Annotated in this window: 53 protein-coding genes and 3 pseudogenes (2 of these 56 only partly in view); 16 read left to right on the top strand and 40 right to left on the bottom strand. The window is 67.7% G+C overall.

Annotated features, from left to right (window positions below):
* Both ACOQFR_RS03170 and mtgA read right to left on the bottom strand, forming a co-directional pair.
* Positions 1-374: the beginning of a glycosyltransferase family 2 protein gene (locus ACOQFR_RS03170; RefSeq protein WP_421378427.1), read on the bottom strand. It extends 604 nt beyond the left edge of the window; only the first 374 of its 978 coding nucleotides appear in the window; it begins with the start codon at positions 372-374; its stop codon lies off the left edge, out of view.
* A 32-nt stretch (positions 375-406) separates the two neighbouring features.
* Complete coding sequence (gene mtgA / locus ACOQFR_RS03165; protein ID WP_421378425.1) at positions 407-1,138, bottom strand: monofunctional biosynthetic peptidoglycan transglycosylase; 732 nt, start codon at positions 1,136-1,138, stop codon at positions 407-409.
* Positions 1,139-1,216: 78 nt separating this feature from the next.
* Here mtgA and ACOQFR_RS03160 point away from each other — a divergent pair, with 78 nt between their 5' ends.
* Together ACOQFR_RS03160 and ACOQFR_RS03155 are read left to right on the top strand one after the other, a co-directional pair.
* Positions 1,217-2,110, top strand: a complete 894-nt coding sequence (locus ACOQFR_RS03160; RefSeq protein WP_421378423.1) for an Hsp33 family molecular chaperone HslO — start codon at positions 1,217-1,219, stop codon at positions 2,108-2,110.
* Between the two features lie 132 nt (positions 2,111-2,242).
* The gene (locus tag ACOQFR_RS03155; RefSeq protein ID WP_421378421.1) at positions 2,243-3,238 is read left to right on the top strand and encodes a hypothetical protein; all 996 of its coding nucleotides are present in this window, start codon (positions 2,243-2,245) and stop codon (positions 3,236-3,238) included.
* A gap of 13 nt (positions 3,239-3,251) precedes the next feature.
* Here ACOQFR_RS03155 and ACOQFR_RS03150 read toward each other — a convergent pair whose 3' ends face one another.
* From ACOQFR_RS03150 to ACOQFR_RS03020, 27 genes and pseudogenes are all read right to left on the bottom strand, one after another.
* The gene (locus ACOQFR_RS03150) at positions 3,252-3,569 is read right to left on the bottom strand and encodes a hypothetical protein (protein WP_421378419.1); all 318 of its coding nucleotides are present in this window, start codon (positions 3,567-3,569) and stop codon (positions 3,252-3,254) included.
* A gap of 58 nt (positions 3,570-3,627) precedes the next feature.
* Positions 3,628-5,172: a VanZ family protein gene (locus ACOQFR_RS03145; RefSeq protein WP_421378417.1), complete on the bottom strand. Its 1,545-nt coding sequence runs from the start codon at positions 5,170-5,172 to the stop codon at positions 3,628-3,630.
* Positions 5,173-5,214: 42 nt separating this feature from the next.
* Entirely contained in the window at positions 5,215-6,393 is a 1,179-nt protein-coding gene (locus ACOQFR_RS03140; RefSeq protein ID WP_421378415.1) for a glycosyltransferase family 4 protein, read from the bottom strand.
* Positions 6,383-7,252, bottom strand: coding sequence for a carbohydrate deacetylase (locus ACOQFR_RS03135; RefSeq protein ID WP_421378413.1), 870 nt, complete (start codon positions 7,250-7,252; stop codon positions 6,383-6,385). The genes ACOQFR_RS03140 and ACOQFR_RS03135 overlap by 11 nt, the downstream gene beginning before the upstream one ends.
* On the bottom strand, positions 7,249-8,448 hold the full coding sequence (locus tag ACOQFR_RS03130; RefSeq protein WP_421378411.1) for a hypothetical protein: 1,200 nt from the start codon (positions 8,446-8,448) through the stop codon (positions 7,249-7,251). The genes ACOQFR_RS03135 and ACOQFR_RS03130 overlap by 4 nt, the downstream gene beginning before the upstream one ends.
* Positions 8,436-9,485, bottom strand: a complete 1,050-nt coding sequence (locus ACOQFR_RS03125; protein ID WP_421378409.1) for an EpsG family protein — start codon at positions 9,483-9,485, stop codon at positions 8,436-8,438. Before ACOQFR_RS03125 ends, ACOQFR_RS03130 begins: the two co-directional genes overlap by 13 nt.
* Positions 9,486-9,491: 6 nt before the next feature.
* Positions 9,492-10,610, bottom strand: a complete 1,119-nt coding sequence (locus tag ACOQFR_RS03120; protein ID WP_421378406.1) for a glycosyltransferase family 4 protein — start codon at positions 10,608-10,610, stop codon at positions 9,492-9,494.
* Positions 10,607-11,800: a glycosyltransferase gene (locus ACOQFR_RS03115; RefSeq protein ID WP_421378404.1), complete on the bottom strand. Its 1,194-nt coding sequence runs from the start codon at positions 11,798-11,800 to the stop codon at positions 10,607-10,609. Before ACOQFR_RS03115 ends, ACOQFR_RS03120 begins: the two co-directional genes overlap by 4 nt.
* Positions 11,797-12,906 (bottom strand): glycosyltransferase, encoded by a 1,110-nt coding sequence (locus tag ACOQFR_RS03110; protein WP_421378402.1) that lies wholly within the window; start codon positions 12,904-12,906, stop codon positions 11,797-11,799. The genes ACOQFR_RS03115 and ACOQFR_RS03110 overlap by 4 nt, the downstream gene beginning before the upstream one ends.
* A gap of 130 nt (positions 12,907-13,036) precedes the next feature.
* On the bottom strand, positions 13,037-13,918 hold the full coding sequence (locus ACOQFR_RS03105; protein WP_421378400.1) for a hypothetical protein: 882 nt from the start codon (positions 13,916-13,918) through the stop codon (positions 13,037-13,039).
* Positions 13,918-14,799, bottom strand: coding sequence for a GNAT family N-acetyltransferase (locus ACOQFR_RS03100; RefSeq protein ID WP_421378398.1), 882 nt, complete (start codon positions 14,797-14,799; stop codon positions 13,918-13,920). The genes ACOQFR_RS03105 and ACOQFR_RS03100 overlap by 1 nt, the downstream gene beginning before the upstream one ends.
* A 105-nt stretch (positions 14,800-14,904) precedes the next feature.
* Positions 14,905-16,110 carry a hypothetical protein gene (locus tag ACOQFR_RS03095; RefSeq protein WP_421378395.1) on the bottom strand — a complete coding sequence of 402 codons (1,206 nt, stop codon included), beginning with the start codon at positions 16,108-16,110 and terminating at the stop codon, positions 14,905-14,907.
* Positions 16,111-16,270: 160 nt separating this feature from the next.
* On the bottom strand, positions 16,271-17,767 hold the full coding sequence (locus ACOQFR_RS03090) for an O-antigen translocase (protein ID WP_421378393.1): 1,497 nt from the start codon (positions 17,765-17,767) through the stop codon (positions 16,271-16,273).
* An 83-nt stretch (positions 17,768-17,850) separates the two neighbouring features.
* On the bottom strand, positions 17,851-18,945 hold the full coding sequence (locus tag ACOQFR_RS03085; RefSeq protein ID WP_421378391.1) for a DegT/DnrJ/EryC1/StrS family aminotransferase: 1,095 nt from the start codon (positions 18,943-18,945) through the stop codon (positions 17,851-17,853).
* Positions 18,942-19,325 (bottom strand): annotated as a pseudogene (locus ACOQFR_RS03080) (sugar 3,4-ketoisomerase); the annotation flags it as partial. The pseudogene ACOQFR_RS03080 and the gene ACOQFR_RS03085, both read right to left, overlap by 4 nt.
* 93 nt (positions 19,326-19,418) lie before the next feature.
* A pseudogene (locus ACOQFR_RS03075) lies at positions 19,419-19,616 on the bottom strand (isomerase); the annotation flags it as partial.
* A 21-nt stretch (positions 19,617-19,637) separates the two neighbouring features.
* A pseudogene (locus ACOQFR_RS03070) lies at positions 19,638-19,874 on the bottom strand (isomerase); the annotation flags it as partial.
* Positions 19,871-20,887 (bottom strand): NAD-dependent epimerase, encoded by a 1,017-nt coding sequence (locus tag ACOQFR_RS03065; RefSeq protein WP_421378389.1) that lies wholly within the window; start codon positions 20,885-20,887, stop codon positions 19,871-19,873. The pseudogene ACOQFR_RS03070 and the gene ACOQFR_RS03065, both read right to left, overlap by 4 nt.
* A gap of 1 nt (position 20,888) precedes the next feature.
* Positions 20,889-22,166, bottom strand: coding sequence for a Vi polysaccharide biosynthesis UDP-N-acetylglucosamine C-6 dehydrogenase TviB (gene tviB, locus ACOQFR_RS03060; RefSeq protein WP_421378387.1), 1,278 nt, complete (start codon positions 22,164-22,166; stop codon positions 20,889-20,891).
* Positions 22,167-22,174: 8 nt separating this feature from the next.
* Positions 22,175-23,515: an O-antigen ligase family protein gene (locus tag ACOQFR_RS03055; protein WP_421378385.1), complete on the bottom strand. Its 1,341-nt coding sequence runs from the start codon at positions 23,513-23,515 to the stop codon at positions 22,175-22,177.
* Positions 23,516-23,673: 158 nt separating this feature from the next.
* Complete coding sequence (locus ACOQFR_RS03050) at positions 23,674-24,144, bottom strand: hypothetical protein (protein ID WP_421378383.1); 471 nt, start codon at positions 24,142-24,144, stop codon at positions 23,674-23,676.
* Between the two features lie 171 nt (positions 24,145-24,315).
* Positions 24,316-25,593, bottom strand: a complete 1,278-nt coding sequence (locus ACOQFR_RS03045; protein WP_421378381.1) for a tetratricopeptide repeat protein — start codon at positions 25,591-25,593, stop codon at positions 24,316-24,318.
* Positions 25,583-27,064, bottom strand: coding sequence for a DnaJ domain-containing protein (locus tag ACOQFR_RS03040; RefSeq protein ID WP_421378379.1), 1,482 nt, complete (start codon positions 27,062-27,064; stop codon positions 25,583-25,585). Before ACOQFR_RS03040 ends, ACOQFR_RS03045 begins: the two co-directional genes overlap by 11 nt.
* Positions 27,061-29,355 carry a GumC family protein gene (locus ACOQFR_RS03035; protein ID WP_421378377.1) on the bottom strand — a complete coding sequence of 765 codons (2,295 nt, stop codon included), beginning with the start codon at positions 29,353-29,355 and terminating at the stop codon, positions 27,061-27,063. The genes ACOQFR_RS03040 and ACOQFR_RS03035 overlap by 4 nt, the downstream gene beginning before the upstream one ends.
* 21 nt (positions 29,356-29,376) lie before the next feature.
* Positions 29,377-30,099 (bottom strand): polysaccharide biosynthesis/export family protein, encoded by a 723-nt coding sequence (locus ACOQFR_RS03030; RefSeq protein ID WP_421378375.1) that lies wholly within the window; start codon positions 30,097-30,099, stop codon positions 29,377-29,379.
* A 27-nt stretch (positions 30,100-30,126) separates the two neighbouring features.
* On the bottom strand, positions 30,127-30,924 hold the full coding sequence (locus tag ACOQFR_RS03025; protein ID WP_421378373.1) for a tyrosine-protein phosphatase: 798 nt from the start codon (positions 30,922-30,924) through the stop codon (positions 30,127-30,129).
* A 3-nt stretch (positions 30,925-30,927) separates the two neighbouring features.
* The gene (locus tag ACOQFR_RS03020; protein ID WP_421378371.1) at positions 30,928-32,055 is read right to left on the bottom strand and encodes an MraY family glycosyltransferase; all 1,128 of its coding nucleotides are present in this window, start codon (positions 32,053-32,055) and stop codon (positions 30,928-30,930) included.
* A 378-nt stretch (positions 32,056-32,433) separates the two neighbouring features.
* Between ACOQFR_RS03020 and ACOQFR_RS03015 the strand changes: the two genes are divergently transcribed.
* Complete coding sequence (locus ACOQFR_RS03015) at positions 32,434-34,278, top strand: ABC transporter ATP-binding protein (RefSeq protein ID WP_421378369.1); 1,845 nt, start codon at positions 32,434-32,436, stop codon at positions 34,276-34,278.
* Between the two features lie 2 nt (positions 34,279-34,280).
* A complete protein-coding gene (locus ACOQFR_RS03010; RefSeq protein ID WP_421378366.1) occupies positions 34,281-35,195 on the top strand; it encodes a hypothetical protein in 915 nt (304 codons plus the stop codon).
* On the opposite strand, the gene ACOQFR_RS03005 is transcribed toward ACOQFR_RS03010, so the two are convergent.
* The 5 genes from ACOQFR_RS03005 to ACOQFR_RS02985 form a co-directional block, all read right to left on the bottom strand.
* Positions 35,114-35,608 (bottom strand): lasso peptide biosynthesis B2 protein, encoded by a 495-nt coding sequence (locus ACOQFR_RS03005; RefSeq protein ID WP_421378363.1) that lies wholly within the window; start codon positions 35,606-35,608, stop codon positions 35,114-35,116. The genes ACOQFR_RS03010 and ACOQFR_RS03005 overlap by 82 nt on opposite strands.
* Positions 35,609-35,673: 65 nt before the next feature.
* On the bottom strand, positions 35,674-35,961 hold the full coding sequence (locus tag ACOQFR_RS03000) for a PqqD family protein (RefSeq protein ID WP_421378361.1): 288 nt from the start codon (positions 35,959-35,961) through the stop codon (positions 35,674-35,676).
* A 123-nt stretch (positions 35,962-36,084) separates the two neighbouring features.
* Complete coding sequence (locus ACOQFR_RS02995; RefSeq protein WP_421378359.1) at positions 36,085-36,219, bottom strand: hypothetical protein; 135 nt, start codon at positions 36,217-36,219, stop codon at positions 36,085-36,087.
* Between the two features lie 83 nt (positions 36,220-36,302).
* Positions 36,303-38,282 (bottom strand): lasso peptide isopeptide bond-forming cyclase, encoded by a 1,980-nt coding sequence (locus ACOQFR_RS02990; protein ID WP_421378357.1) that lies wholly within the window; start codon positions 38,280-38,282, stop codon positions 36,303-36,305.
* 2 nt (positions 38,283-38,284) lie between these two features.
* Entirely contained in the window at positions 38,285-39,508 is a 1,224-nt protein-coding gene (locus ACOQFR_RS02985; protein WP_421378354.1) for a nucleotidyltransferase family protein, read from the bottom strand.
* Between the two features lie 357 nt (positions 39,509-39,865).
* Between ACOQFR_RS02985 and ACOQFR_RS02980 the strand changes: the two genes are divergently transcribed.
* The 3 genes from ACOQFR_RS02980 (at position 39,866) to ACOQFR_RS02970 (ending at position 42,891) form a co-directional block, all read left to right on the top strand.
* A complete protein-coding gene (locus tag ACOQFR_RS02980) occupies positions 39,866-40,867 on the top strand; it encodes an aminoglycoside phosphotransferase family protein (RefSeq protein ID WP_421378352.1) in 1,002 nt (333 codons plus the stop codon).
* Positions 40,864-41,559 carry an N-acetylmuramate alpha-1-phosphate uridylyltransferase MurU gene (gene murU, locus ACOQFR_RS02975; protein WP_421378350.1) on the top strand — a complete coding sequence of 232 codons (696 nt, stop codon included), beginning with the start codon at positions 40,864-40,866 and terminating at the stop codon, positions 41,557-41,559. The genes ACOQFR_RS02980 and murU overlap by 4 nt, the downstream gene beginning before the upstream one ends.
* 219 nt (positions 41,560-41,778) lie before the next feature.
* On the top strand, positions 41,779-42,891 hold the full coding sequence (locus ACOQFR_RS02970; RefSeq protein WP_421378348.1) for a diguanylate cyclase domain-containing protein: 1,113 nt from the start codon (positions 41,779-41,781) through the stop codon (positions 42,889-42,891).
* A 29-nt stretch (positions 42,892-42,920) separates the two neighbouring features.
* On the opposite strand, the gene hda is transcribed toward ACOQFR_RS02970, so the two are convergent.
* Genes hda through ACOQFR_RS02950 form a run of 4 tightly spaced genes read right to left on the bottom strand, consistent with a single transcriptional unit; the run spans position 42,921 to position 46,538 of the window.
* A complete protein-coding gene (hda, locus tag ACOQFR_RS02965) occupies positions 42,921-43,604 on the bottom strand; it encodes a DnaA regulatory inactivator Hda (RefSeq protein WP_421378346.1) in 684 nt (227 codons plus the stop codon).
* Positions 43,601-44,860: an AI-2E family transporter gene (locus tag ACOQFR_RS02960; protein ID WP_421378344.1), complete on the bottom strand. Its 1,260-nt coding sequence runs from the start codon at positions 44,858-44,860 to the stop codon at positions 43,601-43,603. The genes hda and ACOQFR_RS02960 overlap by 4 nt, the downstream gene beginning before the upstream one ends.
* Positions 44,857-45,417 (bottom strand): CDP-alcohol phosphatidyltransferase family protein, encoded by a 561-nt coding sequence (locus ACOQFR_RS02955; protein ID WP_421378342.1) that lies wholly within the window; start codon positions 45,415-45,417, stop codon positions 44,857-44,859. Before ACOQFR_RS02955 ends, ACOQFR_RS02960 begins: the two co-directional genes overlap by 4 nt.
* Positions 45,414-46,538, bottom strand: coding sequence for a DUF2066 domain-containing protein (locus tag ACOQFR_RS02950; RefSeq protein WP_421378340.1), 1,125 nt, complete (start codon positions 46,536-46,538; stop codon positions 45,414-45,416). Before ACOQFR_RS02950 ends, ACOQFR_RS02955 begins: the two co-directional genes overlap by 4 nt.
* A 158-nt stretch (positions 46,539-46,696) precedes the next feature.
* Between ACOQFR_RS02950 and purM the strand changes: the two genes are divergently transcribed.
* Genes purM through ACOQFR_RS02935 form a run of 3 tightly spaced genes read left to right on the top strand, consistent with a single transcriptional unit; the run spans position 46,697 to position 49,111 of the window.
* Positions 46,697-47,731: a phosphoribosylformylglycinamidine cyclo-ligase gene (gene purM / locus ACOQFR_RS02945; RefSeq protein WP_421378338.1), complete on the top strand. Its 1,035-nt coding sequence runs from the start codon at positions 46,697-46,699 to the stop codon at positions 47,729-47,731.
* 4 nt (positions 47,732-47,735) lie between these two features.
* Positions 47,736-48,395, top strand: coding sequence for a phosphoribosylglycinamide formyltransferase (purN, locus tag ACOQFR_RS02940; protein WP_421378335.1), 660 nt, complete (start codon positions 47,736-47,738; stop codon positions 48,393-48,395).
* 2 nt (positions 48,396-48,397) lie between these two features.
* Complete coding sequence (locus tag ACOQFR_RS02935; protein ID WP_421378333.1) at positions 48,398-49,111, top strand: DUF3108 domain-containing protein; 714 nt, start codon at positions 48,398-48,400, stop codon at positions 49,109-49,111.
* A 174-nt stretch (positions 49,112-49,285) separates the two neighbouring features.
* Here the strand turns inward: ACOQFR_RS02935 and murA are convergent, their stop codons facing one another.
* Together murA and ACOQFR_RS02925 are read right to left on the bottom strand one after the other, a co-directional pair.
* Positions 49,286-50,545 (bottom strand): UDP-N-acetylglucosamine 1-carboxyvinyltransferase, encoded by a 1,260-nt coding sequence (gene murA, locus ACOQFR_RS02930; RefSeq protein WP_421378331.1) that lies wholly within the window; start codon positions 50,543-50,545, stop codon positions 49,286-49,288.
* Between the two features lie 4 nt (positions 50,546-50,549).
* A complete protein-coding gene (locus ACOQFR_RS02925; RefSeq protein WP_421378329.1) occupies positions 50,550-50,783 on the bottom strand; it encodes a BolA family protein in 234 nt (77 codons plus the stop codon).
* 71 nt (positions 50,784-50,854) lie between these two features.
* On the opposite strand from ACOQFR_RS02925, the gene ACOQFR_RS02920 reads away from it, so the two are divergent.
* The 6 genes in view from ACOQFR_RS02920 to ACOQFR_RS02895 are tightly spaced (at most 33 nt apart) and all read left to right on the top strand, a layout consistent with a single transcriptional unit that may run on beyond the window.
* Positions 50,855-51,856, top strand: coding sequence for a KpsF/GutQ family sugar-phosphate isomerase (locus tag ACOQFR_RS02920; protein ID WP_421378327.1), 1,002 nt, complete (start codon positions 50,855-50,857; stop codon positions 51,854-51,856).
* Between the two features lie 8 nt (positions 51,857-51,864).
* A complete protein-coding gene (locus tag ACOQFR_RS02915; protein ID WP_421378325.1) occupies positions 51,865-52,404 on the top strand; it encodes a KdsC family phosphatase in 540 nt (179 codons plus the stop codon).
* Positions 52,401-52,958, top strand: a complete 558-nt coding sequence (lptC, locus tag ACOQFR_RS02910) for an LPS export ABC transporter periplasmic protein LptC (RefSeq protein WP_421378323.1) — start codon at positions 52,401-52,403, stop codon at positions 52,956-52,958. Before ACOQFR_RS02915 ends, lptC begins: the two co-directional genes overlap by 4 nt.
* Positions 52,942-53,436 (top strand): lipopolysaccharide transport periplasmic protein LptA, encoded by a 495-nt coding sequence (gene lptA, locus ACOQFR_RS02905; RefSeq protein WP_421378321.1) that lies wholly within the window; start codon positions 52,942-52,944, stop codon positions 53,434-53,436. Before lptC ends, lptA begins: the two co-directional genes overlap by 17 nt.
* Positions 53,436-54,155, top strand: a complete 720-nt coding sequence (gene lptB, locus ACOQFR_RS02900) for an LPS export ABC transporter ATP-binding protein (protein ID WP_421378318.1) — start codon at positions 53,436-53,438, stop codon at positions 54,153-54,155. Before lptA ends, lptB begins: the two co-directional genes overlap by 1 nt.
* A gap of 33 nt (positions 54,156-54,188) precedes the next feature.
* On the top strand, positions 54,189-55,375 hold the 5' portion of the coding sequence (locus ACOQFR_RS02895; RefSeq protein ID WP_421378316.1) for an RNA polymerase factor sigma-54. It continues 268 nt past the right edge of the window; only the first 1,187 of its 1,455 coding nucleotides appear in the window; it begins with the start codon at positions 54,189-54,191; the stop codon falls past the right edge of the window.

The raw sequence follows: 55,375 nt of genomic DNA, 5'->3' as shown, positions 1-55,375 counted from the left end.
GTGCGGGTGCCGTAGACCACGTCGTAACCCTCGCGCCACTTGGCGACGAAGGCGGGGATGAGTTCCGGCGGGTCCTGCCCATCGGCGTCCAGCACCAGGGCGGCATCGGCGTGCACGTGGTCCAGGCCGGCGGTGAGCGCCAGTTCCTTGCCGAAATTCCGGGCCAGCCGCAGCAGGCCCACGCGCGAATCGTGCGCGGCAAGGTCCAGCAGCACATCCCAGGTGCGGTCGCGGCTGCCATCGTCCACGTACAGCACGCTGCAGTCGGCGTCCAGCGCCGCCATTACCGCCACCAGCCGCGCATGCAGCGCGGGCAGGGCCGCCTCTTCGTTGAAGGCGGCGACGACGAGGGTGAGGCTGCGGGTGTCGGGCATGCGGCAATCTTAGCCGCCACCCCCGCAAACCGCTAACCGCCCGGCTTGCGCTCGAGGTAGGCGGGGCCGCCGAGGTTGCGGGCGTTGCGCTGAATCCATGCGGCGCGCCGCTGCACGTAAGGACCCGGGTTGCGGGCGCTGTACTTCTTCGGATGCGGCAACACCGCGGCGAGGCGCGCGGCCTCGGCCGCGGTCAGCTCGCTGGCGGGCTTGCCGAAGAAGGCCTGCGCCGCCGCTTCGGCGCCATACACCCCGTCGCCGAACTCGGCGATGTTGGCGTAAACCTCCAGGATGCGCTGCTTGGGCCAGGTCAGCTCGATCAGCAGCGTGTACCAGGCCTCCATGCCCTTGCGCAGGAAACCGCCGCCGCCCCAGAGATAAAGGTTCTTGGCCACCTGCTGGGTGATGGTGCTGGCGCCACGCACCCGCCCGCCGCGCGCATTGCCTTCCAGCGCCTTGTCGATGGCCTCCATGTCGAAGCCGTGGTGCAGCGGGAATTTCTGGTCCTCGGCCGCCACCAGCGCGATCGGCAGCTGCGGCGAGATCCGGTCGTAGTCGCGCCACTGGTAGCGCAGCGTGAAGTCCTTTTCACCCAGGCCATCGACCTGCCGCCACACCATGAAGGCGCTGGTGCCGGGATCCACGAACCGCGGCACCAGCACCTGCAGCACGGTGACGGCCAGCACCAGCACGGGCAGCAGCAACAGCCTCCGCAGCCAACGTCCTTTCCGGGGCGCCCTGCGATCGTTCGGGAATTCGTCCATGCGGCAAGGATAACGCGCGACCCGGAGCGCGGACCGGCCATGCGGGGGACGGCCTGGTGACTGGGGTAAAATCTCCCCATGAAAACCCATCCCGATCGCGACACCCTCACCCGCTTCCTGCTCGAGCGCTCCGGCGTGCGCGGCGTGGTCGTGCACCTGGACCAGACCTGGCGCGAGATCGCCGGCCGCACCGAGTACCCGCTGGCCGTGGCCGCCCGCCTGGGCGAGACCTGCGCCGCGGCCGCCCTGTTCACCGGCCACGCCAAGATCGACGGCCGCCTGAGCGTGCAGCTGCGCGGCACCGGCGCCCTGCGCACGCTGTTCGCCGAATGCACCGCCGCCGGCACCCTGCGCGGCATCGCGCAGTTCCAGGAGCCGGTGCCCAGCCCGCTGACGCCACGCGCCTTCGGCCCTGGCTCGCTGATGGCCATCACCATCGAATCCACCCCGCCCGGCGCCACCGAGTCCACCCGCTACCAGGGCCTGGTGTCGCTGGACGCCGACAACCTGGCCGAGGCCTTCGAGAGCTACTTCGAGCAGTCCGAGCAGCTGCCCACCCGCGTGCTGCTGGCCACCCAGGGCGACCGCGCGGCCGGGATCATGCTGCAGAAGCTGCCCGGCGCCAGCCCCGACCCCGAGGACTGGAACCGCTGCAATGCCCTGTTCGAGACCCTGGGCGGCGAGGAACTGGCCGACCAGCCCGTGACCACCCTGCTGCACCGCCTCTTCCACGAGGAGCGGGTGAAGCTGCTAGACCGGCGGCCGCTATCCTTTGCCTGCTCGTGCTCGCGCGGCCGGGTCGAGGACATGTTCCGCAGCCTGGGTGCCGAGGAGGCCCGCCAGGCCCTGGTGGATGGCCAGGCCGAGGTCCACTGCGATTTCTGCGGCCAGGCCTATCGCTTCGATGCTGAACAGATGGAGGCCCTGTTCAGCCTGGCGCCCGAAGCGCCCGGCTCCGAGCGGCTGCAGTAGGCGGCGGGGCACCCGTTCCGGACCGTTGACAGCTGGCGCCGAAGGGTTAATTTATTGTAAAGTCCAGCCCTGTCCTGCGCCCGGGAACTTCCCGGACGGGGCAGGCTCCAAGGAGCCACCGAGGATCCCGCCATGCCGTCGTCGCTGCGCCACATCGCTGTCCTGCTGATCGCCCTCGCGGCGACGGCGGCGCATGCGCAGGCGCCGTCGCCGCTGGTCATCCCCGGCCAGGGCCAGGATGACGACGGGACCACCACGGCGCTGCCCATCATCCGCAACAACCAGGTCGAAGGCTTCCTGCTGATCGAATCGGGGGCCGGCAGCGCGGCTGCGCGCTCGTCGCTGGACCGCATCCTGGGCCGCACCAGTTCGCCGGCCGTGGGCGCGGGCATCAGCCTGCCGTTGGCCGATGGCCGCCGCGTCGGCACCAGCCTCACGCTCGAAAGCAATCCCACCATCGGCCTGCTGTGCAACGGCAGCACGGTGTCGCGCAGCTTCGGCTCGCTGGCCCAGCACTGCATGGTCGCCAGCCTCGCGCCCAATCCCGCCCTGCCCCTGGCGCTGTCGCGTCCCGGCCTTCGCGCCGAGACCCGGATCGAGGGCGAGCGCGCCTCGCTGACCGCCAGCCTGGGCCTTAACCGCTTCGACGTCGAAACGCCGCTGGCCCTGCCGGGTTCGGTGCGTCCGGCCAGCAGCTCCGACCTGCTGCTTTCGCTCAACGGCGCCGAAGTGGACCAGGAAGACATCGGCCTGGTCGGCGAGCTCAAGCTGGGTGAGTCGGGCTGGGTCAGCATTGGCGGCAACCTGGCGCGCGCCCGCATCGTGCCGGCCAGCCAGCTGCCGGGCAGCGTCCGTCCCGAATGGAACAGCGGCACCCTCACCGTGGGTGGCGGCGTCGGCAACTTCGGCGGCGAAATCATCGGCCGCGTGATCGAAATCCCCGGCAGCACCCAGCGCTACAGCAACCTCGGCCTGGGCGTCACCTGGCGCGCACCGTGGCGCGCGCGCCTGAGCGTGGGCGCGGAGAACCTGGTGAGCCGCGGCAAGAACCCGTTCGCGCCCAGCACCGATGCCGAAGACGACGAGTCTTCGCGCGTGCCCTACATCCGCTACGAGCAGGATCTGTAAGCGCCGACGGCGCTCACAGCGGGTAGGCCCTCCAGCCTTCGGGCTCCCTGACGAAACGCATCCGCGCGCGGTCATCGCTGCGCTGCGGGGCGCCGTCGAGCGTGTAGACCACGTCCATGCGGACATCGCAGACCACGCCGGGCAGCGAAGGCGCCGGCGTGCAGCCCGACAACGACAGCTCGCGCAGCTCGGTCACCACCACCTTGGCCGACTTCGAGGCCTGCATGCGTGCGGTCATCGCGGCGCGTGCATCGGCTTCGGTCGGCACCTCGGCCGTGGGCGCGCACGCGGAGAGCGCACAGGCCAGCAGCATCATCGGCGGCAGTCTCATCGTCGCCCTCCCGGGCCGGTTGTGATGCAGAATTCTGCCACGGCCTGCCCGATGCAATTCAATTGCCACCGGTGCGCGGCGAGCCGAGCTGCACGGAGTCGACTTTGACAAGCAGGCGGCTCAACAGCATTCCCGACAACAGCCAGAGGTGGCGCTCGGTGTCGAATGACTCCGAAAGTCCGCCGAGTACGAATGCCATCACCAGCCATAGTGCCAGCGTTTGACGCGCGGCCTCGTCCGATGCAGCGATCGGACCTTTTACCCGGGTCCGGCACAATACGGTAAGGGCCAGGGCAACCGATACCCCTGCTTGGACCGCCACGCTGAACCATGTACTGAGCAAATCGTCGTAGTACGGCGTGTCTTGCGGGACCGCCTGCACCGGTTTCATCACCACTCCCATGATCCAGGCCAGCATTACCAGTAAGCCCAAGCCAAACGCACCTGCCGCAGTGCGGGGGCGCTGCCCGCGCAGCCGAATCCACGCGTAGGTCGCGACGAACACCCCCAGCGGACCGAGCACCGCAAACAAAGTAGACAGTGCCGCCATCGCGATCGCCAGTGCGGCCAGTCCCGGGCCGGCCAGACGCCAGCGGATCCAGCGCTGATCGACGGCTACCAGCAGCAGGCCCGCCGATACCAACAGATAGTTGCAATAGCCCTTCGCGCCGCCGAGCAAGGACTGCACGCTGAGATACGGCCCGGGTGGCACCCACCCACCCTGGAAAGAGTGACTTGCCGTCGCGGGCTCGCCGGTTGCAAGGTGGAACGAGACGAGAGCCCACAGCCACACCACGGCGGCCAGCGCGGCCCCGATGAGCCATGCCATCGCGATCGCGCGCAGCGCTGCATAGTCCCTGGCCAGCAGGCTGAAGAAGACCGCCAGTGAGGCCAGGTAGGCCACGCCCCACCACCTGCCGCCACCGGCCGTGGCTTCCGCGAAGACAAGGCAGGATACGGCGAGCAGCAGGACGCAGGCCGCGACCCAAGCGTGCGAAGCCGACCACCGTGGGAACTCCGGCGCGACGATCCCACGGATCGTGATGACCATCATCCCCGCAATGAATGCCAGGTCGGCGACGTGCAGCCCGCGCCCCTGGATTTCCAGAACGCGCAGCCCTTCCATCGGCAGCAGCACCACGCCCAAGACCGCGAAAGCCAGCGCCGCACGTTGCCAGCCGGACATCGCGCCCGGCAGCACCCATCTGTCCCAGATACTGCGGGCCGCAAGCACGATCGCGATGCCCACCGATCCGCCGATCAGGTCGTCGCGGAAGTCCGACCAGAGCGGCGTACGCCCTGGCACCCAGAACTGCACCAGCTCGCCGACGGCGGCCAGCAGCGCCACGCCCGCGATCGGCCACGCCACGCGCGAAAGGCCGCGCCGCCGCCAGGCGAACAGCGCCAGCGCCATGCCCACGAACACGAACATCAGCACGTGCACGCTGTCCAGCGAGGGCCAGAGGCGTTCCGTGCGACTGATCAGCTGGCTGAACCAGGGATGCTCGCCACGCAGGGACTTGAGCATCGATGCCGGCAACAGCGCCGCCGCGGTGACCAGCAGCACGCACAGCGCCAGCGGCAGATGGCGCAATCGCTTCATGGCCGCACGCGCGAGCTCGGAAAGGACCTGGCGCGCGACATGTCAGGTGGCCACGGAAGGCATCAGCTCCGCATACACCGCGCGCGTGCGGCGGATCACCGAGATCTCGTCGAATTCCCGGATCGCCTTTTGGCGCGCCGCCTCGCCCAGCCTGCACGCCAGCGCCGGATCATCCTGCAGCCGCGCAATTGCCGCCGCCAGCGCAGCGGCATCACGCACCGGCACGCGCAGCCCGTCCACGCCGTCGGTCACCACCTCGCGGCAGCCCGGCACGTCGGTGGTCACCAGCGGCAGCGCACAGGCGGCGGCTTCGATCAGGCCCTTGGGCAGGCCTTCGCGGTAGCTGGGCAGCACCACCACGTCCACCGAGGCCAGCAGTGCGGGCATGTCGTCCACATGGCCCAGCCATTCCAGGGTGCCGTCGGCCACCCACTCGCGCAGGCTGGCGTCGGGCACGGCGGCGGGGTTGCCCGGGTCCGGGTCGCCGGCCAGCAGGAAGCGCAGCGCGCGGCCCTGCGCGCGCAGCTGGCGCGCGGCGGCCACGTATTCGGCCAGGCCCTTGTCCCACAGCAGGCGCGCGGCCAGCAGCACCACCATCGGCTGCGCCGGATCGCGCACGCGCGCGCTGGCGGCGAAGCGCGAGCAGTCCACGCCCGAGCCGGGGATCAGGCGGATGCGTTCGCGCGCCACCAGGCCGGCGCGTTCAAACAGCGCCACGTCGTCGGGATTCTGCAGCACCAGGCGGGCGTTGTCGCCGTCCAGCGCCAGGCGCATCAGGCCGCGCACGATCGGGCGCAGCAATCGCGCCTTGGCGTCGTTGCTGGTGAACACATAGCCCATGCCCGCCACCGCGTTCACGCGCGCGGGCACGCCGGCCAGGCGCGCCGCGATCGAGCCGTACACCGCGCACTTGATGGTGAAGCCGTGCACCAGCGCGGGGCGCTCGCGCCGCAGCAGGCGCACCAGGTGCCAGACCAGGGCCAGCTCGCGCAGCGGATTCAGGCTGCGGCGATCCATCGGCACCGGCTGCCAGCGCAGGCCGAGCGCCGTGAGCTTGTCGCCGTAGGGACCGGGCGGCGACAGCAGCAGCACGTCGTGGCCGGCGTCGCGCAGCGCCAGCGCCAGCGACCGGCGGAAGTTGTAGAGGTACCAGTCGGTGTTGGCGAACAGCACGATGCGGCCGGGTGCCGCGCCGGTCACGCGCGAAGGATCAGGCTGCACCGTTGGCTCCGCCTGCAAACGCCGACCGGTAGTGGCCCAGCGCGAAGCCCATGTCGCGCGCCAGCTCCGGCAGGCCGGGCTGCGTGAGCAGGCGCCACTCGGCCTCACTGATGTGGCCGATGGCGGTGAGGCCCTGCACGGCGCTGGCGTCGCGCACCGGGTGCACCATCAGTTCGAAGGTGCCCTCGCCCGCCGCCGCCAGCACGCGCCGGTAGTCGGCCAGCGTGGGCTGCGCGGGGATCACGCCCAGGTCGAACAGGCTGCCCAGGCCCTGGTTCCAGGCCACACGGCCCTGCCAGGTGCGCTGGTTGCGGCGAAGCATGCGGCGCAGCACCCCCTGCCGCAGGGATCGCCCCAGGCTGGGCTGGCTGCCCGGCAATTCCAGCAGCCAGGGCATGCGCACCGGAATGCCCTGGCGCGCGCACAGCGTGGCCACCGCATCGAACACCGGCGGGAACGCATGCGCATGCTGGTGGCTGTCCACGTGTGTGGGCACGATGCCCAGCGCCACGCAGCGCGCGTACTGCGCTTCGAGCTCGCGCGTGATGTGGGCGCGATCGACGCGCCCCAGCAGCAGGCGACGCGCCAGCTGGCCGCGCGGATGGAACTTGCCGTCTGCGCCGACCAGGCTGCCCACGCTGGCGACGTCGGCGGTGGGCTGGCCCAGAGTGAGGTTGAAATGCAGGCCCACGCCCAGCGCGGGATGCGCCCGCGCCAGCGCCGCAGCTTCTTCCGCGGCCGGCATGTTGACCATCAGCGTGGTGCTGGTGACCGAACCGGCCAGCAGCGCGTCCACGATGCCCTGGTTGACGGCGGGCGCCAGCCCGAAGTCGTCGGCATTGACCACCAGCGTCCTCATGCCAGCCTCCGCAGCGCCTTGCGCAGGAAATGGAAGGGCTCGACCAGGGCCGGCATCGGATCGGCCGCGTCGAACACCGGCCAGCAGCGCGCCGTGACCGGCCCGCCCGCGGAAAGGTCGGGCGCAGGAAACAGGAACGCCGCGCCCTGGCGCCGGTAGAACGCGGCGGAGGCCCAGTCCTTGAGCAGGTAGCGCCACTGCACGCCCTGCCGCTGCGGCAGGTCGGGAAGCGACGGCAGGCCCAGCAGGTCGCGCGCGGCCGATTCCACCACACGCTTGCCGGCCGCATGGCTGAGCTGGAACCACAGCGTCGGCCGCGGATTGATCTCGATGATCTTGAGCCGGCCGTCACGCGGGTCGCGCTTGAACTCCACGCCGCAGACACCGCGGAAGCCGATGGCCTGCAGGAAGCGCGTGGATATCTCGCGCGTCTCCTCACAGTCGTGGCTGATCACCAGCGAAGCCGAACCGAAGCCCGACGGGTACTGCCGCAGCTTGCGGGCGGTGAAGCCCTGGCGGACGTCGCCCCCGCGGTCCACGTAGGTGGCGAACAGGGTGATCGCCGATTCCGGGCCGGGGATGATTTCCTGCACGAACCAGGCGCCGGACTCGGCCGGGATCGAATCCACGTAGGCGGCGTATTCCTCGCGGGTGCGGGCGACCAGCACCTTGTGGCCCTTGAGGAAGTCCTTGGCGCGGTGGATCAGCACGGGCTTGAGGATGCAGGGATACGGAATCGACGGCGCCAGCGCGGCGAGCGCGGCCTTGTCGGGGGCCTGCCAGATGCCGGGGGTTTCCACTCCATGCCGGGCGCAGAGCGCATGGAAGCGCTGCTTGTCGAGCAGGTCTTCGGCCAGGCCGTCGTAGCACGGCGCGAATTCGAAGGCCTGGCGGAGGCGTGCCGCGTGCCGCATCACCAGTTCGATGAATACGTCGCTGGTGGGGACCAGCAGCGGGCGGGTTCCGGTACCCGAGGCATAAGCCAGCAGGCGATCGACCAGTGCGCCATCCGCGGCGGCCTGCCAGGTCTGCCCACCCGAAAAGTACCGCGACGCCGTCGCCGGGGCGGGCCCGAGGTCCACGCCCAGCAGGCGGCCGCCGGCGCGACCGAGTTCACGGGCAACGTAAAGGCCCGTAGGAGACAGACCGAGCACGATGGCGTGGAAACGCGGGTCCATCGGCGTCAGAACAGCCACGTCTGGTAGGGGTCGTAACAGAGGCGAGCGTGGCGCGACATCTGCGTCCAGGCCACGAAGTAGACGCCGTACATCAGGAATGGCAAGGCCACGATGACCCTGGAACCATTCCGGCTGGCCATCACCCTGGCAACGCAGATGAAGGCCAGGATGCTTATCGGCATCGCGTAGTAGACCAGGCGGTGCAGTGCCACGCTCGAGACCACGCCGGCCAGCACCATCGCAAACGTGATCAGCGAGAACACCCGCATCAGCGGGTAGATGGTGGGGAAAGCTTCCTGGACCTGCCGGCGCCGCCATTCGAACAGCAGAAATGGCAGCAGGATCATCGAATAGCGGACCCAGGCGCCGGACGACGAATTTTCGCCATAGATCTGCTCGACATAGCGTTCGCTGTAGACATCCAGCCGATCTCCGATCAGCCATGCGACCGCGGGCCCCAACAGCACAAGGGCAGCGATCATGCGCGTGATCGACACCTGCCTTCCCACCAGGTAGACCAGCGGCAGGAAAATGATGGCCGAGGTGTGGAACTGTGAGGCCACCAGGATCCAGATGGCCATGCCCAGCCGCTTTTTCTCGACGAAGCAGGCCATGGCCAGCATCAGGAAACCCAGCGCGAGGGCCTGCCGGATGCCGGACATTCCCAGCTGCACGATAAGCACGGGGAAACAGACCGCCAGGAATCCCAGCGGGCGATCCATCACCTTCGAGAACCGCCAGAGGCAGGCGACATAGATCGCGCCACTGGCCAGCAGCAGGATTGAATAATCCATGCCCGCCGAACGGATCATCGAGCTGAGCAGATAGAAACCCGTCTCGCCGGCCGAAAACATCTCGCTGATGCTCTCGTACTCCGGGAGCCGGGAGAAACGCCGGGAGTAGCCCAGGTAATCGCAACCGACCCGGTACCGCGTGCCTACGAAGATGACCAGCACCACCGCGAAAACCACCGCCAAGGCACGATGCGTCGACTTCGCGCGCGCGAAGATCGCGAACAGGGAGGAGAGCGTGAACAGGATGAAGTACGGGTACATGCGGTCTCAGGGCCTGGCTCGTGCCACTAGCGTATCGAAGATGGCACGCAGGCGGGCCGCCTGGACCAGGGGGGAGAACCTGCGGGTGACTTCCTCGCGGGCGGCCCTGCCCACGCGATCCCGCAGCGACGCGTCACCCACCAATCGATGGAGGGTCTGCAGCCAGTCGTCATGGCTGGCACAGAGGAATCCCGTGCGGCCGTGGTCGATCAGCTCCAGATTGTAGCCAACCGCGGCGCAGACCGGCACGACGCCCGCCGCCATGTAGGTACGCGCCTTGCCGCCCGACTTGCCGTTGGCCCATTGCTCGTCGGGCAGCGGCATGATGCCGATGTCGAATCGGCGCAAAGCTTCCAATTCACCGTCCAGCGACCACGGCGTCAGGGTCCACGGCACGCCCGGCATCGAGAATTCCCCCCCACCCATGATCTCGAATCGGAGCTGCGGATTCCGCGCCGCCAGTTCCACCAGCACCGGTTCGATCAGGCGCAGGTACTTCACGGTCGAGCTTGAACCCAGCCAGCCGAGGGTGACCGGGACATCGTTGGTGTGGGGGCCATGCGGCTGGATGCGCACGGTATCCTCGGCCACCTCCACGGTTTCCGCCTGCGCGCCGGACTTGCGCGCTTCATCCCGCAGCCAGTCGTTGCCGGCGATCACGCAGTGCACGATGCCAAACAGCTGGCGCACCTTATCGGGCGAGCGCAAAAGGCTGGCCAATGGGTTGTAGCGGCTGGGCTTGTGGATGAACAGCGCGTCATCGTAGTCGAATACCAAGGTAGCACCGCGCCAGCGCAGGAAGCGCTCGATCACCGGTGGACCGAAGGGGAGCAGCTCCCGCTGCATGTAGATGATGTCGTAGCGCCCATATCCGGCCAGCACAACCAGCCGCCGAAGCACCGCCTTGCCAGTTTCCCACATCTTGCGCAGCGATCGACCCTTCGAAAAGCTCAGCTGGTACATGGCCTGCGACATGAAGCTCTGCACGCGGCACTGCACGCCGAGCGCCTCGAAGTGCGGCAGGTACTGGTACACGCGGTAGCGGCTGGACGCGCCGTCCACCGGGTAGCGGGTGAGGAATAGCACCTTCAGCGGGCGCAGCGATTCAACGGCGGGGCTGCTCACGAACGGGGCTCCAGGCTGCGATAGACCGACTGGTAGCGGCGCACGCCCTCGTCGAGTGAAAAGTGCGCCTGGGCCGAGGCCACGCAGCGTGACGAGGCCGCGGGGTCGGTCACCAACGCCATAAGCCGTGCCATGCCGGCGTGGATGGTAGCGGGGTCAAAGTCGGCTATGGCCACCCCAACGCGATCGCTCTCCAAGATCTCGGCCATATCACCCACTCCGGCGTTGGCCAGGCAGGGAATGCCGCAACCAAGGAACTCGCCCAGCTTAGTGGGGGCCGAGGCCTGCTTGGAGAACACGGGCTTGATGAAGAAGACGCCTGCGTGCATGCGCGCCATCTGCGCCGGCACTTCGGCGTGGCTGGCGGCGCGAATCTCGACAGCCTCCATCGGCACACCGCCAACCTGCAGCCGGTCGCGCACGTAGGCGTGGTCGTTCCGGTTGATCACCAGCAGGCGGGCGTCGGGCCGAAGCTCGCGCAGCTGGCGGAATGCGGTCACCACTTCATCAAACAGGTACCACGTGCCCACCGAGCCGACGTAGCCCAGCACCAGGCCGGGCTCCGGGTCACCCTGCGGCTTGAACCGCGACAGGTTGGCGCAGGTGGGGATCACGCTGGCAGGCGGCATGCGGCCACGCAGGTAGTCGAACTTCGCGAGCTCCACCAACCCCGCCCGGGTCAGCGAGACGACGTGGTCGGCGGCCAGCAGGAAGCGACGCTCGAACCACTTGGCGCCGCGATACACCCGGCCGCCGCGCGGCCACAGACCGCCGTCCACGCGCTCGTCCACCCAGAACCCGCGCATGTCGAACACATAGCGCACGCCGGTCAGCCGCTTGATCACCAGGGCCATCACCGAAGGTACGTAGCTGCGTGCATGCACGATATCCAAGCCATGCTTTCGGACAAGGCGCCAGCCCACGAACGAGCCGCAGAGGACGTCCCAGAAGGTGGCCAGCAACGAAAACCGCTTGTGGTAGCGCAGCGGATGCCATTGGATGCCGGCGTCGGCCATGCGCTTGGCGACGGCGGTGCGCTGCGCGTCATCGGCCCAGTCGGACGCACGTTCGAAACTCAGGATGTGGACCGGATGGTCGGCGGCCAGGCGCTCCTGGTAAGCGAGCACCTGGGACTGGCCCAGCGGCTCGAGCATGCCGCTGTAGGAGATGTAAAGAACGCCGGCGGTCATGCCACGGCCCCGGAACGCCAGCCGGGGATCAGGAGGTCCAGATAGCGCTCTGCGACAACATCCAGGCCAAACTCTCTGGCACGGGCTTGCAGCGCGGCCTTGGCGAGAGGGGCCGGCAACGCATCCCGCATTGCTTCGGACAACGCCTGCGCATCACCCACGGGCACCAGCGTTCCGTACTTGCCGCCCTCAAGTATCTCGGCGGGACCCGCGACGCAGTCTGTGCTGACAATCGGAAGCCCATGCTCCATCGCTTCGACGATCACGTTACCAAACCCCTCGTACTCCGACGAGAGGACGAACACATCCGCGGCAGCGTACCAAGGGCCGGGGTCCGCAACGAAACCGGGCATCAGCACCGCATCCCCCAGATCGAGAGCCTGAACCTTGGCCGCCAATGCATCCCGCTCGGGACCATCTCCGAGGATGCACAGCGTCCCTCGGCCGTGCGCCGCCAATCTGCCGAAAGCGTCAATGAGGATGTCCTGCCGCTTTACCCGTTTCAGGGTGCCCACCGTCAAGAAAACCGGGCGTGGCACCGAAGCAAGTTCCAGTGGAACGTCCGTCCGCACACCAGCCATCCCCAAAGCTGCAGGGTTGTGAATAACCTTGAACAAGTCCCTCGGCAGACCCGACATTCGAGCAAGGTCATCTGCCACGCCTGCCGAAACGCCAATTGCCGCATCCAGCCGGGGATACGCCCATCGCTGACTGGTCGACAGGATCCAACGGTGCAAACGCCCTCGATCTGCATAGGCGAGAGACAGAGGAGAGTGTTCACTGCCAAGCACGCGCCCCTCGAATCCAGCCAGTCTTGCAGCCAGCGCAGCCACGGCGGTCAGCGGCCACATCGCGGCAAGCAGGGCCTGCGGCGGGGTACTGCGCAAGTATCGCGAGAGTGGCAGGACCGAGCCGCGGACGCGCGACGCCTCCAGGCTGACAACCGTGGCCCCTCGCGGTAGCTCCCCCAGCAGTTCACCTCGTCTCTGCCGCAAGACGAACTCCACCTCGAAGCCGCGGGCAATCCAGGCGCGGGCAAGGTTGACATGCAACCGCTCGGCGCCGCCAGGACGAAGGTCCGGCAGAAGGATCGCGATCTTACCCATGGCTCCTGATCCGGCAATCACGGGGTCGCGCTCTTCCAGCGACCTGGGTCGGTAGCGTGAGCAATGGGGGCCTCGGGACGAGCGCCAGAAATTTTCGATTCAGGCAACGGGATTGAGTCCGCAATCAGACTCATGACGGAACTGCCTGATTCGCACTGGAACCTGCCAAACCTCTATCCAGAAGCCCCTGAAGCGAGACGAAGCCTGCGCCATGCGCTTTGAGCGTCTCGACAGTCTTCAATGCCCCTTCCACGTTCAGATCCCAGTCATGGCTGTAGAGCGAAAGAAAGCTCTCCTCCTTGCGAAAGAGCAACTTCGGAAACGCTGTCAGCGCCCGACGGACCACGAACGACCGGGCCGCCGAGTCTCCAAGACTGGAAACTGCCCAGACGGCAAGAATACCCGGGGCGTCAGGATGGGCAAAAATGACGGGGCTACGGCGGAAGCGCTCACTGCGCACCGCGCCGGGGCTGTCGTTGAACCGCGCTGTCGACGAGCTGAAATCCATCCTGAAACCGAGGGCGGCCAGCGTCTTCACGAGACCAGCATCCAAATGCCACCACCCCGCCGAGTACGCCCGATGCGTCATCAACCCGCGGCGCTCAAGCCAGTCCCGCTCCAGTTCGATCTGGGCAGCGATTATGGACGCCTCGTTCCAGTAATTGTGGACAGGACGAATTGGCGACGAAGGTTCGCGCAGGTAGTGGCCATGCAGGCCGATGTCGGCGAAGCGCGCAAGCGACCCTATCCGCTCCCGGTAGAAATCCTCTGAAAGCCCAGCCGCCTTTAGCTCCATGGCAAGCATGGGCGCCATCGGGGTTATCACGGTAAGCAGTGCTCTCTCACCGGTAGCGCCAAGGTATCCCTCGGCAAACGCGAGCGTGCGCGCGAAGCTCGAATCGTCCTGAAGTCGCTCGACGTGCAACACGGGAATGAACCTGGTGCGCGACAAGACACAAACCCCTGCCCGCGGCAGAAGTTGCAGCAAGGAATCTGCAAGGCGGGAAGTCATCAGTAGACGTCCTTCAACCCGGTGTACGCATCAAACTGGAGCCGATCCGTAGCGACGTCCACCGGGAAATGAATGAATGGCTCGGTTCGGCTGCCGGAAAGAACGAATCTGGCGGAGGTAGCAAGCAGGCTTTTCCTGCTGCAGACGATGCGCGCCAGAGAGATGCCTCCCTTCCGGCCGACAGCGCGCATCAGCTCGCCGAAAAGACGTGGCTTGTTGATCTCGCAGCCTCCCACCAGCAGCACCTTCACTTCGGCGCCACCAACATTCCTGGTAGCCACTGTGCCCCACATGTAGTTGGTGTTGTGCTCGAACTCAATTAGCGCAGGGCCGTACTCCTGCCGTTTCCACGCAGCGTTCTCATACTGGTCGAACTTGACAAGGCTGGAGGATGAAAGCGCGTCCTGATAGCGTCCACACGCCAACTGTTGCTGCAGCATAGCCCTAGGCCCCCGCGTCGCGAATACGGCGCGCGCCATGGCAACTTCCTGGAAACCCAGTTTCCCTGTGAAGATTGGGCCTGACAAGTGATTCGGAAAACCGAAAATGAATGCAGCACGCCCGGCCAACGCACCCTTGGCGTGATTGATTATCTTGGTGAACAAGCCCTTGCCACGGAAGTCCGGGGCTGTCGCGGACCAGCAGGACTGAAATGCCTGACGGCGGCAACCATCCAGAAGGATACGGTGAGCAATGAATCCGTTGACTGCGACAAGTCGCCCTTCCGAATAGGCGCCAAAGAACGTGGACAGGTCGCTGCTGCTCAACCAGTTGCTGCGAAACCTATCCAGGTGAATATTGGGAAAAGCGCTGCGGCATACATCGAAGACTTGCAGCACCTCAGCCTCTGTTCGAGGCATTTCGCGAATCTCAAAATCCACGGGACACTCCCCAGTCATTACGCCAGAATCGCGTGAATACATCCAAGACGCAGGAATCGGGCGAGATTCAATTTCGCTGGGCGCACTCGGAACAAGAGACGTCGATCATCGCCGTGCCACCTTCTTCTCATCGGGGGCATGGAACGAGGCCATTATCCCCCTGGCGTTGTCAGCCAAGTCCTCGCCACGAACTTGGCTGTTCATTAGCATTGCGAGGAGTCCTCCAAAGCAGGCATCAGGCGCATGTCGGCTACCGACATAGTCTCGCGCAGCTTCGCGATGGCGAGCGATCATCGCGGGCTCGACGCACTCGTCGAAGGAGCGAAGACCGTGCACATAGCCAGGCGCATCGCGATATTCACCCACAGTGAAGTCAGGAGTTTCATCAACGAATCTAAACAAGCGCTGAGACTTCCTGAAAGGACCAAGCGCAGGATCGATGATTATGCAGGGATGACCCGTACCCGCAGCGTCAAGCGCCGCTGTACCCATGGCGACGGCAATGTCGGAGTATGTGGCGACACATTTTATCGCATCGTAGTTCGGCATAAAGCCATGCTTCACCAGGCCGACTCCAAAACGCGCGCAAGCACTTTCAAGATCCGGCATGCACGGGCCGTCACCAATGCAATGCAAGGAGACTGGCTGCATCTTTGCCCTTGGCCCAAGCGATCCGTCAATGAACGAACTGAGCGCACTCCACTTGAAGCGGTCGAGCCTACCGAAATAGCTTACCGACAGGGCCTCACTCGTCGCCTTCGACTCGCCGCTGAACGACAGCGGAGATGGCACTGGGATGATTGGCACCGATGAAGCGATGCCCGGATAGAAGTGGCAAAGTGCCCGGAGGTTCGCCCCATCCATTGCACAGAGTCCGTTGCCGCCGATCAACGAGGAAAAGAATCTGCGCACCAGTCGATTGTGGGACGGTAGACACCACTGCACGGCGCGAACCGCCGGGAAACCCAGGTGATCCAAGAGCTTTCCGGAGTACGGAAAGAACTTTCGAAAAGGATCAAGGGGATGCACTGCCCACGCCAGAATCTTCGAGCCGCGAAAGACCCCCCACGGAAACTGGTCGTGGACCAGCTTAGGCAGGCTCGTTACGAGAACATGGTCCGGCTCTTCCACCGCCGATAAAGAGTCGGGCGCATGAAATGTCGCCCAAGGAAGCTCCTTTCTTATCCGCCCGCCCTCAGGCTCGACGATAAAGAAAGGCTCCCCAGCTTCCCGCAGGAAAGTGGCAAAGCGAGCCGCCAGGACGTCCACCCCGCCCCACTCACGTATCGTGTTCAGATAGATAGCAATCATTCACTACATCCATTCAAGCGATCTGACAATTGAGCAAACGATCCAGACCCATTTCTTGCCAAAGTGGCAGATCGCTGCTCTTTTTCTCTGGCCGCAGGATCCGCCACGCACGGTTGCTCGAATCAGGTCATGTTGCCAGACATCTGCGCACACCCGCCGTTCAAAACACCCTTCTTACGAGACGCCTCGCCAGCGCAGCAAATTTGGCGGGCGGGCCGCTGAGTTCCGCCGCCTCGGAAAGGCTCACGATTGCATATATGCCGAATCCCAAGGACGCGATTAAGCCCAGGGCAATGGACGCCCAGCCTGAAATGAAGGAAACCCCGACAACAAGAAGCGCTGTGAAAGTCCCCGAAAGGAAGAGGAGGCCGACCTTCGCCGACCACCTAAAACCAGTCCTTCTGACGGCAAGCCAATAGACGATTGCCAAGTGCGCGAGGTACAGGCCAAGGAATGACACTCCCGTTGCTGAGATGCCGATAACGGGAAGCAGAACAGCCGTAAGGCCCACGAAGACAGCGGCAGCGCCCCACTCAGAGACCAGGTAGGTCTTGCCTGCGCCGGACGCAAGAAGTATGTAACCCAGCGGCCAGCTCGCAATCTTCACGAAATCGCCAAGGATCTGCCACCGTAAGACATCTACCGACTCGACAAACGCGCTTGAGTACAGCAACTGGATGACCCAAGGCGCCACAGCCAGCATTGCCAATAGCACCGGGGACGCGAGCAGCAGCGCAACCTCCGTCTGCTCGTTTGCCATGCGATTCACAAGCGCGCCGTCACCAATGACGGCAGTCAGTCTTGGATAATAGTCCGTGCCCATGGCGCGCAGGATGAAACCGATGTAGGTCATGGATATCACCCAGGCGGCCTGGAAGTGACCAAGCGCATCCATCCCGAGTTCCCTCTGGACCAGAACGCGCACCATCAGCTGGCCTGCGACGGGCGCCAGGCCTGCAGCCATGAAAATTACGCCCAACCTGAGCAGGGTTCGCCACTGGTGAGAAAGCTCACCCAGTGCGGGCGCACTTGCCGCACTTTTCGGCAGTCTGGCCACATACCAATGGCCAAGGATAAAGCCGGCCAAAGGCGTTGCAATCACGACTATGACAATTGCGTCGCGCCCCAGCCACCAAACCGCCGCCACTGCAACCGCAGTCGAGACCACTGCGGAAACGACCGAAATTCGCGCGAGGTCGCCGATACGGCGCATGCCATTAAGCAGCGCATTCTGCGACGCCGCAGCTATGGTGAGCGCGACACCGATCGCGAGCCATCCTATATCGGTCGACGCGGCAGGATCGCGAAGCACCAGCGTCGCTATCTGAGCGCGCAAGAGCCAAAAGCCAATGCCTCCCAGGACTGCCAACAATAGTGTCGCGAGAAGCAATGCTCGCCTGGCGATCTGAAGCTGCCTCGCATCGCCGCCGCCAGCCGCCTCCGCTACCTGACGCGTTCCAATGTTGCCGACGCCAAGTCCGGCGAGGGTTGATGCGAATGCAACAACATTGTTGAAGATTCCGAGCAGGCCTACACCAGCTGGCCCAAGTAGAACTGCGACTACCTTGATCCGGAACAGGCCGATCAGGATATTTAGAAAGGATGCGCCGCCGATGATCGACGATGTCTTAAGTATCTGCCGATAGGTGCTGGCCACGCTAGTCCTCGCACCGACAGCTGAGCGCTTCAGTCATCGCGCGCTTTGTACGCGCCCTTGCCAGGCAACAGCCGGCTTGGCCGCTACGCATGCAGAAGCACACCGTCGATAACCCGACAAGTCTGCGCCGAACTCAAGTGGGGGCCAATGGGAAGACTAATCACCTCCTTGGCCATTCGTTCGGCAATGGGATGCCCAACACCCGCGCCACCTTCCGTTTCATAAGCCTTCTGGAGATGCGGCGGAATTGGGTAATGAATGAGGGTGCCGATGCCGGCCGAGGTCAACTGCGCCTGCAACTCATCGCGCCGTGCCGAACGAACGACGAATAGATGCCATGCCGGCTGAGCCCAGGACGGCACCACTGGCAGGATCAAGCCACTGTCCTTAAGTCCATGCAGGTAGTTTCCAGCAATGGTTTCGCGCCGCGAGTTCCAGCTATCCAGATGCTTCAACTTTACCCGGAGCACCGCTGCCTGGATCGGATCCAAACGGCTGTTGTAACCTTGGACTTCATTCACGTACTTGACCCGCGAACCGTAGTTCCTGAGGACCCTGATGCGGTCTGCCAGTACAGAATCATCGGTAGTGACCGCTCCAGCATCGCCCAGCGCACCGAGGTTCTTTCCGGGATAGAAGCTCCATGCAACGGCGTCACCGTGCGAGCCGATTCGACGCCCCTTGTAGCGCGCGCCATGCGATTGCGCGCCGTCTTCCAACACTCGAAGGCCGTGCCTCCGGGCGATATCGAGAATCGGATCTATGTCCGCCGGCTGCCCGTACAGGTGAACAGGCAGGATCACCTTTGTCCGGGGAGTAATCGCAGCCTCAATCTTGCCCGGATCCATGTTGTACGTCGCCTCGACCGGCTCCACAGCAACCGGTGTCGCGCCGCATTGGCTGACGGCGAGCCACGTAGCGATGTAGGTATTTGATGGAACGATGACCTCGTCGCCGTGCCCGACGCCCATTGCCCTCAACGCAAGATGCAGTGCGTCCAGGCCGTTTGCCATTCCGACGCAATGCGAGGCCTCGCAGTAGGCCGCATAGTCAGCCTCGAACGCATCAACTTCCGGACCCAGTACGTACCAGCCAGAAGAGACAACCCGGCCGATTGCTTCCATGACCTCGTCGTGAAGTTCAACATGAGGCGCCTTCAGATCCAGGAAAGGAATCATGCACTCTCCCCGGTCAGGGCGATGAACTCGTCATAGTCCCGGATGTAATCCTGGGAGTCGTAGAAATGTGAAGCGAACACAAGCAAAACAGCATCTGGCGAGTACTGGTACTGAATGCCCCAAACCATCGGCGGAAGGTGCAGACCAATCTCTGGACGGTCGAGGAGGAATTCACGGCGGATGCTGCCGTCATCAGCGACGACGCTAACCCTGCCGCGGACACAGACCAGGAACTGGTGGCACTCGCGATGCGCATGCTCCCCGCGCGTCTCCTCACTCGGCACATCGAAGACAACAAAGAAACGCTTCACAGCGAAAGGCACCGATCGTTCGAACTCGCCGACAGCGAGGCTGCCCCTGATATCGGTGACCCTTGGCAAGGTGTGGAGCTTCGCCAATCCGGCAGCCATCTCCAAGTTGTCTTTGTTGGCTGTCGCAGCCACGGCGGCTTTGCTGGTACTGGAAGCATCGACGTATCCGACGATTCGTGCAGGATTACCGACCACGATCGCATTTGGCGGGACGGAACGAGTGACTACTGCTCCAGACCCCACCATGGCGTTGCGACCAATGCGCAAGCCGGGAAGAATGGTAGCCCCACCACCAATAGACGCCCCTGACTCCACATGCGTCTCTAGGTACTTGGCCGGCTGCCGCTTGCTACGTGGCATTTTGTCATTCGTGAAAGTGACATTCGGACCTACAAAAACGTCGTCGCCAAGCCTCGTTCCGTCCCAAAGCTGTACGCCGTTCTTGATCGTTACCCGATCCCCGACAATGACATCGTTCTCAATGAAACAATGAGAACAAATGTTGCAGTCGTTGCCGATACTAGCCTGGGGAAGCACCACCACGAATTGCCAGATTGAAGTCCTCTCGCCGACAACGGGCGACTGGACATCAGCCAAAGGATGAATTTTCGCGGTCATTCTTTTACTGCCTCGTAATAGGACTGGTACCAAGACACAAAGCTGGCTACGCCCTGCTCAACCTGTACCACTGGGCTATAGCCGACGCGACTGATGAGTTCGGAAACATCCGCCTCGGTATCGGGCACATCCCCCGCCTGTAATGGCAACATCTCCATCTTCGACTTGCGGCCCAGGCACTGCTCAAGCACTTCGATGTAGCGCAGCAGCTCTACCGGCTGCTCGTTGCCGATATTGAAGATCCGGTAGGGGATGTTGCTGGTGGCCGGGTCCGGGGCCATGCCGTTCCACTGCGCGTTCGCACCGGCCGGCTGGTCCAGCGTGCGGATCACGCCCTCCACGATGTCGTCCACGTAGGTGAAGCTGCGCTTGTGCTTGCCATGGTTGAACACCTTGATCGGCTCACCGGCCAGGATCGCCTTGGTGAACAGGAACAGCGCCATGTCCGGCCGGCCCCAGGGCCCGTAAACCGTGAAGAAGCGCAGCCCGGTGCACGGAATGCCATAGAGGTGCGCATAGCTGTGCGCCATCATCTCGTTGGCCTTCTTGGTCGCCGCGTACAGCGTCAGCGGATGCTCGGTGCTCTGGTGCTCGCTGAAGGGCATCTTCGTGTTCGCGCCGTAGACCGAACTGGTGGATGCAAACACCAGGTGTTCGACACCGTGGTGGCGGCAACCTTCCAAGATCTGCAGGAAGCCGGTGACATTGCTGCTCACGTACACATGCGGGTTCTGCGCCGCGTAGCGTACGCCCGCCTGGGCAGCCAGGTTGACCACGCGCTGCGGCTTGTGGGCGGCAAAGGTTGCCTCCACCGCTTCGCGGTCCGCCAGGTCGGCCTCGACGTGCGTGTAGTTGGGATGGTCCATGAAGCGTGCCAGACGCGCCTTCTTCAGGTTCACGTCGTAGTAATCGCTCATGTTGTCGAAGCCGACGACTTCATCGCCGCGATCGAGCAAACGCATCGCGAGATGCGAACCGATGAATCCGGCGGTGCCGGTGACCAGGACCTTCATCTCAAAGCCTCCCGTCCACCGCATCCCGCGGCAGCACGTATTTCACGTCGTAGACCACGCTCTGCGGCTTGCCGAAGGCGCGCACGCCCGCGCCGCCCAGCTTCGCAAACTCGGCATGGCCCACGGCCAGCACCACCGCATCGTAGGCACCTGCCTCAGGCGCCGACACGGGCGTGATGCCGTACTCGTGCCCGGCTTCGGCGGCGTCCACCCACGGATCGTAGACATCCACCTGCGCCTGGTACTCGGCCAGTTCCGCCAGGATGTCCACCACGCGCGTATTGCGCAGGTCCGGGCAGTTTTCCTTGAACGCCAGGCCCAGCACCAGCACGCGCGCGCCCACCGGATTGATGCCCTTGCGCGCCATCAGCCGCACCACCTGGGAAGCCACGTGCGCACCCATGCCGTCGTTGATCCGGCGCCCGGCCAGGATCACCGCCGGGTGGTAGCCGATCTCCTGGGCCTTATGGGTGAGGTAATACGGGTCTACGCTGATGCAGTGGCCGCCGACCAGGCCAGGACGGAACGGCAGGAAGTTCCACTTGGTTCCGGCGGCCTCCAGCACTTCCAGCGTGTCGATGTCGAGCTTGTTGAAGATCAGCGCCAGCTCGTTGATCAGGGCGATGTTGACGTCGCGCTGCGTGTTCTCGATCACTTTCGCTGCCTCGGCCACCTTGATGCTGCTGGCCTTGTGCGTGCCTGCGGTGATGATGCTGCCGTACAGCGCGTCCACGAAGTCGGCCGCCTCCGGCGTTGACCCCGAGGTGACCTTGAGGATGGTGGTGACCCGATGCAGCTTGTCGCCCGGGTTGATGCGCTCGGGGCTGTAGCCGCAGTGGAAGTCGCGGTTGAACACCAGGCCCGAGGCCTTCTCCAGCAGCGGCACGCACACTTCCTCGGTGCAGCCCGGGTAGACGGTGGATTCGTAGATGACCGTGTCGCCGGCCTTGAGCACGCTGCCGATCGCCTCGCTGGCCTTGACCAGGGGCGTCAGGTCGGGCCGCTTGGCCGCGTCGATCGGCGTGGGCACGGTGACGATGTAGACCGTGCAGTCGCGGATGTCCTCCAGCCGGCTGGCGTAGCGCAGACGCGGACTGGCGGCCAGCTCTTCCGCGGAAACCTCCAGCGTGCTGTCCCTGCCCTGCCCCAGCTCGGCGACGCGTTCGGCGCGGATGTCGTAGCCGATGGTGTCGTACTGCTTGCCGAACTCGACCGCCAGCGGCAGCCCGACGTAACCCAGGCCGATGACGGCGATCTTGGTGGAGGTGGTGTTGGCCATAAACGGTGTCATTCAATCCGGAGGTGTGTTGAAGGTCGTGCCGCGCGCACCAGGCAGGCGGCCAGCAGGCCTGCCAGCGCCAGGTGCGTGGTGGTGCGCAGCGGGTAATCCACGAAGGAGTGGGCGGAGATCAGCAGCAGCGCGATCCACGCGGCGCGGCTGACCCAGATGCCGTCGGAGCCGCCGCGGCCGTCGCCATGGCGCCAGGCGCGCCAGCCCGCGACCAGGAACGCAGCGCCCAGCACCAGGGCCAGCGGCGGGAACAGCCAGCCGCCCTCCAGCCAAAGCTCCACCGGATCGCTGTGCGCATGATTGACGTAGACGTTGAGCGGCGACTGCGTGTCGAAACCTTCGAACGCGCGCCGGAAGCCACCCAGCCCGGTGCCCAGCGGCGCATGCGCGCGCGCCGCCTCCAGCGTGATGTTGGCGAACTGCACGCGGCTTTCTTCCAGCGGATCCTTGCTGAAACTGCGGGTCGCGCCGAACACGACGAAAGCCAGGCCGATGGCGGCGCCCGCGCCCATCAGCGAACCGATCAGCAGCTTGGTGCGGCGGCTGCGATGGAAGCCCATCACCGCAGGCACGCTGAGCACCAGTGCCATCACGCCCAGCAGCAGGCCCGCGCGCGAACCCGCGGTGGCGATGCTCAGGAACAACAGCACGATCGCGCCCGCACCCGCCCAGATCCACAGTGCAAGGCTCTGGCCGGACTCGAGCCGACGGAAGACCTGCGCCGCGGTGCCGATCATCACGAAGGGAATGGCCGCGACCAGAAGCATCGCGAAATGGTTGCGGTTGGCGAAGAAACCGACGGCGCTGCTGGGATTGGTGATGTCGTAGAAGCGCAGGCCGCTGTCCTTGCCCGCGGAGAGCTGGGCGATACCCAGCACCATGCTCACCGCCGCCAACGCCAGGAACACCAGCACCAGGCGCAGCCGGGCGCGCGGCGTCATCTGCAGCGTCGCCAGGAACAGGCTCACGGCGGGCAGCAGCCAGAACAGCGCGCGCTCGGTGGCCAGGGGCACCAGGCCCAGGCGGTGAGGGGGCTCGACTCCGACACTGGCCAGCTGTGCGGCGATATCGGCACGGGCGGCGGGCATCGTCCAGAGCGCCTCGGGCACCGGAAGCAGCTGCAGCAGCGGCAGGGCCACCGGAACCAGGGCCAGCCAGGCCACGCGCGGCAGCGCGGCGTCGGTATCCGTGGCTTGGCGTACGACGACCGTCACCAACAGGGTTACGGCGAGCAGCTGGCACAGGGTGTCGCCCAAGGTGCCCTGCCCGCCTCCCAGCAGAACCGCCAGCACCAGGGTGGCGGCCGCCAGCAGCCACTGGGTCCGGGCGAGATTCAATGACGCCGGCATCCTACCCCCAAGAATTCAAATCCCGACGGCCCTGCAAGGTCGCTGCCGGGCTCGGCGAAACAAGCCGCAATGATGCCACGCCGGGCCCGTGCAAGCCCAACAAAAAGGCCGCCCGGAGGCGGCCTTTGAGCGATGGCGTCAGCCGATTACGGGCTGACGGGCAGCGGCGGATCCTTCGGGTCGGCATCACCGCCGAGGGCGGCGATCATCGCGACGATGGCGGTGCCCATCCACAGCGTGGTCTTGAGGGTGGAATCGTCGTCCTCGCTGGCGCCCACGGCCTGGGCGTAGCTCGGGCCGATGGACTCGACCGACGCAACCGAACCGGCGCAGGTGGAGGTGGCGGGCACCTGGACCAGCGAGCCGGAGGCCAGCGGCAGCACGCAGCCGTCGGTGAACACGATTTCAGCCGTGCCGCCTTCCATGACCATGACGCGGTCACCGGCCATGAGCACATGCGAGTCCGCGGCAGTGACGAATTCCTCGCCCTGATTCACGAGCACGGTGCCCTGCTGGTTGGCGAGCGAGGCCGCGGCGACCTGGTTGGCGTCGGCGTCCGCGGCAAAGGCGGAACCGGCGAGCAGCGAGGCGGCGATGAGGCAAGTGATGCGGATCATTTCGTGATCTCCGAGATTTGTTGCCTGTTGCGAATGACGCTTTGCCTTGCGGGGGCTTCGGCTAGCACGAGTAGTGACACGACGACACAAGGTTAGAGGAGCATTGGGGCCAAAAGCAAGCAAATTCTGTGACTTACGTCCTGCACCCTGCATGCTGCGTTCAGCTTTTCCTCAACGCACTGGGATGCCCGGACCGGCCGCGCTTCTGACAATCCGAAGGTCGTCGAACCAGACCTCGCCTCGCACCCTCTCTTCGGCCGGTCCCCGCGCCGGCAGCTTCAGCACCAGCTGCTGCCCGCCGCAACCCTGCGCGGGAACCTCGAAGTCGGCGCCGAAATCCCGCCAGGGGCCGTCGCCCCGAAGTCCTTCGGTTTCTCCCAGCGGCGGGCCGGCGGGGGCGCAGTGGACCGACCAGACCAACCCACGCTCGTTTTCCAGCTGTTCGGGCCGGAAGCGACCCGAGAGCCGGTAGCGGCCTGGCGCCAGGGCCAGCAGCTGGCGGACATGGTCGAATTTGACGCGCCGGTCCTGGAACCGGAGGCGAAGGGCCATGGACCCGGTGGCGCCCTCGACCGGCTCCCGACTCACCAGCGCTCCGACCACTTTGCCAAAGCGCCAGTCGAACCCGGACTGGCTGGGCTCGAATTCGAAGCCCCCGTTGAACACATTGCCCAGCGTCTTGAGCCTGTCGGGCGGCAGCGAACCGACCCAGGTCAGGTAGGCCTGGGGCCAGCGCTTCTCGCGCATCAGGCGATCCAGCCAGGCGGCTTCCTCGGCCGGGGCCAGCCCGGGAGCCGTCGCCCTCAGGCGGGCGATCAGGGGGAAAATCGCGTCCACGTCGGGCGACTGCTGGATGATCGAGACCAGCACCTCGCGACGCCACGGCGGGCGCGCGGCCAGGCTTTCCTCGAGGGCGGGCTGGGCTTGCGGTGCGGCCGCCATGGCCAGCAGGGCCGGCAGGAGCTGACGGCTCAGTCGCGGCGAAGTGCGGAACAGCGAATCGAGATGCACGAGCGCCGCGGCGGCATCGCCTCGGCGCAGGTGATGACTGGCCAGCCAAGTCTGCGTGGGCACGTCCCGCGGCGTACGCGACACCGCCAGGGCGAAAAGCTCGGCAGCCTTGTCGGTATCCCCTGCCCGATCGGCCAGTTGCCCCAGCACGCGATACCCCCGGCCATCGATCGGGTCGGCGCGCAGGGCCTGGCGCGCCAACTCGGCGGCGGCCTCGGTCTGGGCCGGATCACGGGCCAGCGCCTCGGCACGGGCCAGCAGCGCCTGCGGGTGACCCGCGCGCCAGGCCAGCGCCGAATCCGGCCGTTCCAGGGCCAGGCGGTCGGCCATGCCCAGCGACAGGACGCGCCAGCCCACCAGCCCCAGGAGCGCCAGGCAGACCAGCCCTGTCACCCGTCGGGCGATGGAAGCGTTCCCGGCACCGCGCTCAGTCAGCATCGTCTTCCAGGCTCAGTTTGCTGATGCGCAGTTCGCCGCCTTCCTGGCGCAGGTCGAAACGCAGGCCGCCGCGGCTTACCGTCGTGCGCAGCTTGCCGCGCATCTTCACCCGCGCCTCGTAGCGCGTGATCAGGGTCGCTCCGTCGTCGCGTGCGATCCAGCCGCTGGGATCGAGTGCCAACGATCGCTCGTGGCTGCCGGAGAACAGGGACTGGTAGTCGTAGACGATCGCGTCGCGGCCGCCGCGGTCATTGCGCGCATCGCGGGTGAACAGGCGCATCAGGGCGTTGATGTCGCCCTGCCCGTACGCGTCCGTGAAGCGCCGCGCGACGGCACGGCCCGCGGCTTCGCTGGTGGCGGCGGCCTGCGCGGGCGTGGTGTCGGCGGTGGCCGTGGCAACGACCGGTGCCTGGGTGGCGCGCACGGACACGTCATCGCCGAGCGCAGCCCGCGGCTCGGCCGCCCGCGCGGTCGTGCGCGGGATCGCCGCGGCGGCTACTTGGGCAGCCCGCCCCGGTTCGAAAGACGCCGCGCCGGCTGGGGCCGGCGGCACTTCTGGCGCAGCGCGGGGCGTTGCCACCGCGCTCGCAGCCGCCAGGGGCGCCGGCGCGGTGCGATGCGGCGCGACCGGGATGACGGGGGCGACGGTCTCCGAGGGTGGCGTGGCGCCCGCCGCGGCTTCATCGCCGGAGCCGATCCCGGGCGCGGAGGCCGCAGCCTGAGCGCCGGCATCCAGCGCCGGCGGCGGCGGGGCCGGCGCGAACACCATCGCATCCAGCGGGGATTCCTGCGGTCCTTCGGAGGCGTCGGCGACGCGCGGGAAGATCAATTCTTCGTCCGAACTCGTCGGACGCGCGTACCACATCAGCATCAGTGTCGCGCCCGCGAGCATGCCCAAGCCGCCCAGCACGATGGCAGGCAGCCGCTGGGCGGTGCGGGAGGAAATCATCGGCGCGGCGGCATCCGCGTGGTCTATGCGGACCCGGGCCGGCGGCGCGACCACGCCCGCCGGCGGCGCGGTGCGCGGCACCACCGCGGGCACCGCGGCTGACACCCCCGAACCGGCGCCACGGCGCCGCAGGTCCTGCCACGCGCGGTTGACGCGTTCGGCGTAGACGTTGTCCCAGTCATCCTGGTTGCGGTCCGGGTGCAGCCAGCGCACCAGCCAGCGGTAGTGCTCCTTGATCCGCGCCTCGGGTGCGTCCGCATTCACCCCCAGCACGCGGTGGCTGTCGGCGCCCGGCGCGAAAAGGACCTGCTGAACGAAGAACACCGCCGCATCGACCACCACGCCGGCCGTCTCGCCGCTGGCCTCGGCCTGCTGCTCCGCCAGCACGTCGTCGCCCGCCGCCAGCCGCAGCAGATCAAGCACGTCTTCGGGCAAGGGGCGCTGGGCCGCCATGGACAGCAGTGCCGGCGCCCGGTAGTAGGCCAGGGCTTGTTCCAGCGCGTGGCCCCGGCTTTCGATCATCTCTTGCCCAGCCGCTTGGGTTCGTCCTTGCCGCCGTACGCATAGTAGTTGTAAGAGCCGTAGCCGTAACCCGGGCCCGCGTGCTTGTTGCTGAACTTGGTCATCAGCGCGCCGATCACGTGGGCGCGGGCCGCCACCAGGCGCTTGAGCGCATGCTTGGCCACCGCGATGCGGGTCTCGCCGGACTCCACGACCAGCAGCACGCCGGTGGCCATGTTGGCCAGGATCGGCGCGTCGGCCAGGCCCATCACCGGCGGACCGTCGATGATCACCTGGTCGAACTTCTCGCCGGCCGTGCTGAGCAGGGACAGCATTCGCGGGCCCATCAGCAGCTCGGCAGGATTCGGCGGCAGCGGGCCCGCAGGCATGAACATCAGACCCGGGAACTCGGTGGGCTGGATCACTTCGGTGGCCTTGGTGGCGCCGGCCAGGTAGTTGCTGAGCCCCTTGCTGTTCTCCTTGCTGAGCGAGCGGTGGAGCGAGGGGTTGCGCAGGTCGGAGTCGATGATCAGCACGCGCTTGCCCAGCTGCGCGAAGTTCTTGGCCAGCGTGAGCGCCGTGGTGGACTTGCCCTCGGACGGCGTGGCGCTGGTGATCAGCAGGCAGCGCGGCACGCCGTGGTCGGTGGAGAACTGCAGCGCGGTGCGCACCGACCGGTAAGACTCGGCGAAGGCCGACCGGGGGTCCTCGAGCGCCTTGGCCGGCGTCATCGGGGCCTTGAGCAGCGGGATCACGCCCAGCACCGACAGCCCGAGGCGCTTTTCGACGTCTTCCGGGTTCTTGAGCGTGTCGTCGAGGAACTCGAACACCAGCGCCAGCAGCACGCCAAGTGCCAAACCCGCAACAAGGCCCATCAACAGGTTGCGCAACATGTTGGGCTTGAACCGCGCGGCGTTCTCGGCCCGGTCCACGATGGAAATATTGTTGGTGGTGACGCCCGCGGCGACGCCGATTTCCTTGTAACGCTGCAGGAGGCCGTCATAGAGCTGGCGGTTGGTGTCCACCTCGCGCTTGAAGATGTTGTACTGAATGGACCGGTTCTGCAGATCGAGGTTCTCGACCTTCAAATTGGCAAGTTGCTCGGCCAACAGACGCTCCTGCTCCTGGACCGCCAGGAACTCGGCCTGGATTGCCGCCTTGTTGTTCTCGATCTCGGCCGCGATCTGTTTGTCCACCTCGTCGATCTGGGTCTTGAGCTGGATCATCAGCGGGTAAGCCGGCTTGTAGAGCCCCAGCTTCTCGGAGTATTCGGCCATCAGGGTCGCGCGGCGTTCCTGCAGGGACTGGATGATGGAGTTTTCGCCCAGCTCGCCCAGCAGCACCGTGCCACGCGACGCCTGCGCCTGGCGCCAGCGGGCTTCGGCCTTGATCCGCTCCTGGCTGGCCGACTGGACGGCTGCATTTAGCGCGCTGAGATTCTGCTCGCTCAATGACCCGGTCTCTCCGCCAGACGAAACCAGCTGTTCGCTCTGCGCGAACTCAACCAGCTGACGCTCCGAATCCTCGAGCTTGAGCTTGAGCTCCGCCAGTCGCTCTTCCAGGAACTTCTTGGCGTAGAGGGACGAATCGGTCCTGCGCTCGAGCGAGCTTTCGATAAACGCGTTGGCGACGGCATTCGCCGCGCGCACCGCAAATGCCGGGTCGGGGCTGTCAAAACTTATCCTGGCGATCTTGGTATCTTCAATCGGTGACACCTTCAGGCCTCGCGCTATCAACGCAGTCGCCGCGCGCTGGACCTGTTCATCGGACGTGCGCTCGCCGGCTTCAGCCTCCGCGCCGCCGCCTGAACCGCCGAACACCGACATGACGCGGTCCAGCGCCGAGGGGATGGCCAGCCGATCAAGCTGCGCCTGGTTGGTCAGACCGAGGTCCGCCGCTGCGCGCTGCGCCAGCGCACGACTGCGCAGCAGCTCGTACTGGGTGGCGTAGAACTCAAAGTCGTACGCTGCCTCCCCTTCGGTGGCGCCCACATTGACCACTTTGACGCTTGCCCGATCGATCTGCAGGCTGACGGTGGCGCGGTACTCCGGCGTGGTGAGCAAGGTGGCGACCAGGCTGGTGGCCAGCACGATGCCCATGGCACCGAGGACCGTCCAGCGCCGCTTCAGCAGAACGTTCCAATAGCTGAGGAGGTCTATCTCGCCATCGGCTTCGGCGGCATCGGGCTGTCGCAGATCCAGGCTCATCGCCTGGTTGCGCTGGGCCATCAAGGCATGCGCACGCTCGGTGGACGGCGCCGGCAGGTTGTCGCCATTCCCCGGTTGGCCGGAGTCATTGTTGTTCTCATGCATGAGTCTTGATCCCGTGGCGAACTAGTAAACGCCGAACAAATTGAATACCGGCAGCGTTTCCAGTATCCGCCTCAGGCCGGTCTTGGCACCGGACTGGTCCACCACCACGATGTCGTCGCCGTAGATCTGCGGATCGGCAGCATTGCCGGCACGGATCGCGCGGATGTCGAACACCGCCGCCATCTTCTTTCCATCCACCGTCCGGAACACGACCACGCCCTGCAGGTTGGCCAGATCCGAAAGACCGCCGCCCATCGCAATGGCCTGCAGCAGCGACGTCTTGCCGGTGATCGAGTACACACCCGGCGACTTGACCGCGCCCTCCAGCGTGACCCGCTGGCTGGTGTATTCCTTGACGAACACGGTGACCTGGGGATTCTGCAGGTAGGACTCGGTCAGCAGCCCAGCGATCGCCGCTTCAAGCTCCTGGACGGTCTTGCCACCGGCCTGCACCGAGCCGACCAGTGGAAGCGAAATCTGGCCGTTGGAGTTCACGCGCACCGTCCGGTTGAGGTCGGCCACCTGGAACACGCTGATTTCCAGCAGGTCCTGCGCGCCGACGCGGTATTCGGACGCACCGGTGTAGGCGCCCGAGGCCGCGCGGGTATCGGGCTCGCCCAGTTCGTCGGTCGCGGTCACCGCACGCGCCGTGCCGCTGCGGATGGCCTGCGAGTTGCTGCCCGCGCACGCGGTGATCAGCAGCATCATCAGGACCGCGAAGGTGGCCAGGATCTTCTTGTTCATATTCACTCGATTCCGCCGGGGCGGTGATTATGGAGTACCGAAGAGCCGCTGCCATAGCCCGCGCGGGGCGCTGGCCTTGGCGGGGCGCGCCGGTAAGGGCGGCAGTTGATCGGGAGAAACGTCATCCACGATGCCCTGGGGCCGCGTGATGACCAGATGGTTGGCTTCTTCGGCGCCCAGGCGGCGGGCTGCGGCTTCGCGGCCCTCCGCCAGCAGCGGCGGCCGCTTGTCGATGTGGTGCGAGTCGGTGGCCAGGATGTGCACCAGGCCTTCGTCCAGCATGCGTTCTGCCCAGTACTGCGGGCGCTTGCCGAAGCGGCCGGTCAGGCTGCCCGCGGTGAGCTGCATCCAGGCGCCCTGCTTCACCACGTCGGCGAAATGCGTGTAGTGCGTTTCGATCCAGCTCAGCCGCTCGGGGTGGGTGATCACGGGCACGATGCCGGCGGCCATCAGGTTGAAGACCGATTCGGCGAAGCGAGGTGGCGCCACATGGTGGGGGGGCTCCAGCAGCAGGTAACGGCTTCCGTTGATCGTCGGCACCCGGCCGTCGCGCACGCCTTCCACCAGGTCGGGCGCCAGGTGCGTGTCGGCGCCGACGCCCAGCTGCAGCGGAATGCCCGCCTCCGCCAGCGCGCGACGGAAATCATTCACGGCCGTCTCGATGCCGGCGCGTGCGTTTTCGTACAGGCCCGGATAGATGTGCGGCGTGCAGGCCGTGAACCGGATGCCGTCGTCCACGGCGCAGCGGGCCATCGCCAGCGATACCGCGATGTCGGTCGGCCCATCGTCGATGCCCGGCAGCATGTGGCAATGCAGGTCGAGCATGGCTCAGGCCTCCCGGGCCGTCTCTGGCGCCGGGACGTCCGGGTGCCGGGAATAGCGGCGCAGTCGCGCGACCGCGCGGTCGTAGTCGCGGCTGAATACGTACCAGCCGGCCAGGAGCGCCAGGAACACCAGCACCAGGAGCGGCCGGTAGATGCCCAGTTTCAGGGCCACTGCCGCGCCGATGCCCAGCGCCAGCGACGTGCCGGCCAGGATCAGAACCACCCACGTGGGCGAGAACCCGGCGTCGAGCAGCATGTGGTGCATGTGATGGCGATCGGCGGCGAATGGCGATTTGCCTTGGCGCCAGCGCCGGATCATCAGCGTCACGCAATCGATCAGCGGCAGCGCCAGCGTCCAGGGACCCAGCACCGGCGACACCGGATGCGCCGGGTCCTGGGTCAGCCGCACCGAGGTCCAGGCAATCACGAAGCCCAGCAGCATGCTGCCGCCGTTGCCGAGGAACACGCGGGCGCGCGGCTGCCAGGGCAGCCGCGCATTCCACAGCAGGAAACCTACCAGCGAGCCGCACAGCGCCAGCAGCCGCTCGGCCAGCGACAGGTCACCGCCGTACAGCGCGAACGCCGTGAACAGCATCAGCGAGACCAGCGACAGGCTGCCCGCCAGGCCATCGACGCCATCGGCCATGTTCAGCGCATTGATGACCCCGACTACGATGAATACGGTGAACGGCACGGCGAACAGGCCCATGTTGGAGCCCGTGAAGCCGAACACGTCCTCCAGGTTGGTTGCCTGCAGTCCCGCGATGTAGATCATCATCAGGGCCGCGGTCGCCTGGGCGGCGATGCGCCAGGACCAGTGCAGGTCCCACAGGTCGTCCAGCTGACCGACCACGACCAGCAGGCCGGCGCAGGCGATGAAGGTGAGCGACTGCGGGGACAGCCCGGATTCGAAGCTCAGGTGGGTCAGGGCCAGGGCGATGAAGATGACCAGGCCCCCGATGACCGGGATGGCGGCGTCATGCTGCTTGCGGCCGCCGGGGTGGTCGACCATGCCCAGCCGGCGCGCCAGGGGCAGTACCGCGGGGATGACCACCGCGCACATGACCACGGCGAATGCCGCCCGCAGCCAGCTCTCGAGGTCGAACTGTAGGAAGAGCCCAACAATATCCATACCGCGCCAAAGTTTTAAGGCCGGAAGTCCCTGGGGGACGCCGGCGGGCTCACGAAACAACCCCGGGGGCGGTCATCGGCGAATGTGCGAACAGGGTCACGGAAGTTTACTAGCATTCCATGACAGGCGCGGGGGAGGCCCGTGGCCCGGCCGCGGACAGCTCGGCCATGTGGCGAGAGTACCCTGCCCTGCCGGTCTGCGCCCAGTGCAGACCGCCCGCCCGAGGTTCCGGTTCAGCCTCGCGGCGCGGTGCATCGGTGTCAGCCGGGTGCTTCCTGCCTGTGCGCGTGCCAGCCGGGTGAAAAGGCGTGACAATGCCGCCCGCGATGCGACGGCCCTTCCGGGGCGGCGTCGGCCAGGGACGGGGCAAGCCAGTCGATGAGCAAACGTTCGAAATTTACCGCCCCGCTGCGGGCGCTGCGGCGCATGGTGCCGCTGCTGTGGGCCAGCGCCCCCGGCTGGACCGTGCTGGGAACGCTGATGATGGCCGCCGAGATCGGTTTCGGCCTCGCGGCCCTTTACCTGATCAAGTCCCTGATCGACTCGGTGACCTCGGTGCTGGGCGCCGCCGGTGCGCCTGCGATGGACGGGCTGCTGCGGGATGTGGTGCTCACGGGCGCCTGCACGCTGGCCTTCATGGCAGCCCGCAGCGTCTCGGCGTTTGCACGCGAGGCGCAGGGCCTGTACCTGGCCGAACACATCAACGGGCTGATCCATGCCGGCGCGATCCGCGCCGACCTGGCCTTCTTCGAGAGCCCGCGCTACTTCGACACCCTGCAGCGGGCCCGCGCCGCAGGCAGCCAGCGGCCGGCCCAGGTGGTCACCAACCTGCTGATGCTGGGCAAGAACGTGCTGCTGCTGGGCGGCGTGGTGGTGCTGATGGGGTCCATCAACTGGCTGCTGCTGGCCATCCTGGCGGTGGTGGTACTGCCGGCGCTGGCGGTGCGCCTCTACTTCACCCGCCATCTCTACGACTGGCGCAAGCGCCGGACCCAGATGGAGCGCCAGGCGGGTTATCTCGACTGGCTGATGACGTCCGACACCCATGCCAAGGAAATACGGCTGGGCCACTTCGGCCACTACCTGGCCGATCGCTACCGTGCGCTGCGCGGCCAGGTCCGTGACGAGCAGCTGCGCATCGGGGCGCGGCGCACCCGCCTGGAACTGCTGGTCACCGCGCTCGGCACGCTCGCCTTCTTCGGCGCGCTGGGCTTCCTGGCCTACGAAACCGTGGCGGGCCGCAACAGCGTCGGCGACCTGGCGCTGTTCCTGGTGATCTTCCAGCGCGCGCAGGCCATGGGCCAGGAAATGGTGCAGCAGACCTCGCAGCTGTACGAAGACCAGCTCTACGTCGGACTGCTGTTCGAGTTCCTGGACATCCAGCCGGCCCTGGTGGATGCGCCGGTGGCCGCGCCACTGCCGCCCGCCCGCGGCGACGGGCTGCGCGTGGAGGGCGTGGGGTTCACCTACCCCGGCACGACGCGCGAGGTGCTGCGCGACATCCATCTGCACATTCCCGAAGGCCGCGTCGTCGCCCTGGTCGGTGCGAACGGGTCGGGCAAGACCAGCCTGATCAAGCTGCTGACCCGCCTCTACGATCCCAGCCGCGGCCGCATCACCCTGGACGGGCAGGACGTCCGCGAATTCGGCATCGAGCCCTACCGGCGGCTGTTCAGCGTGATCTTCCAGGACTACGCGCGCTACGCGGCCAGTGCGCGCGAGAACATCCGGCTTGGCGACGTGCGCGTTCCCGAGGACTCGCCGCGCGTCGTGGAGGCCGCCATCAAGTCCGGGGCCGACGCCTTCCTCCGCGACCTGCCGGCCGGTTACGACACCCCGCTGACGCGCATGTTCGACGGCGGCCAGGAAATCAGCCAGGGCCAGTGGCAGAAGGTGGCGCTGGCGCGCGCCTTCCTGCCCGACTCGCGCATCATCGTGCTGGACGAACCCACCAGCGCGCTCGACCCCACCGCCGAGTTCGAGCTGTTCAAGGACTTCCGCAGCATCATCGGCCGCCGCTCGGCGCTGGTGATCAGCCACCGCCTGTCCACCATCCGCCAGGCCGACTACATCTACGTGCTCGAGCACGGCGCGATCCTCGAGGCCGGCAGCCACGATGAGCTGATCGCCCGCGATGGCGCCTATGCCCGGCTGTTCGAGAGCCAGGCGCATTTCTACCGGGAGCGAATGACGCTACCTGACGCTGCGGACCCGGAGCACTGATCATGGCCGCAAGAAGCCACCATTACCTCGTCCACGGACTCGAGATCGCGTCCGACCTGGAGCTGCCGGAACTGGCGGCGGGCCGGGACGCCCCACCGGACGTGGAGATTGTCGCGGGCGCCACGCCGCGGGAGCTGACGCAGGTCACTGGCCGTGGCCCGCAATGGCAGGCGGCCCAGGGCGAGTTCCTCTTCCACGTGGAAGGCGTGGCCCGCTACCACGCCACCGGTGGCCGGCGCATCGTTGTGCAGGTCGATGACGAGGCAAAGGACAAGCCGGCCGATGTCCGGCTCTATCTGCTGGGCACGGCGCTGGGCGCGGTCCTGCACCAGCGCGGCTTGTTGGCGTTACATGCGAGCGCGGTGCTGGCACCCGATGGCGCCTGGGCCTTCACGGGCCACTCCGGAGCCGGAAAATCGACGCTGGCCGCGTGGCTTCAGCAGCGCGAGGGCTGGGAACTGCTCAGCGACGACGTTTCGGTGGTGGTAGCCGATCGCGGGCAGGCGCTTATCCGACGGGGGCCGCCGCGGGTCAAGCTTTGGCGGGATGCACTCGAAGCCATGGCCATCGGCCCGGAAGGCCTGAGTCGTGACTTGATGCGCTTCGACAAATTCCACCTCGGAAAGCCGGCGCTGACGTCGGCCCAGGAAGCGCCGCTCCGCGCGCTGGTGCTTATCGAGGCGACCGAGCACGGCCCGCAGATCGAAGCAATGCGGGGGCGCGAGGCGCTGGCAGCGGTGATGGCCTCGGTCTATCGTCCGGAGATGGCCGACTGGCTCAGGCCGCGCGGCGCACTGTTCCTGCAGTGCGCCGAGCTGGCACGCTGCATCGAGGTCTACCGGTTCCGCAGGCCCAGGTCGCTGGAGGGGTTCGACGACGCGCTGGCGCCGTTGCTGGCGCGCGTCGCCGAAGGCTGAGGCGAAATCACCAGGCCCAGGGATGGCGCCGCAAAAGCGCCCACCACGTGGTAGCGGCGAAAGCCATTTCCGCCGGTGATGTACTCCGGCCCTGCCACCACCCAGGCGTGTGCACGGTATCCGGTCGGCTCGGACGCATCCCGTGCCAGCCCAAGATGCAGGACATAGGGAATGCGATACAGGCCCAGCAGGCACCGCGCGACCACCGCCTGGGGAAAACAATTCGATGTCCAGGGCGTGCGTCTGGCCACGGCCCGGATGATCCGGCCGAGCGAAACTGCACGGGCCCGCTGAGAAGCATCAAGCGTAGGCACGAACCCGACGGGTCCTAGCGCCTGCCCAAGTGCCTGCGCTAGTCGGCGGAAAGGAATGACCGCGATCAATCCACGGGCCAGCCCGAGCAGCAACCACACAGGAAGCAGCCAGGCGGCGCTAAGCCAGGACAACCGACGCCACGAGCCGCGGCGCGGTTGTGTACTCACGCACGCACGGCCAGTCCGGCCTGAAGCAGTTGCTGGACAAAGTCGTCCACGTCCTGGCGGCAGGTATCGCTCCCGACCTCGTAACGCCGCGCTACCTCGTCGGCGAGCTCATCGAGCGTGGCCGGCCGCGCCAGTCGCTCCCAGACGCTGGCGGCAACGCCGGTAAGGCTGAAGTAACGGCCCTTGTCGACGCTGAGCAAAAGGATTTCGCCGTCCACCTCGGTGGCAAGTGCGTCAGGCGCCCGGGCGAAGCGGATCCCCGGGTCGAAAGCGGTGCTGTTCACTGGCAAGACTTCACTGTAGGGCCACTGGGGCCATCAAAACAAAACCCGCCACCTCGCGAGAGGGGACGGGCTCGGATGCCACTGATGCCCTCCCGGCCTGCGCCGGACGGACGCCATCAAGATTCAGCTGTCCAGGATCGAGAACTGCTGGTCGCCGGAAGCAGCGACGTTGATGGACTGGGTCATTTCCTGGGCGGTGCCCAGCGAAACCAGTTCGGGCTTGACGTAGGACTGCTTGGACTCGGTTGCGTTGTTCATTTGGTACCCCCTGTAGGTAGGTGGGACTGTAGAGATCGCCGGCCGGGCCGTCAAGCGGTAAGGAACGCGCTCAAGCCCCCCGTTCAGCCTCGGACAAGCCAGGCGCGGAAACCGGCCGCCAGGTACAAGAGCAGCGCATCCCGGGAAGTGGGACCCGCCCGGTATCGCGCCAAGGCGGACCGGAGGGTGGCCAGGTCCCAGTAGCCGTCCATACCGGGCGGCGCCGGTTCCAGGCCCGTTCCGATCCGGTCGGCACCCGTCACAAGGCTAAGTGTGAAGTTGTGGCCAAGGTTGGACTTGTCCCGCCGGGTTCGCACCGGCTCCGGCAGAACCCCTCGCATCGCGTTTCGCAGCACCACCCGGGTCCATCCCTCCCTTATCTTCTGCCCCGCCGGCAGGGAAAGGCAAAACTCGACCAGGCGCTTGTCAAAGAAGGGGTGACGGCTCTCGATGCCAAACGCGGCGGAAACCTGCTCGAACTCCTCGAAGGCGGCCGTCATCAGGCCCGAATCCAATGCCCTGGCATGGTCTTGCCGCACCGACTCGGCAGGTATGGGGCTGCGGCCCGCCTGCCTTTCCCTGAAGACCGGCTGCGCGGCGAAGCTGGGGCTTATGCCAGGTGGCAGGGAGGCCCGCCGGGCCTTCGCGGGGCGCAGGGATCGAGCCAGCGTTGACCAGGGAGCGGGGAACGCTTCCAGCATCGCGCGCCGGGATAGTCCGAATTGGCCGTGGATCACCCGGAACGCACGCAGCGCGGTCGCAGGCCGGCCTCTTCGCCACAGCAGAGCCGGAACCTGCCGCACATACGTGCGAAGAAGGACTGGGGCCACCTCGCCGTAGTTTTCCAGCTCGCCTGCAATTGCCTGGATCTGGTGCTGCAGCTCGGACCACTTGCCGGCCAGGGCCAGTTCGGTGAGGAGGGCGTAACCGTGGGATACGACGGTATCGCCATCGTGCCCGGTCAGCATCACCCGTACCCCGGCGTCCCTGGCCTGGCCCAACATTCCCCATGGCTGGTAGAGATTGGCCGCAGTGCTGGGCCCATCCAGGTGCGGGATGATGGCGTCCATGGCCTCCATCGGTCCGGTCCGGTCGGCCAGGAAACGGTGCTGGTCCAACGGCGGCCCTTCGGCCGCGGCGGCCTTGGCCACGATCTCGATCCAGCCACTTTCGTCCGAGTCCGGCACGCCCGGGAACACGGCCGAAAAAACCGGCAGCGCAATCCCCTGCTGCGCCAACAGCCGATGGGCCACCAGGGTTACCGACGAGGAATCCAGTCCGCCGCTGAGGAAACTGCCGACAGGGAACGCCGAACGTAGCCGGCACGCTACCGCTTCGGTGAAAAGGACCCGGAACCGCTGCGCCGCCTGGTCGTCGTCAAGCGCAAGTTCCGGCCCTGTGGCGTCTGGCCGCCAGTATCGCCAGGTCTTCAGGCCCTCGCGCGTGACAACCAGGCAGTGAGCGGGAGGCAACCTTCGAACCTGGCTGTAAAACGTGGACTGCTTGTCGTCCAGGCGACGCAGCAGGAAATCCGCGATGCGTCGCTCGTCCTTGGCGTCCGAAACCAATCCGCTGCCGACCAGGGCGCGGGCCTGCGACGCAAACGAGAACTTCCCGCGCGCATCGGCATAGACAAAAGGCTTGGCGCCGAAATGATCCCGGGCACAAAACAGTTCGCCGCGCGCGGGGTCGTACAGGGCAAACGCGAAGTCGCCCACCAGGTGGTCCACGCACTTCCAACCCCACTGACGATAGGCCGCCAGCACCAGCCGGGAGTCCGCGCACGGCGAGGCGCCCAGGCCCAGCAATTGCTTGAGTTCATCCCGGTTGTCGATGCGGGTATCGCCTGCGATCACCAGACCCTCTTCGGTGGGTGCCGGCGCCGTCTCGAGCATGGATTCGGGAGTGGTATGGCGCAGCCTGGTCCCGAGTGCGCACCGGCCGGACTCCCAGTGGCCGTTCACGTCGCTGAGACGGTGCGTCAGGCCCTCCGAGAGTCGCGAGACGGTTCCCGGTTCGACGCCGTCGCCGTGGGGATCGAACACGCCGAAGATCGACCCCATCGTCAGCCTTCGCGGTCGGGTCGCACCAGGCCCGCCACGGGCCGGATCCGCGCATGGCCCCGATGCGCCGGCGCCGCCAGGGCGCGCACCGGCCGGGTCAGGTAGTACAGCGGCTGCAGCGGCGCGGGCAGCGGCCAGGCCAGGTAGTCGGAAAAGGTGGGGCGCGCCTTGCGCAGCAGGCTGCGGGCGCGATAGGCCCAGCGCTGAAGCGTGGGCATCTGCCAGGCGAAGGCGCGATCGCTGGAGAGTCGCGTGGCGCGCAGCTCGTCCTCGCGCGCCCGCCCGCCCATCAGGCAAGCCAGCGCGCCCGCCAGCAGGGCCTGCTCGGCCGAATCCGGGGCTGGCTCGGGTGACCAGTGACCGCTGGCCGCCAGCCGGTGCAGGTCCAGACAGGCATCCACCGTGGCCAGCATGCCCATGGACTCGGCGGTGGCGCGCACCTGCGCCAGGTCGAAGCTGGCGTGGCGGGACATCGCGTCCAGGTCCGCGAACCAGTGCAGGTGCGACCAGAAATGGCGGGTGTGGTGCATGCAGACGTAGGCGAACAGGTCGGCGGTGCTGAGCACCTGCATCGTCGATCCACGGTAGGGCAGCGTTTCCGCGCGATCCAGCATAGCCCGGGCGTCGAAGAAACCGTCGCCGTGATCGAAGGACTGGTGGATCTCGACCAGCACGCCCGAGGGCGAGACCATCGGGAAGACGCTGCCGTATTTCACCCAGGCGGCGATGTCGCGCGGAGAACTGGCGGCGGCGAGCTCATACGGACGGTAGCCTTCGGCCATGGCACGCTGGACCAGGCCGAGCACGTCGGCCGGGGCCACCAGCACATCCAGGTCACGGCAAGGTCGGTGGGCGGGCGTATCGTAATAGCGCTCCGCCAGCGCAGGTCCCTTGAAGAACACGTGCCGCGCGCCGGACGGCGCGAGACACTGCTGCATGAAGTGACGGTAGGTCGCTTCGATGAGCAGCGAGCGGGTGGCCTGCGCCCGTGCGCCGAGCCGCATCCTTTCAAGCACCGACGAGGGGATGCCCGCGTCGTCGATCCGGGACAGGCAGGCATGGGCAAGGCAGATGCCCAGCGCCCCGTTCGCCACGCGCACAAAGGCATCCCAATCCGCAACCTGCCGGGCGAGTTCACGGGCGCGGCTGCGCTGAGTTTCCGAGAGGCGGTCCCGGGCAACGAGCAGCAGGAGCTGCTGTGAGGCGTGGTCCAGGCTACGGGCCATGGAGTTCAGTCCCCCTCGGCCTGGTCCCAAGGCACGACACCCGCGCGCGGGGAGCGGCGACGAGGAGGCGTTCCGGTACGGAAAATGGTGGGGTCTGCGCTGTGTACATGCCGGGTTCGTGGTTAGCCTGTCGTTGCGGGGAACGACTTGGGGAACGTACGGGAACCCGGGGGGTGGTCATCTGGACGTTCGGCCACAAAGCTTACGCTGAAATCGCACGGACCAGTTCGCGGCGTGGTTCAGGCTGGCCCCTCCGCCAGCCGGCCTGTCCGCGCCGCCAGAGGGCGGCAGTCGCTCCCGGCCTTCCGTCATAATCACGGCCAAGCCAAGCAAGGACCGCACAGCGGCCCCGTCCGGATGACCCTTCACACCCGCGAATCCCTCCGCCTCGACTGGACCCGCCGCGCCCTGGGCGACCCCGAGGCCCCGCTGGAGCGCGCGTCCAACGACGCCAGCTTCCGCAGCTACTGGCGCACGCGCTCGGCCGACCGCAGCTGGGTGGTGATGGATGCGCCGCCCGACCGCGAGGACATCCGTCCCTGGCTCGACATCGCCGCCCGGCTGTCGCGGGCCGGCCTGCACGTGCCCGAGATCCAGGCCGCCGACCCGGAGCGCGGCTTCGTGCTGATGGAAGACCTGGGCGACCGCCAGCTGCTGCCGGAGCTGAACGAGTCCACCGCGGATCGCTACTACGGCGACGCCCTGCAGGCCCTGCTGGCCATGCAGCGCCACGCCGATACCGATGGCCTGCCGGACTACGACGAGCCGCGGCTGGTGGCCGAGATGGAGCTGATGCCGGAGTGGCTGCTGCGCCGGCACCTGGGCTTCACCCCCGAATGCACCGACTGGGACGTGGTCGAGGTCGCCTTCCGCGCCCTGGTCACCAGCGCGCGCGCGCAGCCGCAGGTGTTCGTGCACCGCGACTTCCACTCCCGCAACCTGATGATCACCGACCGCGACAACCCGGGCATCGTCGACTTCCAGGACGCGGTGCGCGGCCCGGTCACCTACGACCTGGTATCGCTGCTGCGCGACTGCTACATCGAATGGCCCGAGTCGCGCGTGGCGGCATGGGTCGAGGACTACCGCCTGCAGCTGCAGGCGTCCGGCCTGGCACCGGCGGACAGCGCCGCCTTCCGCCGCGCCTTCGACCTGATGGGACTGCAGCGGCACATCAAGGTGCTGGGCATCTTCTGCCGGCTCTGGTACCGCGACGGCAAGGCCGGCTACCTGCAGGACCTGCCGCTGGTGTGGCGCTACACCCGCGACGTCGGCCGCCGCTACCCCGACATCGCACCGCTGGTGGACCTGATCGAGCGTGTGATCGGCGACCGCGACCTGACGGTGCCGCGGCCATGAAGGCCCTGGTGTTCGCGGCCGGCAAGGGCGAACGCATGCGGCCGCTGACCGACCACACGCCCAAGCCGCTGCTGCCCGTGCGCGGGCAGCCGCTGATCGCCTGGCACCTGCAGCGCCTGGCGGCGATCGGCGTGCACGACGTGGTGGTGAACACCGCCTGGCTGGCCGACCGTTTTGCGCCAACGCTGGGCGACGGCAGCCGTTGGGGCCTGCGCCTGCACTACGCCCACGAGGGCGCCGAGCCTTTGGAAACCGGCGGCGGCATGCTGCACGCCCTGCCCCTGCTGGGCGACGCGCCCTTCCTCGCGGTCAACGGCGACATCTGGTGCGACCACGATTTCGCGCAGTTGCCGAACGAGCCGGCCGGCCTGGCGCACCTGGTGCTGGTGGACAACCCCGACCACAACCCCGGCGGTGATTTCGCGCTGGGACCCGACGGCCAGGTGCAGGCTGCCGGCGAATCCCGCCTGACCTTCTCCGGCATCGGCGTGTACCGGCCCGCGCTGCTGCAGGGCTGGCGCACGGTGATCGCCGGCGCCGCCGGTGCCGAGCTCGATCCGCCGCGCTTCAAGCTCGCGCCGCTGCTGCGTGCAGCAATGCGTGCCGGTCAGGTCACGGGCGAACACCACCGCGGCATCTGGACCGACGTGGGCACGCCCGAACGCCTGGCCGCGCTCGACGCCGAGGCCTGAACGCGGCGCGCCCTGCACGACGGGCGTGTGCGCACCGTCGCAGTTCGCCACATTGCGCCGCGCCATTAAGTCTGCGCTCACCCGCGCGCGCCTAGCGTGGGCACGCAAACTTGCGCCGACGGCGCGCTTGCACTAAATGTAGCCCTCGCCACGCCGGCCCCGGCCGCCGCCAGCCCTCCTACCGGAATTCCGCCGACGCCCCGCGCGCCGGCCCAGCCCATGCCCGTACCGATGTTCGCCAGCCTCAGGCAAGCGCTGTACCGCACGCTGGAAGGCGAGCTGGCGGGCATGCCGCCGCACGAGCGCCGCGAGCAGCACCGCCGCCAGATCAAGCTGCTGCACCTGCCGCTGTCGAACCTGCTGCTGGCCGTGGCGGTGATGCAGATCGCGCGCGTGGCCGCCGACGCGCTGGCGCACTGGGACCTGCCGGCGATGCTGGCCTGGCAGGGCTTCGCCGCGGCGCTGCTGATGGCCATGGCCACCAGCTACCGGCACCTGGTGTCGCTACGCAAGCGGCTGGCGCTGGGCTTCGTCTTTCTGGCCCTGCTGCTGGTGAGCCTGGTGCAGCCCGGAAGCGACTGGCGGGAGATGTCGGCGCTGTCGCTGGCCGGCTTCCTGCTGGTGCCGATCGCGGGCCTGCCGCTGATGGTGCGTCCGCGCGTGGCGCTGGCCGGGCTGGCGCTGTGCGCCGCGATCACCGGCTACCTGCTGCTCTCGCTCACCCAGGTCTCCCTGCAGGACAAGCTGACCTTCGGCTTCTATTTCGTGATGAGCGCCACCGCCGGCCTGGTGCTGCGCCGTGCGCGCGCCAACTTGGCCGCGCGCATGGATCGCCAGGTGGCCAGCCTGTGGCAGCGCGCGGTCAGCGACCCGCTCACCGGCCTGCTCAACCGCCACGGCTGGCTGAACCTGGCCGGCACGGCGATGCAGGATGCGCTGGACGCCGGGAAGCAGCCGGCCGTGCTGTTCATCGACGTGGACTACTTCAAGCGCGTCAACGATGCCCATGGCCACCAGGCCGGCGATGAACTGCTGCGCGAGCTGGGCGGCATCATCGACAACCGCATCGGTCCGGGACAATTCTCCGCACGCCTGGGCGGCGAGGAGTTCGCCTGCCTGCTGCCGGACTGTTCGGCCGCGCAGGCCGAACGTTTCGCCGAGCGGCTGGCCGCCGAGTACCGGCAGCGCGCCGAACGCTTCGGATCCACGCTCAGCATCGGCATCGCGACCTACGGCCAGGGCGACCTGCTCAACGACCTGCTGGCACGCGCCGATGCGGCGCTGTACGAAGCCAAGCACCGCGGCCGCGACCAGATCGTCGTCGCGAATTGAATTGGCGTTCCGGAGCCTGGCGTGAACCACTACAAATGGTTGCGCAGGAACGGAATGGTGATGCGCCGCTGGGCCGCCAGGCTGGCCTTGTCCAGGCGGTCGAGCAGCGCGCCCAGGCTGGCCAGGTCGCGGTCGGTGCGGCGCATCAGGTAGTCCATCACCGCATCGTCGAGCACCAGGCCACGGCGCGCCGCGCGCTGGCGGAGCACGTCGCGCCGGCCCGTCTCGTCCAGCGGCGCCAGCACCACGCGCGTGCACTGGCCCAGGCGCGTGGCCAGGTCGGGCAGGCCCAGGCCCAGCGATGCCGGGTTGGCGCGCGCGGCATACATCACGACCGCCTGGCCGGCGCGCGCGCGATTGTGGAAATGGAACAGCGACTCTTCGTCAGTCGCCTGCCCGGCGATGTGTTCAAGCCCATCCAGGCACACCAGGTCGGCGCCTTCCTGCGCGGCCAGGGCGTCGCCCAGGCGCCCGGCGAACGCCGCCAGCGGCAGGTAGGCCGCACGGCGCGCGTTCGCGGTGGCTTCGGCACAGGCCGCCAGCAGCAGGTGGGTCTTGCCGCTTCCCGCGGGGCCGTCGAGATAGAGCCAGTCGGCGCGTTCGCCGCGCGCCACCGCGCCCACCAGCGCGCGCAGCTCCGGCGCGCCGTGGAAGGCGTCCAGGCGCTGGTCGGGCGGCGTGCGCAGGCTCAGCGGAAGTTGCGGGCTGCTCACGGGGAAACCGGCGGGTCCCTGCGGGCTTCCGGCGGATCAGCGACGTGGCCGGGGCCATCGGCCAGGCCGAATCCCGGGCCTTCGGGCATCGGCTCGTCGATGTTGGGGTACGCATCGCCCTCCGCGCCCACCGGGATCTGTCGCGCCGCGGCGGCCGCCTCGGATCCGGACTCGTCGGCGCCGTACAGCCGGCTGTGCGTGTAGCGGCCGTGCACGTAGCGCAGCACCACCACCAGCACCGCGGCCACCGGCAGCGCCAGCAGCACGCCCAGGAAACCGAACAGCTGGCCGCCGGCCATGATCGCGAAGATCACCGCCACCGGATGCAGGCCGATCTTGTCGCCCACCAGCCAGGGCGTCAGCCAGAAGCTCTCCAGCAGCTGGCCCAGGCCGAACACGCCCAGCACCAGGGCCAGGTGCAGCAGGTCCCCGTGCTGCACCAGGGTGGCAATCACCGCGGCGGCCACGCCGATCATCGCGCCCAGGTAAGGCACGAAGCTGACCAGGCCGGCGACGATGCCGATCAGGATGCCCAGCTCCAGGCCCACCAGGGTCAGGCCGGTCGCGTAGATCACGCCCAGCGAGATCATCACGCTGAACTGGCCGCGGATGAAGCCGCCCAGCACCTGGTCCGACTCCTGAGTGAGCTGAACCACCACCGGTTCGATCGGGCGCGGCAGCAGCTCGCGCACGCGGGCCAGCATGGCCGCGCCGTCGCGCATGAAATAGAAGGTCACCACCGGGATCAGCGCCAGGTTGGCCATCCAGCCCAGGACCGCCAGGCCGGACTTCGACACACCGCCGAACACCGTGGCCGCCACGCCGCCGGCTTCCTGCCAGTGCTGCTTGAGCAGTTCGATCAGCTGGCTGGGGTCGAAATAGCCGGCCAGGTCCAGGTCGAAGCGACGCTCGGCCCAGGGCAAGGCGGTACCGGTGAACCAGGCGCCCAGGCGCGGCAGCCAGTCGATCAGCTTGCTCACCTGGCCTTCGATCAGCGGCACCAGCAGCAGCACGGCGAGCACGATCACCGACGTCATCAGGCAGAACACCAGCACCACGCCGGTGGTGCGGGTGCGGCCGCCGCGCTCGATGCGCCGCACCAGCGGCTCACCCAGCCAGGCCAGCAGCGCGGCGATCACGAAAGGCGTGAGGATCGGTGCCAGCAGCCATACCAGCACGCCAAAGGCGACGGCCAGCGCCAGCCACTGCCAGCGGCGGTGGTCCTGCGGCGGATGGGAACGGACGAGGGTGCTCATGCCGGGGGAGTCCTGTTGTGTTGCCACGCGCGCACACCATAGCGGATGACGTAGTCCATGCCACTGAGGAAGGTCAGCAGCGCCACCGCCACCACGGCCTCCTTCAGTACCTGCAGCGGCACGGTCCAGCCGGCCAGCTGCACCAGGCAAAGCAGGACCAGGCCCACCTGCACGGCGGTGGTCAGCTTGCTGAGCAGACTGGGCGACGCATCGAACGGACCGGCCAGGCGCCACCAGGCCGCCGCTCCGGCCACGATCACGACGTCACGCGCCAGCACCAGCAGCACCAGCCAGGACGGCAGCACGCCCAGCGCCCAGAGTCCGCCCAGCGCACAGCCCAGCATCAGCTTGTCGGCGATCGGGTCGAGCAGGCTGCCCAGGCGACTCTGCCAGCCAAAGCGCTTGGCCAGCTGGCCGTCCACCAGGTCGCTCAGGCCGGCCGCCAGCGCCAGGCACAGCGCGGCGCGCGGATGCCCGGTCATCAGCAGCCAGGGCAGCACCGGGGCCATCACCAGGCGCAGCCCGGTGATGGTGTTCGGCAGGTGCCGCAGAGTCATGGCTGCAGCCGGTACCGGGCGTTGCCGTCGCCGGCCAGCGGGTCGGCCTGCAGGATGTCGCCGGCGGCGACGAAACGGGCGAAGCCTTCGGGGCCCACCGCCAGGTCCAGCTGCACCTGCAGGCGTTCGGGTTCGGCCGAGACCACGCGCACGCTGCGCACCACGGCCAGCGTCTGCAGGTAGCCCATGGCACGGGTGTAGCCGGCGGCGTCGCGCAGGCCCACGATCTCCACGTCGAGCATGCCGGGGGTGCCGACGTTCATCGCCACCGCGTCGCGTCGGGCCAGCGCATCGGCGGCGCCGTCGGCACCCGAGGCGATCGCGCGCTGCGGGCTGGCATCGCTGAAGGACCAGCGCGAGAGCTCATTGTCGCCACTGCTCAGCACCCAGTCCGCCGTCCAGCCGCGGCCGGCGCGGTAGAGCCGACCCAGCAGCTGGGTCTGGTTGCCGTAGCGTGCGGTGAGCGGAAGCATCGGCGCCGGCGTCTGCGCCCAGATGGTCTGCACCGCGGCCTGTTCGACCGCCGAGCCGGCAGGCAGGCCAAAGCGCAGGCCGCGCTCGAGGCCGCGGGTGGCCAGGGGCTTCACCACCGCCAGCTGCTGGGCATTGACCAGGCGCGCGCCGCGGCCGTCGTCGATGGCCAGCCACAGGATCGGGCGCGGACGGTTGCCGCCCCAGTAGTTCAGGCCGGCACCGGCAACCAGGGCATCCACGCTCCCCGGGTCGAAGGCGAAACTCATCACCGTCTTGTAGACCGGGACGCCACCGACGGCGGTATTGCCTTCCTGGTCGGACGAGGTTTCGGACGCGCGGGTGTCGGTGATGAAGGACTCGGCATTGGCCATGGCCCGGCGCACCACCGGATGGCCGGCCGCCTGCGGGTTGCCGGTCAGCTTGACCACCACTTGGCCCAGGGCGCGGGCCGCCGCCGTGCGACGCTCACCGGCGCCCTGCGAGGTCAGGGTGACCTCGGCCTGGTACAGGCTGGGATCCCGCACCGGCTCGCCCCCGGCCAAGCCCGGCTCGCTGGCCTCACTGACGACAGGCTCCGGTGCCTGTGCCGGCGCGAAGGCCGGGGCCAGCAGCAGGGCGAGGCAGGGCAGCAGCAGATTCAGGCGCATGGGGGGACTACCGGACGATACAGTGGTCATGGTGCCGCAAGCGCACCGCAGCCGTCCAACCCGCGGACGGCGCGGGCACGACAGCCAAGGTCGCCGGGCCCGGGCCGCGGGCGCGGGGCGGCTGGTAGAATGCGCGCTTCCCCAGCGCCGGACCCGCCGTGACCACGCCCACTCCCCTCACCTACCGCGATGCAGGCGTTGATATCGATGCCGGCAACGAAGTCGTCGAGCGCATCAAGCCCCTGGTCAAGCGCACCTTCCGCCCCGAGGTGATGGGCGGCCTGGGCGGCTTCGGCGCCCTGTTCGACCTCTCGGGCAAGTACCGGGAGCCGGTGCTGGTCTCGGGCACCGACGGCGTCGGCACCAAGCTCAAGCTGGCCCAGCAGCTGGACCGCCACGACACCATCGGCATCGACCTGGTGGCCATGTGCGTCAACGACGTGCTGGTGCAGGGCGCCGAGCCGCTGTTCTTCCTGGACTACTTCGCCACCGGCAAGCTGCAGGTGGAGACCACCGTCGCCGTGGTGTCGGGCATCGCCAAGGGTTGCGAGCTTTCGGGCTGCGCGCTGATCGGCGGCGAGACCGCCGAGATGCCCGACATGTACCCGCCCGGCGAGTACGACCTGGCCGGTTTCTGCGTGGCGGCGGTGGAAAAGTCGCAGCTGCTCGACGGCGCCAAGGTGCGCGCCGGCGACGTGCTGCTGGGCATCGCCTCCAGCGGCCCGCATTCCAACGGCTATTCGCTGGTGCGGCGCATCTACGACCGTGCCGGCCGTCCCGCCGATCTGGAGGTCGGCGGCGTCCGCCTGGTGGACGCGCTGATGGCGCCCACCACCCTGTACGTGAAGCCGATCCTGGAGCTGCTGCGCGCGCACGACCTGCACGCGATGGCGCACATCACCGGCGGCGGCCTCACCGAAAACATCATCCGCGTCATTCCCGAAGGCCTGGGCCTGGACATCACCGCCTCGGCGATCGTGCTGCCGCCGGTGTTCGACTGGCTGCAGCGCGAAGGCGCGGTGCCCGACGCGGAGATGTGGCGCACCTTCAACTGCGGCGTCGGCTTCGTGCTGGTGCTGGCACCGGGCGACGTGGCGGCGGTGGCCGCGCACCTGGACCGCCTGGGCCTGGCGCACCGCGCGATCGGCCAGGTGGTCGCCGCGCGGGGCGATGAACGCGTCCACATCGGCTGAGCCCATGCTGCGCATCGCGGTGCTGGCCTCGGGCCGCGGCAGCAACCTGCAGGCCCTCGCCACGGCCATCGCGGACGGACACCTGCCGGCCCGCATCGTTGGTGTGTTCTCCGACAAGCCCGCCTGCGGTGCGATCGCGTTCGCGCGCGCGCAAGGCCTGCCCGCGGTGGCGCTGGCGCCCCGCGCCTACCCGGAGCGGGCGGCCCATGATGAAGCGCTGTTCAGCGCGGTGGCGGCCGTTCAGCCCGACCTCATCGTGTGTGCGGGATACATGCGCATCATTGGCGCTGCCGCGCTGGAGCGATTCGAAGCCCGGATGATCAACGTGCACCCTTCCCTGCTGCCCCGCTACCCGGGCCTGGACACGCATGCGCGTGCGCTGGCCGCGGGCGACCGCGAGCACGGGGCCAGCGTGCACGCGGTGATACCCGCACTGGACGCCGGCCCGCTGCTGTCGCAGGTGCGGATCGACGTGCGTCCGCACGACGATGCGGCCTCGCTCGCGCAGCGCCTGTTGCCGCGCGAGCACGCACTGCTGGTCGCCACCGTGGGCCTGATCGCCACCGGCCGCCTGCGCCTTTTCCCCGGCCATGTCGAACACGACGGCCAACGCCTGTCCTCGCCGCTGATGCTGGGCGCCGACGACCGCCTCACCGGAGCCTGACCATGCGCACCCTCATCCTCGCCCTCTCGCTGCTGCTGCCCGCTTCCGCCGCCATCGCCGCGGCGCCGCCGCAGGCCTTCAGCGCCGACTACGACGTGTTCCAGAACGACAAGAAGCTGGGCTCCGGAAGCATCGTGCTGCGCTCGCTGGGCGGCGGCCGATGGGAGATGCAGACCCGCACCGGCGCCACCCAGGGCCTCTACGCCGCCGCCGGCGCGCGCCGCGACGAGCGCAGCGTGCTGTCGTGGAGCGGCCCGGCGCCCGAGACCGTGGAGTACCGCATGCAGCAGAAGGCCGCCTGGAGCGAGCGCAAGCTCGACCTGGTGGTGAGCGCCGCGCAGCGCAGCGCCAACAGCACCTACAAGGGCGAAACCACCCAGATCCCTTACCGTCCCGGCCTGCTGGACAAGCACGGCCTGACGGCCGCGATCATGTCCGACCTGGCCGCCGGCGTGACCGAGGGCCAGGAGCTGAGCTACTACGTGGCCGACCGCCGCGACGCCGAAACCCAGCGCTACCGCGTCGCCGACAACGTGCGCCTGCAGACCGCGATCGGCGTGCAGCGCGCGGTGCGGGTCGAGCGCATCCGCGACGACGGCAACGGCCGCGTCACCAAGATCTGGTTCGCCCGCGAACGCGGCTGGCTGCCGCTGCGCATCAAGCAGTACGAATCCGACGGCGAAACCCTGGACATGCGGATCACCGCGATCCGGTAGAAAAGATTGGCCGCGGATTTACGCGGATAAAAGCCGATAAATGCCGATAGTGCAGAAACGAAAAGGGGTTGCGTTCAGAACGCAACCCCTTTCCTCGTTCCACCAACCCGACAGTGACTCATCCGCTCTTATCGGCTTTTATCCGCGTAGATCCGCGGCAAGAGCTCTCTACAATCAGGTCGGCAGGCGGCGGATCTTGGCGCCCAGCGTGCCGAGTTTTTCTTCGATGTTCTCGTAGCCGCGGTCGATGTGGTAGATGCGGTCGACCACGGTTTCGCCGTGTGCGACCAGGCCGGCCAGCACCAGCGAAGCCGAGGCGCGCAGGTCGGTGGCCATGATCGGCGCGCCGGTCATGCGCTCGACGCCGCGGATGATGGCGGTGTTGCCCTCCACCCGGATGTCGGCGCCCAGGCGCGAGAGCTCGTTGAGGTGCATGAAGCGGTTTTCGAAGATGGTCTCGGTGATCACGCCCACGCCTTCGGCAACCGTGTTGAGCGCCGCGAACTGCGCCTGCATGTCGGTCGGGAACGCCGGGTACGGCGCGGTGGTCAGGTTGATGGCCTTGGCGCGCTTGCCGCGCATGTCCACCTCGATGGTGTCGGCGGTGGTGTTGATGTGCGCGCCGGCCTCCTCAAGCTTCACCAGGATCGCGTCCATGGTGTCGGCGCGGGCCTTCTTCACCATCACGCGGCCGCCGGTCATGGCGCCGGCCACCAGGAAGGTGCCGGCCTCGATGCGGTCGGGCAGCACGTCGTAGTGGATGCCGTTGAGGCGGTCCACGCCGTGCACGATGATGCGGTTGGTGCCGGCACCCTCGATGCTTGCGCCCATGGCGATCAGGCAGTTGGCCAGATCCACCACCTCGGGCTCCATCGCGCAGTTCTCCAGCACAGTGGTGCCCTTGGCCAGCGCGGCGGCCATCAGCACGTTCTCGGTGCCGGTGACGGTGATCATGTCGAACACGTAGCGGCCGCCGCGCAGGCGCTCGGCCCGGGCCTTGATGAAGCCGTTCTCGACCGTGACCTCGGCGCCCAGCGCCTGCAGGCCGCGGATGTGCTGTTCGACCGGGCGCGAGCCGATCGCGCAGCCACCGGGCAGCGACACTTCGGCATGGCCGAAGCGCGCCAGCAGCGGGCCCAGCACCAGGATCGAGGCGCGCATGGTCTTCACCAGCTCGTAGGGCGCCACGGTGCTGGTGATGAAGCGCGGGTCGGCGGTGATGGTCAGCTTTTCGTCCACCATCAGCTGTACGCCCATCGCGCCCAGCAGCTCCATGGTGGTGGTGACGTCGTGCAGGTGCGGGACGTTGCCGATGGAGATCGGGCCGTCGGCCAGCAAGGTGGCGGCCAGGATGGGCAGCACGGCGTTCTTGGCGCCCGAGATCTGCACTTCGCCGCTGAGCGGCTCGCCGCCGGTAATGACAATCTTCGCCATGTTGTTATTTTTCTGCTTCTTCAGGGGTCAGGGTGCGCAGGGCCAGGGCGTGGATCTCGCCGCCCATGCGATCACCCAGGGTGGCGTAGACCATGCGGTGGCGGGCCAGCGGAAGCTTGCCCCGGAAGGCCTCGGCGACCACGGTGGCTTCGAAATGCACGCCGTCGTCGCCCTGCACCTGGGCGCGGGCACCCGGCAGGCCGGTCTGGATGAGGTTCTGGATGATGTCGGGAGTCATTTCGGACGCGGCGCGGGATGCCGCGCAGGCCTTACAATAAGGCCCCGCATCATACTCCCAACGCCCCCCGCATGAATGCTCCCGCCCCCGCCCTGCCGGTCTCGGACGATGCCCTGATCGCCAGCGGCCGGACCGTGGTCGCGGTCGAGACCCAGGCCCTGGACGCCCTGCAGGCGCGGCTGGGACCGGATTTCGCCGCCGCCTGCCGGCTCATGCTGGCCTGCCGGGGCCGCGTGGTCTGCACCGGCATGGGCAAGTCCGGGCACATCGCCCGCAAGATCGCCGCCACCCTGGCGTCCACCGGCACCCCGGCCTTCTTCATGCACCCGGGCGAGGCCAGCCATGGCGACCTGGGCATGGTGACCGACGCCGACCTGGTGCTGGCCCTGTCCAATTCCGGCGAGACCGACGAGATCCTGGCCATCGTCCCGGCGCTGCGCCGCCAGGGCAACCTGATGGTGGCCATGACCGGCCGGCCCGCATCCAGCCTGGCCCGCCTGGCCGACCTGCACCTGGACGCCAGCGTGCCGGCCGAGGCCTGCCCGCTCAGCCTGGCCCCGACCTCCAGCACCACCGCCGCGCTGGTGCTGGGCGATGCGCTGGCGGTGGCGCTGATGGAGGCCCGCGGCTTCACCGCGGAGGATTTCGCGCGCTCCCACCCCGCCGGCACGCTGGGCCGCCGGCTGCTGCTGCACATCCGCGACATCATGCATTCCGGTGACGAGGTGCCCCGCGTGCCCGCCGACGCCAGCGCCACCACCGCCCTGCTCGAGATGACGCGCAAGCGCCTGGGCATGACCGCGGTGGTGGACGCCGACGGCGTGCTGCAGGGCGTGTTCACCGACGGCGACCTGCGGCGCGCGCTCGACGACGAAGTCACCGACCTGCACGCCACCCCGGTGTCGAAGCTGATGGGCCGCTCGCCCAAGACCATCGGGCCCGATGCGCTGGCGGTGGAAGCCGCGCACCTGATGGAAGAGTTCAAGATCAGCTCGCTGGTGGTGGTGGATGGCGCGCGCCGCGTGGTCGGCGCGCTCAACATTCATGACCTGTTGCGGGCGCGGGTGGTCTGATCCCGGCCATGGAACCGCATTCCCCCGACCTGCTGGCGCGCGCCGGCCGCGTGCACCTGGCCTGCTTCGACGTGGACGGCACTCTCACCGACGGCCGCCTGATCTACGACGCGCACGGCGGCGAGTCCAAGGCCTTCCACGTGCTCGACGGCCAGGGCCTGCGCCTGCTCGAGGACCACGGCATCAGCGTGGCCCTGATCACCGCCCGCCAGAGCCCGGCGCTGCTGGCCCGGGCGCGCGACCTGCGCCTGCAGCTGGTCCACACCGGCGTGAAGGACAAGGCCGCCTGCCTGCGCCAGCTCTGCCAGGACCTCGGCCGCGACCTGCAGGACGTGGCGCACATGGGCGACGACCTGCCCGACCTGCCGGCGCTGGCCCTGGCCGGCCTGGCCGCGGCCCCGGCCAACGCCCACCCCTGGGTCGCCGAGCGCGTGCACTTCCAGACCCGCGCCCGCGGCGGCGAAGGCGCCGTGCGTGAACTGTGCGACCTGCTGCTGGAGGCGCGCGGCCTGCGCGCCGCCGTGCTCGGCCGCTTCGGCGCGGCATGAACCGCACCGCGCTCAACGCCGTGCTGATGGCCTCGGCCATCGTGCTGGTCAGCCTTGCCGTGTGGCAGTGGCGCCTGCGCCAGGTGCCCGAGGTCGAGCCCGCGCAGCGCTCGGACTACATCCTGCGCAACTACGAGCTGACCACGCTGGGCCAGGAGGGCAACGAAGCCTTCACCGTGCGCGGGCCCTACCTGCAGCGCGACATCGGCGGCAAGAGCCTGAGCCTGGTGCAGCCGCGTTTCTCTTTCCCCGACAGCACCGGCGGCCGCTGGTCGGCGCGCTCGGACAAGGCCTGGGTCAGCCCCAAGGCCGACCAGGTGCACCTGATCGACGCGGTCAGCATGGTCGGGCCGCCCGGAGAGGGCGGCCGCCGCACCACGTTCGCCACGGAACGCCTGACCGTGTTTCCCGACACCAACACCGCCAGCAGCGACGAGCGGGTGACCGTCACGCAGGGCGACTCTATACTCCAGGGCAGCCGCCTGCGTGCGGACATGAAGGCCAAGCGCTATCAACTCAAGGATTCGAAAATCCGCCATGCGCCACGCACTTAAGTTCAGCCTCCTGATCTGCGCCCTCGCCGCCGGGCTGGCTTCGGCCAAGTCCTCCGACCGCGAGCAGCCGATGGACATCGATGCCGACAACATGGACGCGTTGCTGAGCGACGACAGCGTGTCCACGCTCACCGGCAACGTACGCATCCGCCAGGGCAGCCTGGAGGTGGACGCCGACAAGGCCGACATCCACCGCAAGGCCGGCGAGATCGACCGCATCGTGCTCACCGGCGGCCCGGCGCGCCTGGCCCAGGTGTCGGACACCGGCGAACCGATGACCGCCACCGCGCGCGAGATCGTCTACACGATGTCCAGCGAGATCATGGTGCTCACCGGCAACGTCGTCGTCGAGCAGCCGCGCGGCAACCTGCGCGGCGAGACGGTGAAGTACGACATCAACACCGGCCGCCTCGACGGCGGCGGCGACGGCAAGCGCGTTTCGATGCGGATCCTGCCCAAGACGACCCCGAAGAACTGATGCTCACCGCGGCGGGGCTGGCCAAGCGTTACAAGTCGCGCGATGTGGTCCGCGACTTCGGGCTGAGCCTGCGGCCGGGCGAGGTGGTGGGCCTGCTGGGCCCCAACGGCGCCGGCAAGACCACCTGCTTCTACATGATCGTGGGCCTGGTGGCGGCCGATGCCGGCCAGATCCTGCTCGACGGCAAGGACATCACCGCGCTGCCCATGCACGAGCGCGCGCGCCGCGGCCTGGGCTACCTGCCCCAGGAAGCCTCGGTGTTCCGCAAGCTCACCGTGGCCGACAACATCGCCGCCGTGCTCGAGCTGCGCCCGGACCTGGACGCCAACGGCCGCGCCCGCGAGCTGTCCGGGCTGATGGAAGAGCTGCAGGTCGGCCACGTCGCCGGCCAGCTGGGCGCGAGCCTGTCGGGCGGCGAACGCCGCCGGGTCGAGATCGCCCGGGCGCTGGCGGCCAATCCCCGCTTCATGCTGCTCGACGAGCCCTTTGCCGGCGTCGACCCCATTTCGGTGGGCGAGATCCAGAAGATCGTGCGCCACCTCAAGCAGCGCGGCATCGGCGTGCTGATCACCGACCACAACGTGCGCGAGACCTTGGGAATCTGCGACCGGGCGTATATCCTCAACGCTGGCACGGTACTTGCTCAGGGTTCGCCCGAGGACGTCCTGGCCAACCCCGACGTGCGGCGTGTCTACCTCGGCGAAGCCTTCCGCCTGTAGCCGCGCCGGCGCCGCCGCCCCCCGCAGAGCGAAATGAAGCCCACCCTCCAGACCCGGCTTGGCCAGCAACTGTCCCTGACGCCCCAGCTGCGCCAGGCGATCCGCTTGCTGCAGCTGTCGTCGGTGGAGCTGGAGACCGAGCTCAACGAGGCGCTGGAAGCCAACCCCCTGCTCGAGCGCGAGGACGAGGCCGAGCCCGGTCCCGAGGGCGATGACAGCTTCATCGCGCCGTCCGACGCCGACAAGGCGCCCGAGGCCGCCCCCGCGGAAGCCGCCTCCGACAGCCCCGACAGCGACGACTACGACCCGGGCGAAGGCCCGGAGTGGTACGAATCCACCGCCGGCGGCCAGGAGCGCCGCGGCAGCGGCGACGACGAGCACGAGGACTTCACCGCCGCCGCCCCCGTCAACCTGCATGACCACCTGCTGTGGCAGCTGCAGCTCAGCCATTTGGGCCCGCGCGACCTGGCCATCGGCCAGGCGGTGATCGAGGCCATCAACGACGACGGCTACCTGCTCGGCCCGATCGAGGACATCCAGGCCGCGCTGGCACCGGAGATCCTGGCCGAGCCCGCCGAGATCGAGACCGTGCTGCGCATCGTCCAGCACTTCGACCCGGTCGGGGCCGGCGCCCGCAGCCTGTCCGAATGCCTGTGCGTGCAGCTGAGCCTGCTCAGCCCCGAGACCCCGGGGCTGGCCCTGGCGCGCGAGGTCTGCCGCAAGCACCTGGACCTGCTGGCCAGGCAGGGTCCGGCCCGCCTGGCCGCCCACCTGGGCCAGCCGGCCGACGAGATGGACGTGGCCGTGGCCCTGCTCAAGTCGCTCGACCCCAAGCCCGGCGCCCAGGTCAGCGCCGGCGAGGCCGAATACATCGCTCCGGACGCCATCGCTTACCGCCAGGGCGGCGTCTGGAAGGTGCAGCTGGCCGCGGGCAGCCAGCCGCGCCTGGGCATCAACCGCCACTATGAAAGCCTGATCGGCAAGGCCAGCCGCGAGGACGACAGCTACCTGCGCAGCCAGCTGCAGGAGGCCCGCTGGCTGATCAAGAGCCTGGAAACCCGCGCCGACACCCTGGTGCGGGTGGCGCGGGCCATCGTGCGCCAGCAGAGCGGCTTCCTGGACCACGGCCACGAGGCCATGCGGCCGCTGACCCTGCGCGAGGTCGCCGAAGAGCTGGACCTGCACGAGTCCACGATTTCCCGCGCCACCACCCGAAAGTA

This window comes from Arenimonas sp. MALMAid1274 (genome assembly GCF_049195245.1).
Taxonomy (GTDB): Bacteria; Pseudomonadota; Gammaproteobacteria; order Xanthomonadales; family Xanthomonadaceae; genus Arenimonas.
This window is presented reverse-complemented; position numbering and strand designations above follow the sequence as displayed.

Excerpts from the sequence above, each read along its gene's own strand:
- ACOQFR_RS02915 (WP_421378325.1), top strand. The coding sequence starts at position 51,865 with ATGGAACCGCATTCCCCCGACCTGCTGGCGCGCGCCGGCCGCGTGCAC.
- ACOQFR_RS02920 (WP_421378327.1), top strand. The coding sequence starts at position 50,855 with ATGAATGCTCCCGCCCCCGCCCTGCCGGTCTCGGACGATGCCCTGATC.
- ACOQFR_RS02955 (WP_421378342.1), bottom strand. The coding sequence starts at position 45,417 with ATGACTCTGCGGCACCTGCCGAACACCATCACCGGGCTGCGCCTGGTG.
- ACOQFR_RS03150 (WP_421378419.1), bottom strand. The coding sequence starts at position 3,569 with ATGAGACTGCCGCCGATGATGCTGCTGGCCTGTGCGCTCTCCGCGTGC.
- ACOQFR_RS02980 (WP_421378352.1), top strand. The coding sequence starts at position 39,866 with ATGACCCTTCACACCCGCGAATCCCTCCGCCTCGACTGGACCCGCCGC.
- lptA (WP_421378321.1), top strand. The coding sequence starts at position 52,942 with ATGCGCCACGCACTTAAGTTCAGCCTCCTGATCTGCGCCCTCGCCGCC.
- ACOQFR_RS02995 (WP_421378359.1), bottom strand. The coding sequence starts at position 36,219 with ATGAACAACGCAACCGAGTCCAAGCAGTCCTACGTCAAGCCCGAACTG.
- ACOQFR_RS03065 (WP_421378389.1), bottom strand. The coding sequence starts at position 20,887 with ATGAAGGTCCTGGTCACCGGCACCGCCGGATTCATCGGTTCGCATCTC.
- ACOQFR_RS03145 (WP_421378417.1), bottom strand. The coding sequence starts at position 5,172 with ATGAAGCGATTGCGCCATCTGCCGCTGGCGCTGTGCGTGCTGCTGGTC.
- ACOQFR_RS03115 (WP_421378404.1), bottom strand. The coding sequence starts at position 11,800 with ATGACCGCCGGCGTTCTTTACATCTCCTACAGCGGCATGCTCGAGCCG.
- ACOQFR_RS03015 (WP_421378369.1), top strand. The coding sequence starts at position 32,434 with ATGAGCAAACGTTCGAAATTTACCGCCCCGCTGCGGGCGCTGCGGCGC.
- ACOQFR_RS03135 (WP_421378413.1), bottom strand. The coding sequence starts at position 7,252 with ATGAGGACGCTGGTGGTCAATGCCGACGACTTCGGGCTGGCGCCCGCC.
- ACOQFR_RS03085 (WP_421378391.1), bottom strand. The coding sequence starts at position 18,945 with ATGATTCCTTTCCTGGATCTGAAGGCGCCTCATGTTGAACTTCACGAC.
- ACOQFR_RS02970 (WP_421378348.1), top strand. The coding sequence starts at position 41,779 with ATGCCCGTACCGATGTTCGCCAGCCTCAGGCAAGCGCTGTACCGCACG.
- ACOQFR_RS03125 (WP_421378409.1), bottom strand. The coding sequence starts at position 9,485 with ATGTACCCGTACTTCATCCTGTTCACGCTCTCCTCCCTGTTCGCGATC.
- ACOQFR_RS02925 (WP_421378329.1), bottom strand. The coding sequence starts at position 50,783 with ATGACTCCCGACATCATCCAGAACCTCATCCAGACCGGCCTGCCGGGT.
- murA (WP_421378331.1), bottom strand. The coding sequence starts at position 50,545 with ATGGCGAAGATTGTCATTACCGGCGGCGAGCCGCTCAGCGGCGAAGTG.
- ACOQFR_RS02990 (WP_421378357.1), bottom strand. The coding sequence starts at position 38,282 with ATGGGGTCGATCTTCGGCGTGTTCGATCCCCACGGCGACGGCGTCGAA.
- murU (WP_421378350.1), top strand. The coding sequence starts at position 40,864 with ATGAAGGCCCTGGTGTTCGCGGCCGGCAAGGGCGAACGCATGCGGCCG.
- ACOQFR_RS03040 (WP_421378379.1), bottom strand. The coding sequence starts at position 27,064 with ATGATCGAAAGCCGGGGCCACGCGCTGGAACAAGCCCTGGCCTACTAC.
- mtgA (WP_421378425.1), bottom strand. The coding sequence starts at position 1,138 with ATGGACGAATTCCCGAACGATCGCAGGGCGCCCCGGAAAGGACGTTGG.
- ACOQFR_RS03105 (WP_421378400.1), bottom strand. The coding sequence starts at position 13,918 with ATGACTTCCCGCCTTGCAGATTCCTTGCTGCAACTTCTGCCGCGGGCA.
- ACOQFR_RS03050 (WP_421378383.1), bottom strand. The coding sequence starts at position 24,144 with ATGATCCGCATCACTTGCCTCATCGCCGCCTCGCTGCTCGCCGGTTCC.
- lptB (WP_421378318.1), top strand. The coding sequence starts at position 53,436 with ATGCTCACCGCGGCGGGGCTGGCCAAGCGTTACAAGTCGCGCGATGTG.
- ACOQFR_RS03020 (WP_421378371.1), bottom strand. The coding sequence starts at position 32,055 with ATGGATATTGTTGGGCTCTTCCTACAGTTCGACCTCGAGAGCTGGCTG.
- tviB (WP_421378387.1), bottom strand. The coding sequence starts at position 22,166 with ATGGCCAACACCACCTCCACCAAGATCGCCGTCATCGGCCTGGGTTAC.
- ACOQFR_RS03155 (WP_421378421.1), top strand. The coding sequence starts at position 2,243 with ATGCCGTCGTCGCTGCGCCACATCGCTGTCCTGCTGATCGCCCTCGCG.
- lptC (WP_421378323.1), top strand. The coding sequence starts at position 52,401 with ATGAACCGCACCGCGCTCAACGCCGTGCTGATGGCCTCGGCCATCGTG.
- ACOQFR_RS02960 (WP_421378344.1), bottom strand. The coding sequence starts at position 44,860 with ATGAGCACCCTCGTCCGTTCCCATCCGCCGCAGGACCACCGCCGCTGG.
- ACOQFR_RS03160 (WP_421378423.1), top strand. The coding sequence starts at position 1,217 with ATGAAAACCCATCCCGATCGCGACACCCTCACCCGCTTCCTGCTCGAG.
- ACOQFR_RS03025 (WP_421378373.1), bottom strand. The coding sequence starts at position 30,924 with ATGCTCGACCTGCATTGCCACATGCTGCCGGGCATCGACGATGGGCCG.
- ACOQFR_RS03010 (WP_421378366.1), top strand. The coding sequence starts at position 34,281 with ATGGCCGCAAGAAGCCACCATTACCTCGTCCACGGACTCGAGATCGCG.
- purN (WP_421378335.1), top strand. The coding sequence starts at position 47,736 with ATGCTGCGCATCGCGGTGCTGGCCTCGGGCCGCGGCAGCAACCTGCAG.
- ACOQFR_RS02935 (WP_421378333.1), top strand. The coding sequence starts at position 48,398 with ATGCGCACCCTCATCCTCGCCCTCTCGCTGCTGCTGCCCGCTTCCGCC.
- ACOQFR_RS03095 (WP_421378395.1), bottom strand. The coding sequence starts at position 16,110 with ATGATTGCTATCTATCTGAACACGATACGTGAGTGGGGCGGGGTGGAC.
- ACOQFR_RS02950 (WP_421378340.1), bottom strand. The coding sequence starts at position 46,538 with ATGCGCCTGAATCTGCTGCTGCCCTGCCTCGCCCTGCTGCTGGCCCCG.
- ACOQFR_RS02985 (WP_421378354.1), bottom strand. The coding sequence starts at position 39,508 with ATGGCCCGTAGCCTGGACCACGCCTCACAGCAGCTCCTGCTGCTCGTT.
- ACOQFR_RS03110 (WP_421378402.1), bottom strand. The coding sequence starts at position 12,906 with ATGGGTAAGATCGCGATCCTTCTGCCGGACCTTCGTCCTGGCGGCGCC.
- ACOQFR_RS03035 (WP_421378377.1), bottom strand. The coding sequence starts at position 29,355 with ATGCATGAGAACAACAATGACTCCGGCCAACCGGGGAATGGCGACAAC.
- ACOQFR_RS03045 (WP_421378381.1), bottom strand. The coding sequence starts at position 25,593 with ATGCTGACTGAGCGCGGTGCCGGGAACGCTTCCATCGCCCGACGGGTG.
- ACOQFR_RS03030 (WP_421378375.1), bottom strand. The coding sequence starts at position 30,099 with ATGAACAAGAAGATCCTGGCCACCTTCGCGGTCCTGATGATGCTGCTG.